At 33.4% G+C, this 57,671-nt stretch carries 48 protein-coding genes and 2 tRNA genes (2 of these 50 running past the window's edge); 34 read left to right on the top strand and 16 right to left on the bottom strand.

Translation table 11 applies throughout. The features are described 5' to 3' along the window. On the top strand, positions 1-505 hold the 3' portion of the coding sequence (locus AAGD45_RS03715) for an FAD/NAD(P)-binding protein (RefSeq protein WP_341762057.1). It extends 89 nt beyond the left edge of the window; 505 of the gene's 594 nt are visible here — the last part of the coding sequence; its start codon lies beyond the left edge, outside the window; the stop codon is at positions 503-505. Between the two features lie 18 nt (positions 506-523). After that, entirely contained in the window at positions 524-1,204 is a 681-nt protein-coding gene (locus AAGD45_RS03720) for a hypothetical protein (RefSeq protein ID WP_341762058.1), read from the top strand. Between the two features lie 53 nt (positions 1,205-1,257). Here AAGD45_RS03720 and AAGD45_RS03725 read toward each other — a convergent pair whose 3' ends face one another. Further along, positions 1,258-1,791: a DUF1543 domain-containing protein gene (locus tag AAGD45_RS03725; protein WP_341762059.1), complete on the bottom strand. Its 534-nt coding sequence runs from the start codon at positions 1,789-1,791 to the stop codon at positions 1,258-1,260. 162 nt (positions 1,792-1,953) lie between these two features. On the opposite strand from AAGD45_RS03725, the gene dapF reads away from it, so the two are divergent. From dapF to AAGD45_RS03770, 7 genes are all read left to right on the top strand, one after another. After that, positions 1,954-2,910, top strand: a complete 957-nt coding sequence (dapF, locus tag AAGD45_RS08710) for a diaminopimelate epimerase (RefSeq protein ID WP_410521074.1) — start codon at positions 1,954-1,956, stop codon at positions 2,908-2,910. After that, positions 2,903-4,150, top strand: a complete 1,248-nt coding sequence (gene mtaB / locus AAGD45_RS03745; RefSeq protein WP_410521075.1) for a tRNA (N(6)-L-threonylcarbamoyladenosine(37)-C(2))-methylthiotransferase MtaB — start codon at positions 2,903-2,905, stop codon at positions 4,148-4,150. The genes dapF and mtaB overlap by 8 nt, the downstream gene beginning before the upstream one ends. Then, positions 4,147-5,103 (top strand): NAD(P)H-dependent glycerol-3-phosphate dehydrogenase, encoded by a 957-nt coding sequence (locus AAGD45_RS03750; protein WP_341762061.1) that lies wholly within the window; start codon positions 4,147-4,149, stop codon positions 5,101-5,103. Before mtaB ends, AAGD45_RS03750 begins: the two co-directional genes overlap by 4 nt. Further along, the gene (locus AAGD45_RS03755; RefSeq protein WP_341762062.1) at positions 5,100-5,606 is read left to right on the top strand and encodes a hypothetical protein; all 507 of its coding nucleotides are present in this window, start codon (positions 5,100-5,102) and stop codon (positions 5,604-5,606) included. Before AAGD45_RS03750 ends, AAGD45_RS03755 begins: the two co-directional genes overlap by 4 nt. Then, a complete protein-coding gene (gene mrdA / locus AAGD45_RS03760) occupies positions 5,596-7,392 on the top strand; it encodes a penicillin-binding protein 2 (protein WP_341762063.1) in 1,797 nt (598 codons plus the stop codon). The genes AAGD45_RS03755 and mrdA overlap by 11 nt, the downstream gene beginning before the upstream one ends. A gap of 367 nt (positions 7,393-7,759) precedes the next feature. Beyond that, entirely contained in the window at positions 7,760-9,217 is a 1,458-nt protein-coding gene (nuoN, locus tag AAGD45_RS03765) for an NADH-quinone oxidoreductase subunit NuoN (protein WP_341762064.1), read from the top strand. A 132-nt stretch (positions 9,218-9,349) separates the two neighbouring features. Then, on the top strand, positions 9,350-10,090 hold the full coding sequence (locus AAGD45_RS03770) for a biotin--[acetyl-CoA-carboxylase] ligase (RefSeq protein ID WP_341762065.1): 741 nt from the start codon (positions 9,350-9,352) through the stop codon (positions 10,088-10,090). A gap of 246 nt (positions 10,091-10,336) precedes the next feature. Here the strand turns inward: AAGD45_RS03770 and AAGD45_RS03775 are convergent, their stop codons facing one another. Continuing rightward, the gene (locus AAGD45_RS03775; RefSeq protein ID WP_341762066.1) at positions 10,337-11,065 is read right to left on the bottom strand and encodes a 3-deoxy-manno-octulosonate cytidylyltransferase; all 729 of its coding nucleotides are present in this window, start codon (positions 11,063-11,065) and stop codon (positions 10,337-10,339) included. 160 nt (positions 11,066-11,225) lie between these two features. Here AAGD45_RS03775 and AAGD45_RS03780 point away from each other — a divergent pair. The 8 genes from AAGD45_RS03780 to AAGD45_RS03820 all read left to right on the top strand — a co-directional run bounded on the left by AAGD45_RS03780 (position 11,226) and on the right by AAGD45_RS03820 (position 18,315). Then, positions 11,226-11,301: transfer RNA gene (locus AAGD45_RS03780), tRNA-Lys, on the top strand. Positions 11,302-11,426: 125 nt separating this feature from the next. Next, positions 11,427-11,503 (top strand) — tRNA-Ile (locus AAGD45_RS03785). Positions 11,504-11,519: 16 nt separating this feature from the next. Then, a complete protein-coding gene (locus AAGD45_RS03790; protein ID WP_341762067.1) occupies positions 11,520-12,884 on the top strand; it encodes a hypothetical protein in 1,365 nt (454 codons plus the stop codon). Positions 12,885-12,907: 23 nt separating this feature from the next. Next, on the top strand, positions 12,908-13,480 hold the full coding sequence (gene folE, locus AAGD45_RS03795; protein WP_341762203.1) for a GTP cyclohydrolase I FolE: 573 nt from the start codon (positions 12,908-12,910) through the stop codon (positions 13,478-13,480). A 15-nt stretch (positions 13,481-13,495) separates the two neighbouring features. Then, complete coding sequence (gene proS, locus AAGD45_RS03800) at positions 13,496-14,812, top strand: proline--tRNA ligase (protein WP_341762068.1); 1,317 nt, start codon at positions 13,496-13,498, stop codon at positions 14,810-14,812. 410 nt (positions 14,813-15,222) lie between these two features. Next, positions 15,223-16,089 carry a CPBP family intramembrane glutamic endopeptidase gene (locus tag AAGD45_RS03810; RefSeq protein WP_341762069.1) on the top strand — a complete coding sequence of 289 codons (867 nt, stop codon included), beginning with the start codon at positions 15,223-15,225 and terminating at the stop codon, positions 16,087-16,089. A gap of 103 nt (positions 16,090-16,192) precedes the next feature. Then, positions 16,193-17,206: a COX15/CtaA family protein gene (locus AAGD45_RS03815; RefSeq protein WP_341762070.1), complete on the top strand. Its 1,014-nt coding sequence runs from the start codon at positions 16,193-16,195 to the stop codon at positions 17,204-17,206. Then, positions 17,206-18,315 carry an RluA family pseudouridine synthase gene (locus AAGD45_RS03820; RefSeq protein ID WP_341762071.1) on the top strand — a complete coding sequence of 370 codons (1,110 nt, stop codon included), beginning with the start codon at positions 17,206-17,208 and terminating at the stop codon, positions 18,313-18,315. Before AAGD45_RS03815 ends, AAGD45_RS03820 begins: the two co-directional genes overlap by 1 nt. Here AAGD45_RS03820 and ppdK read toward each other — a convergent pair. Further along, positions 18,288-20,933 (bottom strand): pyruvate, phosphate dikinase, encoded by a 2,646-nt coding sequence (gene ppdK / locus AAGD45_RS03825; protein WP_341762072.1) that lies wholly within the window; start codon positions 20,931-20,933, stop codon positions 18,288-18,290. The genes AAGD45_RS03820 and ppdK overlap by 28 nt on opposite strands. Positions 20,934-21,675: 742 nt before the next feature. On the opposite strand from ppdK, the gene truB reads away from it, so the two are divergent. The 4 genes from truB to AAGD45_RS03845 all read left to right on the top strand — a co-directional run bounded on the left by truB (position 21,676) and on the right by AAGD45_RS03845 (position 26,404). Continuing rightward, positions 21,676-22,596 carry a tRNA pseudouridine(55) synthase TruB gene (gene truB, locus AAGD45_RS03830; protein ID WP_341762073.1) on the top strand — a complete coding sequence of 307 codons (921 nt, stop codon included), beginning with the start codon at positions 21,676-21,678 and terminating at the stop codon, positions 22,594-22,596. Between the two features lie 256 nt (positions 22,597-22,852). Then, positions 22,853-23,122, top strand: coding sequence for a 30S ribosomal protein S15 (gene rpsO / locus AAGD45_RS03835; protein ID WP_341758004.1), 270 nt, complete (start codon positions 22,853-22,855; stop codon positions 23,120-23,122). A 66-nt stretch (positions 23,123-23,188) separates the two neighbouring features. Further along, positions 23,189-25,435, top strand: a complete 2,247-nt coding sequence (gene pnp, locus AAGD45_RS03840) for a polyribonucleotide nucleotidyltransferase (RefSeq protein ID WP_341762074.1) — start codon at positions 23,189-23,191, stop codon at positions 25,433-25,435. A gap of 171 nt (positions 25,436-25,606) precedes the next feature. Then, the gene (locus AAGD45_RS03845; protein WP_341762075.1) at positions 25,607-26,404 is read left to right on the top strand and encodes an N-acetylmuramoyl-L-alanine amidase; all 798 of its coding nucleotides are present in this window, start codon (positions 25,607-25,609) and stop codon (positions 26,402-26,404) included. Positions 26,405-26,700: 296 nt separating this feature from the next. On the opposite strand, the gene AAGD45_RS03850 is transcribed toward AAGD45_RS03845, so the two are convergent. Then, the gene (locus tag AAGD45_RS03850; protein ID WP_341760848.1) at positions 26,701-27,657 is read right to left on the bottom strand and encodes a transposase; all 957 of its coding nucleotides are present in this window, start codon (positions 27,655-27,657) and stop codon (positions 26,701-26,703) included. Positions 27,658-28,499: 842 nt separating this feature from the next. On the opposite strand from AAGD45_RS03850, the gene AAGD45_RS03855 reads away from it, so the two are divergent. Beyond that, positions 28,500-30,170 (top strand): IS1634 family transposase, encoded by a 1,671-nt coding sequence (locus AAGD45_RS03855; RefSeq protein WP_341760830.1) that lies wholly within the window; start codon positions 28,500-28,502, stop codon positions 30,168-30,170. Between the two features lie 140 nt (positions 30,171-30,310). Here the strand turns inward: AAGD45_RS03855 and AAGD45_RS03860 are convergent, their stop codons facing one another. Further along, positions 30,311-31,054 carry a lysophospholipid acyltransferase family protein gene (locus tag AAGD45_RS03860; RefSeq protein ID WP_341762076.1) on the bottom strand — a complete coding sequence of 248 codons (744 nt, stop codon included), beginning with the start codon at positions 31,052-31,054 and terminating at the stop codon, positions 30,311-30,313. Between the two features lie 95 nt (positions 31,055-31,149). Here AAGD45_RS03860 and trpS point away from each other — a divergent pair, with 95 nt between their 5' ends. Next, the gene (gene trpS / locus AAGD45_RS03865) at positions 31,150-32,142 is read left to right on the top strand and encodes a tryptophan--tRNA ligase (RefSeq protein ID WP_341762077.1); all 993 of its coding nucleotides are present in this window, start codon (positions 31,150-31,152) and stop codon (positions 32,140-32,142) included. Positions 32,143-32,416: 274 nt separating this feature from the next. Here trpS and AAGD45_RS03870 read toward each other — a convergent pair whose 3' ends face one another. The 6 genes from AAGD45_RS03870 to AAGD45_RS03895 all read right to left on the bottom strand — a co-directional run bounded on the left by AAGD45_RS03870 (position 32,417) and on the right by AAGD45_RS03895 (position 36,470). Continuing rightward, a complete protein-coding gene (locus AAGD45_RS03870) occupies positions 32,417-32,578 on the bottom strand; it encodes a hypothetical protein (protein WP_341762078.1) in 162 nt (53 codons plus the stop codon). A 152-nt stretch (positions 32,579-32,730) separates the two neighbouring features. Continuing rightward, the gene (gene lpdA / locus AAGD45_RS03875) at positions 32,731-34,128 is read right to left on the bottom strand and encodes a dihydrolipoyl dehydrogenase (RefSeq protein WP_341762079.1); all 1,398 of its coding nucleotides are present in this window, start codon (positions 34,126-34,128) and stop codon (positions 32,731-32,733) included. Between the two features lie 94 nt (positions 34,129-34,222). Next, positions 34,223-34,621 carry a type II toxin-antitoxin system VapC family toxin gene (locus tag AAGD45_RS03880; protein ID WP_341762080.1) on the bottom strand — a complete coding sequence of 133 codons (399 nt, stop codon included), beginning with the start codon at positions 34,619-34,621 and terminating at the stop codon, positions 34,223-34,225. After that, the gene (locus AAGD45_RS03885; protein WP_341762081.1) at positions 34,608-34,850 is read right to left on the bottom strand and encodes an AbrB/MazE/SpoVT family DNA-binding domain-containing protein; all 243 of its coding nucleotides are present in this window, start codon (positions 34,848-34,850) and stop codon (positions 34,608-34,610) included. The genes AAGD45_RS03880 and AAGD45_RS03885 overlap by 14 nt, the downstream gene beginning before the upstream one ends. An 88-nt stretch (positions 34,851-34,938) precedes the next feature. Further along, positions 34,939-35,625, bottom strand: coding sequence for a methyltransferase domain-containing protein (locus AAGD45_RS03890; protein ID WP_341762204.1), 687 nt, complete (start codon positions 35,623-35,625; stop codon positions 34,939-34,941). 119 nt (positions 35,626-35,744) lie between these two features. Beyond that, entirely contained in the window at positions 35,745-36,470 is a 726-nt protein-coding gene (locus AAGD45_RS03895) for a lytic transglycosylase domain-containing protein (RefSeq protein WP_341762082.1), read from the bottom strand. 483 nt (positions 36,471-36,953) lie between these two features. Here AAGD45_RS03895 and AAGD45_RS03900 point away from each other — a divergent pair, with 483 nt between their 5' ends. The 4 genes from AAGD45_RS03900 (at position 36,954) to ligA (ending at position 43,858) form a co-directional block, all read left to right on the top strand. Then, complete coding sequence (locus tag AAGD45_RS03900; protein WP_341762205.1) at positions 36,954-38,456, top strand: Npt1/Npt2 family nucleotide transporter; 1,503 nt, start codon at positions 36,954-36,956, stop codon at positions 38,454-38,456. 1 nt (position 38,457) lies between these two features. Continuing rightward, entirely contained in the window at positions 38,458-40,125 is a 1,668-nt protein-coding gene (locus AAGD45_RS03905; protein ID WP_341762083.1) for a hypothetical protein, read from the top strand. A 274-nt stretch (positions 40,126-40,399) separates the two neighbouring features. Further along, entirely contained in the window at positions 40,400-41,383 is a 984-nt protein-coding gene (locus tag AAGD45_RS03910; protein ID WP_341762084.1) for a polyprenyl synthetase family protein, read from the top strand. A gap of 375 nt (positions 41,384-41,758) precedes the next feature. Next, the gene (gene ligA / locus AAGD45_RS03915) at positions 41,759-43,858 is read left to right on the top strand and encodes an NAD-dependent DNA ligase LigA (RefSeq protein ID WP_341762085.1); all 2,100 of its coding nucleotides are present in this window, start codon (positions 41,759-41,761) and stop codon (positions 43,856-43,858) included. Here ligA and fmt read toward each other — a convergent pair. Beyond that, a complete protein-coding gene (gene fmt, locus AAGD45_RS03920; RefSeq protein WP_341762086.1) occupies positions 43,847-44,767 on the bottom strand; it encodes a methionyl-tRNA formyltransferase in 921 nt (306 codons plus the stop codon). The two genes, ligA and fmt, sit on opposite strands and share 12 nt — an antisense overlap. Then, positions 44,764-45,291: a peptide deformylase gene (gene def / locus AAGD45_RS03925; protein WP_341762087.1), complete on the bottom strand. Its 528-nt coding sequence runs from the start codon at positions 45,289-45,291 to the stop codon at positions 44,764-44,766. The genes fmt and def overlap by 4 nt, the downstream gene beginning before the upstream one ends. A gap of 934 nt (positions 45,292-46,225) precedes the next feature. Here def and AAGD45_RS03930 point away from each other — a divergent pair. The 3 genes from AAGD45_RS03930 (at position 46,226) to hpf (ending at position 48,942) form a co-directional block, all read left to right on the top strand. Next, complete coding sequence (locus tag AAGD45_RS03930; protein WP_341760848.1) at positions 46,226-47,182, top strand: transposase; 957 nt, start codon at positions 46,226-46,228, stop codon at positions 47,180-47,182. 329 nt (positions 47,183-47,511) lie between these two features. Beyond that, the gene (locus tag AAGD45_RS03935; protein WP_341762088.1) at positions 47,512-47,871 is read left to right on the top strand and encodes a hypothetical protein; all 360 of its coding nucleotides are present in this window, start codon (positions 47,512-47,514) and stop codon (positions 47,869-47,871) included. Positions 47,872-48,357: 486 nt separating this feature from the next. Further along, positions 48,358-48,942, top strand: a complete 585-nt coding sequence (gene hpf / locus AAGD45_RS03940) for a ribosome hibernation-promoting factor, HPF/YfiA family (RefSeq protein ID WP_341762089.1) — start codon at positions 48,358-48,360, stop codon at positions 48,940-48,942. 413 nt (positions 48,943-49,355) lie between these two features. Here the strand turns inward: hpf and AAGD45_RS03945 are convergent, their stop codons facing one another. Then, positions 49,356-49,919, bottom strand: coding sequence for a phage tail protein (locus AAGD45_RS03945; protein WP_341762090.1), 564 nt, complete (start codon positions 49,917-49,919; stop codon positions 49,356-49,358). A 187-nt stretch (positions 49,920-50,106) separates the two neighbouring features. Here AAGD45_RS03945 and AAGD45_RS03950 point away from each other — a divergent pair, with 187 nt between their 5' ends. Further along, a complete protein-coding gene (locus AAGD45_RS03950; protein ID WP_341762091.1) occupies positions 50,107-51,777 on the top strand; it encodes an IS1634 family transposase in 1,671 nt (556 codons plus the stop codon). On the opposite strand, the gene AAGD45_RS03955 is transcribed toward AAGD45_RS03950, so the two are convergent. Both AAGD45_RS03955 and AAGD45_RS03960 read right to left on the bottom strand, forming a co-directional pair. Beyond that, positions 51,769-54,237 (bottom strand): glycoside hydrolase TIM-barrel-like domain-containing protein, encoded by a 2,469-nt coding sequence (locus tag AAGD45_RS03955; RefSeq protein ID WP_341762092.1) that lies wholly within the window; start codon positions 54,235-54,237, stop codon positions 51,769-51,771. The genes AAGD45_RS03950 and AAGD45_RS03955 overlap by 9 nt on opposite strands. Positions 54,238-54,369: 132 nt before the next feature. After that, positions 54,370-54,591, bottom strand: a complete 222-nt coding sequence (locus AAGD45_RS03960) for a hypothetical protein (RefSeq protein ID WP_341762093.1) — start codon at positions 54,589-54,591, stop codon at positions 54,370-54,372. A 343-nt stretch (positions 54,592-54,934) separates the two neighbouring features. Between AAGD45_RS03960 and AAGD45_RS03965 the strand changes: the two genes are divergently transcribed. The 3 genes from AAGD45_RS03965 to murB form a co-directional block, all read left to right on the top strand. After that, complete coding sequence (locus AAGD45_RS03965; protein ID WP_341762094.1) at positions 54,935-55,612, top strand: hypothetical protein; 678 nt, start codon at positions 54,935-54,937, stop codon at positions 55,610-55,612. A gap of 128 nt (positions 55,613-55,740) precedes the next feature. Beyond that, a complete protein-coding gene (murC, locus tag AAGD45_RS03970) occupies positions 55,741-57,225 on the top strand; it encodes a UDP-N-acetylmuramate--L-alanine ligase (protein ID WP_341762095.1) in 1,485 nt (494 codons plus the stop codon). Positions 57,226-57,594: 369 nt separating this feature from the next. After that, positions 57,595-57,671, top strand: partial view of a UDP-N-acetylmuramate dehydrogenase gene (gene murB, locus AAGD45_RS03975; protein WP_410521076.1) — the start only. Its footprint extends 811 nt past the window's final position; only the first 77 of its 888 coding nucleotides appear in the window; it begins with the start codon at positions 57,595-57,597; the stop codon falls past the right edge of the window.

Genomic DNA, 57,671 nt, shown 5'->3' on the forward strand with positions numbered 1-57,671 from the left:
TTCCGGTCAATCTATAACTGGAATGATTGCGGCTGCAATCCTTGCACATTCGGGATATAGAGTGGATGTGTATGACATTAGAGAACGATATACAAGGAATATTCAATGGTCCGCTAGACAATCTTTGATTGATGAATTAGCATCAATAGACCCAGAGTTATCTAACAGGTTTCTTAGGCACGTAGGAACTCCACTATATAGAGGCTCTATTCACTTAAAACCAAACGGAATACGTAAATACTCCAAGCACAACGGTCCAAAACTAGGAAATCCAGTAAAAATTCCACTGAATAGTACTGAAATGGTAAATAACCCATCCGTTGTAAACATGGAAGCCAAAGTATTTGAAAAGATGCTAAAAGAATATTTAAAAACTTTACCAAGGGTACAGCATCATATTGGTAGTATCAACCTCAAAAGGTGTCATAATAAAAATTATTATTGTATTGTACAAAACAACAAGCAAGATATAATTCCAAATATAATAATAATTGCAGAAGGTTGAAATAGCAAAACGCGTAGTATGTTGGGAATAAAGTCTATGCCAAGTTCTCCTGCAAGATTACAAATAGCTGGTAGCATTTATATAGACGGAGGGGGTGTTATGGTAAAGCATTGGAGAAATGAATATGGTGAGACTTTACTTACTGGTCTTATGGGAAGAAAAGGTGCTGGAAAAACATGGATGGTTGCTGACGTACAAATTACTCCAAACTCTAAATACGGATTAGATATATACTCTAGAATTTACAATGAAGAAAAGCAACGTCTTATTCATAGAGAATTTCGAAGATTAATATCTGAGTCAATGGAATTACCAATTAAAATAGTACAAAATATTAAGATTGAAGGTGCAATTGAGGGTGTTTCAATATCTCCTTTTACTTTACAACAACGGATTTCCACAAGAGCGTATGCTGGTAATAATGTTATCCTACTAGGAGATGCGGTTGGCAATAGTCATTGGAGTGTTGGAGGAGGTATGCAAATTGGGGCGGTTAGTCATGCTGAAAGACTAAAAACCTTGCTTCTTGATATTGATTTGGGTATACCTAGAGAAAAAGCTTTGCAAGGATATTCCAATGCTGTATTAAATGATACTAAAGTATGGGCAGAAATTGGTTTAGCTGATTTTTATCCAAGTTTAGACAAGGAGTTTATAAAACACGCTTATAACAACAGTATAGCAATGGAGAAGCGGTAGAATAACAAAACTACACTTTATATAATTAAGTGTTAGTAAACAACAATAACTATTTATTTGAGCTGCTGATAACCATTGATTATACTTAACTTCTTTTTTATGCCAGTATATTCAAGTGCAATATGGTAATTATCAACTTCAGTAATTCTAATGCATTCATCTATATCATAGATATTGTCAGTATGTAACATTTTTGTATCCTTAGACACTTTTCTTCTTGCTTGTTCAATGGCTTGACTTCTCGATTGTGCAACAACAAAAGTGATAAAATGATTTTCTCCAAATAAGTTTTTCTTATAAGAACCAAGGTTAACAAAATATAAATGATTGGTACTAGATTGAGGTTTTATTTCCGTAATTTTAACATCAAAACCGTTAAGACTAGCTAGTATGAACCAAGAATCAACATGTAGAGATGTTTTTATACCACACCATTTGCTTTTAATTTTTTGAGAAATTTCAATATCAGATTTCCCAACTGCAAATACAACATCATGCATTTCTATATTACAACCTTCAACTTTTCCTCCTAAATAGAAAACACATAACATAGGTGAGTCAAATACAAATTTTTGCAAATAAGGCATATAAAGCTCTTTTAATTTTTGGCTAATTCAATGATATATTTTTAATAGTTATTAGTTAGTTGTTAATATCATTATAGACATGACACTAACAAGGGGTCTATTATTTTTTACATAAATTTCATATATTTGGTATAATAACCTCAAACAACTAAAGATATTTCTGTGTCCCAAAAAATCAATTTCGCTAAAATGCATGGATTAGGTAACGATTTTGTGATTATCAACCAGCGTGATTTACCTAAAAATTGTGATTTGCAACAATTATCTCTAAAGATTGCCAATCGCCATATTGGTATTGGTTGTGATCAGTTTATTATTTATGATAAAAAACCAAATTACTATGAGATGATTATATATAACCAAGATGGATCAAGTGCCAAATTATGTGGTAATGCTTCAAGATGTCTTGCCAAGCTGGTATATCTTGATTTAGGGATAAAGGAAATCACTTTGAGGATAGACCCCTTACATCATTCTACTTCTGCTGGTAATTTGTGTGTCGATCCGGTACTCGAATCCTCACGTACACTAGAGTACGCTCCGATTCTCCGTTCCGTGTCTCCTACAAATTCCTCAGCAGAAGCGAATCCTGCAAGAGGTCTAATATATGGAAAAGAATTATCTTGTAAGATACTGAATGAGCACGAGATTGAAGTAGATAGTGGGATAGTTAGTTTCGAGGAAGATTGGATGCCTTCATCCGAAAAAATTTGGCCGGTTGTAGAGCGTTATATGATCGACATCAAGGAAGTTATCTGTGCCGATATTGGTAATCCACATTTTGTTATTTTTAGTGATCTCGCTATTGAAGATAAAGAAATAATAGGAGAGAAATTACAGGAAAAAGAATTATTTGCTGATGGTGTTAACGTTAATTTTGCTTCAATCAAGGATAATAAAATTTATTTATCGGTTTGGGAAAGAGGTACAGGCTTAACTCTTGCTTGTGGTAGTGGAGCATGTGCTAGTTTTGCTTCTGCGGTCAAGCTAGGATTTATTAGCTCTCCTTGTCAAGTAGTATTTCAATTGGGTAGTCTACAAATGTCAAAGCAAGGTGAGAATATAATAATGACTGGTCCTGCTACTTTAGTTTCACGTGGGGAGTTTTTTTATGACTAAATCACAAGAAGTTGTAACTTTTGGCTGCAGATTAAATATTTATGAAAGTGAAGTGATCAAAAATAATCTAGCTCTTTCTGGTCTTGAGAATGTCATAGTATTTAATACTTGTGCGGTTACTAAGGAAGCTGAAAAACAATCACGTCAAGCAATTCGTAAGGCTAAAAGAAATAATCCTGATGTAAGAATTATTGTTACTGGTTGTGCTGCTCAGAATAACCCAGCTATTTTTGCTAATATGGTTGAGGTTGATAAAGTACTTGGTAATGAAGAAAAATTGATAGCTGCCCATTATCAATTTACCGAAGAAAAAGTGGTGGTAAATGATATAATGTCGGTTACTGAAACTGCTAATCATATGGTGAGTAGTTTTGATGGTAGGTCTCGTGCCTTCATTCAGGTGCAAAATGGTTGTAATCATCGTTGTACATTTTGTATGATACCTTATGGTAGAGGTAATAGTAGGTCAGTACCGATGGGTGTTATAGTACGACAGTTAAGGGCATTAGTAGAAAATGGTTACAATGAAATAGTATTTACAGGTGTTGATGTGACGGCTTATGGACCAGATTTGCCAGGAGCTCCAACTTTTGCTCAGATGATTAGACGAATTATTGGCTTGGTTCCAGAACTAAAGAGGCTTAGATTATCTTCAATTGATGTAGCTGAGATCGATGACGATTTGTTCGATCTTATGGCTTATATACCAAAGATTATGCCGCATTTTCATATTAGTTTACAAGCTGGTGATGATATGATACTTAAGCGTATGAAACGTCGCCATAATCGTCAAAATATTATTGATTTTTGTCATAAGTTGCGTAATTTAAGACCAAATGTATCATTTGGTGCAGACATTATAGCTGGTTTTCCGACGGAAACTGATGCAATGTTTGATAATACAAAAAGACTGATTTTTGAGGCAGATTTACAATATTTACACGTTTTCCCATATTCTGAACGTGATGAAACTCCGGCTGCAAGAATGCCGCAAATAGCAAAATCGATTAGAAAAGCAAGAGCAGAAATTCTAAGAACTGCCGGGGAACAACAATTACAAAAATTTTTCCAAAGGAATATAGGGCAGGAAGTAGAGCTACTTGTAGAACAAAATAACATAGCTCATACAGAAAATTTTATTCCGGTAAAGCTTGAAGGTAATTTTGATGTAGGACAAATTGTTAAGGCTCGGCTAGTTGCTATAGAAGATAATCATATGATTTCAGAAATTTTGGTATGAAAAAATTTAAAAATATTGCTGTTTATGGTGGCGGTAGTTGGGGAACTGCACTAGCCTGTCAGGTGGCAAGGTGCTATGATGCTGCTCCCATATTTTTACGTGATAATAATATTGTTGAAGAAATAAAAAATAGTAAAACCAATAGCAAATATTTGGGTAGTGATGTTACATTACCAAGTAATATAGTGCCTTGTAGTGAGTTGGCAGCTATTTTAGATCAAGAAGTAATAATTATTGCTGTACCATCTTTTGCTTTTCATGATACTCTGAATATATTAAAAGATACTGGGATATCTAAGGATGTGGCGTTATTAGTTGCAACTAAGGGCTTTTCTAGAGATCCTACAGAACTACTATCCGATAAAGTAAAAAAGATATTACCAAATAATCCATTGGCGTTTATCGCTGGACCTAACCTAGCTAAAGAAGTTGCCCAAAATTTATTAAGTTCGGTAACTATTGCTTCTGTAGACATTGACCTTGCAAGAAGATTGGCAATTAGTTTAATATCACAACAATTTAAGGTTACTATAACTGACTATGTGGTAGCAATGCAAGTGGCATCTGCTGTTAAAAATATTGTAGCGATAAAAAGTGGGTGGTATGAGGCAAAAGGTTATGGACAGAATGCTAAAGCAGGTCTGATAACGGGGGGGCTTCAAGAAATAAAAATTTTATCTGAGGCTATTGACGGAGAATTAGAGGATAGCTCTATTTTATATGCTCCAGGCGTATTAGGGGATTTGGTGCTAACTTGTTACTCTAAAGAATCACGAAATAGTAGATTTGGTTATGAATTAGGGAAGCATTCAGATGTTAATAAATTTTTAAATGAAAATTTATACTTAGTGGAGGGTCGAGAATCTGCTAAACTGGTATTGGATCTCATAAGAAAATATGATCTAACATTACCGATTATTTCATCAGTAATTAAAGAACTAAAATTAGTATGAAGTTTTTTGGCAATTTATTACAAATATTTGGTAAAATAATATTATTAGAATTATGTTTGTTATTATTAATTTTTCCGTTAGAAAATTTTAGAATTAATGGAGAATCTATTATTTTCCCAGCTTTTGAAGTTAGTTTACTCTACTATTTTTCCACATTTTATCATATTGGTTTTTGGCTAATATTTTTAGCAGGAATAATTTTTGACCAGTTATATTCCATGCCAATTGGTACAAATTCTTTGGTTCTGATAATTGCTCACATAATTTTAGAATTCACAGGAAAATTTTTTGTACTTAGAAGTTATTTAACAAATTTTATCGTCTTTTGTTTCTATTATTTCTTTATATTACATTTTAGATATTTGCTCATTTTAAGCAAAGGCTTATCTTCGGAGGGGTATTTTATGATGTTAATGCAGTATCTAACTACTATATTCTCATATAATTTGCTACGAATTCCACTTGATAAAGCATTAGAATATTTTAGAAAACATGCTAAATAGTAAAATATTATATAGCCAGTTAATATCAAGAAGGGCTTTTCTCATAGGTTCAGGAAAACTGACATTGCTTTCGTTATTGGCTGGAAGAATGTTTTTTATGGAGTTGCTTGAAAATGATAAATATCGTACTTTATCTGATAAAAATCGTATAAGTTTTATTCTAATTCCACCTTTTAGAGGGCAAATTTATGATATCAACGGTAACATTATGGCTACAAACCAAACTTGTTTTAGGTTGTTACTTGACATACATAATGGCGATGATTACAAAAACGAATTAGCTCTAGTTGCCAATATCCTAGAATTATCCGAAGAAGAACAAAATTACATTAAGCAAAAAATAAAAAAAGCCAATAAACATATTCCTTTGGTTATACTAGATAATCTTAGCTGGCAACAAATGTCACTTATTGAAGAACAAAAGTTAAATTTAAGTTCTATTTTTGTAGATGCTAGTTATGCAAGATTTTACCATTTTTCAGAAGCGACTTGTCATGTGATAGGGTACACTGGACAGATTAATGAGCAAGAAAAACAAGATTTACAAATTAACAATTTAGGGGATTTTAATATTGGAAAATTTGGTGTAGAAAAATATTATGAAGACAAGTTACGTGGGAAATTTGGTTATAAGCAGATAGAAGTAAATGCTTTGGGCAAACAAGTAAGAGAAATCACCAATATTCAAAGCCAGCAAGGTGAGGACTTACATCTAAATATTGACGTGGAACTACAACAAAGAGTGCAGCCATACTTAAATAAACAAGGTTGCTCTGCAATAGTTATCGATACCACTAATGGTAATGTGCTAGTGCTGGCTATGTCACCAGTATTTGAGGCTAATAATTTTATAAAATTATCCCAAGATTACTGGCAAAGTTTAGTCAATGATCCCTATAAGCCGTTGATTAATAAGACCATACAAAGTACTTACCCACCTGGATCTATTTTTAAAATTATTACAATTTTAGCTGGATTAGAGAATGGCATTAAACCGACTAAAACTGTTAATTGTACTGGGGCTTCAGTATTAGGTAATAATAGCGCTAGGTGCTGGAATCGTCATGGCCATGGTATCGTTGATATGTATAATGCTATCAAATATTCTTGTAATTCTTATATGTATGAAATAGCTCGCTTAATAGGTCATAAAAGAATATTAGATATGGCAAGAAATTTTGGTTTTGGTACAAAAACTGGCATTGATTTAACCGGAGAAGCATCAGGTTTTGTTCCTTCAGAAGAGTGGAAAATGAAAAAATTTAACTCTAAATGGACGATTGGTGATACTCTTAATTTATCGATAGGGCAGGGGTTCTTATCAGCTACTCCAATCCAGTTAGCTAGATTTGTAACGGCAATTGCCAATAATGGGAAATTGTATAATCCTAAAATTGCTAAAGATATATCAGTAAAAGATGGGTCAGTATTTGATCAGGTTAATATAAATCAACAATATCTAGATATTTTAAAAGAAGGCATGTATAGAGCAGTTAATACGCAAGGTGGGACTGCCTATTATAGTAGAATTTTGACAGAAGGGCATCAATTAGCTGGTAAAACAGGTACGGCACAAGTGCAATCAAAGGCTAATATCAATGATGATTTAAATAGAGAGTCAATTGCTTGGGAAAGGCGTAACCACGCTATATTCGCTGGGTTTGCTCCTTACCTACAACCTCGTTACTCTATTTTAGTTTTTGTAGATCATGGTGGAGGCGGGGGTAGGGCAGCAGCCCCTATAGCTAGTAAGATTATGGCTATGGTACTTGATAAATATAGCTAACCCGTTAAGGTTCTAGATAGCCCCTCCGTCATTGCACATAGGCGTCAACTTAAGAGCGTAATGGTTGAACATGTATAAACAAATTAAACACAGCCGTCATAGCAAGGCTCGTTAGATGCCGTGGCGATCTAGATAAACAGCGAAGCTGTTTTTTAGAGTAACGCTTCGCGTATCTTAGATTGCCGCGTCGCCGCTTGCAGCGGCTTCTCGCAATGACGGTTTTTTGGCTAAAACCTTTCCAGTTTAGCTATAATATCAAGAACTTACTCGGGAGCTATATAATTGAATATTTTTTACTATTCGTACTTAGTGCTAGCGATTTTATAGTATATATTAGCATTTATATAAAAACTTAGAAACTTGCAATATGACAGACCCAATTTTTAAACAATTTGTAATTATTTTACCTGAGATAATGCTGACCTTACTAGCTTTGTTTACTCAAACATATGCAGTGTTATTTAGTACAAAAACTAAAACCATTAGCAATACTCAGATATTACTATCGGCAATATTACTTATTGTTGCTTTTCAACAGTTGCAGTACCTTGCTTTACAAGGTTCAGATAATGATGTAATAGCTTTTCATAATTCTTTTGTTGTTAATCATTTTACTGTTGCTTTTAAATTCTTTGTTTTATTATTTTCAATAATGACTATGATGATTTATCAGGCATATTGTAAAATCACTAAGGAGGAGTTTAAAACAGAATTTATAACCTTAGTGCTGCTTTCTACTGTTGCTATTTGTATTACTATATCAGCCCGTAATTTTTTACTTTTATTTGTTGCTATGGAGTTACAGGCACTGGTAGCCTATGTATTAGCTGGCTTTAATCTGAATAATATTAAAGCATCAGAAGGAGCGTTAAAATATTTTATCCTTGGGTCTTTGATTAGCTGCCTAACGTTATTTGGCATTTCCTTTATTTATGGATTTGGTGGTAGTTTAGATTATAGTAATATTTTTGAGAAATTGAATCATTCACCACAGCCAAATATTGGTTTAATAGTGGGCTTAGTGCTTTTTTTAAGTGGTATCTTATTTAAATTATCAGCTGCTCCTTTGCATAGTTGGACGCTAGATGTATATGAAGGGTCTCCCATTCCTTCAATTACCTATTTCTCTGCTGCCACAAAAATTGGTAATGTGGTGGTATTATTAAATATAATGACTATGGTAATTGGAGATTATAAGCAAATTTCAGTTGATCTAATAAAAATCACTGCGATTTTGTCTATGCTTATTGGGGCAGCTGGTGCTATTAGACAAACCTCCCTCAAAAGGCTAATGGGTTACAGCACTATTCTAAATATTGGCTATGTGTTAATGGCTATTTCTTTTCATACTCCTTACGGTGATAGAGTAGCATTACTATATATGGTTATTTATGCTGCTTCTGTCACTGGCTTTTTTGCTTGCCTAATTAATCTGCTAGGTAAAAAATCAGATTCGGCAACTTTTGATGATATTAAAGGTCTTGCTTCTACCCGTAAGGCGTTAGCTGCTGGGATTGCGATTATCATGTTCTCTATGATAGGCATTCCACCACTGGCAGGATTTCTTGCGAAATACAGCGTTTTCTATCAGGCTATTATAGAGAAACAATTTACTCTAGCATTTATAGCTATTGGCACAAGTGTTGTAGCGGCTTATTATTACCTGAAAATAGTTAAGTTTATGTATTTTTTTGAGGCGGATAAAAGTTTGAAACGAGTTTTAGTACCAACACCTAAGAGCTTAAAATTTATATGCTATTTGATTATTGGAGTTTTATTGCTACTGTGTGTTTTTATCCAGCCATTTGCTGATATACTCAAATGATTTGAAGAATTGGATTTGAAAATGAATGGTGAGCAAGCGGAGCGTACATTAGTACGTTAGCATGCGAATCCATGATATTTTCAAAAAACAATTCTTCAAATCATTTGAGTATACTATGGATGGTTTATAGCTATGTCGTGGCAGGAAAAATATAATCTACTAATTTTTGATGAGATAGATAGTACCAGTTCTGAAGCTATTAGGATGGCTAAGGATTGTCCTGATAAAAATTATGTAATATTGGCAAAAAATCAGACAAAATCGCGTGGAAGAAATAGTAGAATTTGGCATTCTAGTCTAGGGAATTTGCATGTTAGTATATTATTAAATCATAAGATTAATCTTAGCTATATTCCGCAATTATCTTTTGTTATGGCTATTGTTGTTTATAAAACTATCAATTCTTTGACCACTAGATCAGAAAATTCTATTAAATTAAAATGGCCCAATGATGTTTTGATAAATGACAAGAAAGTATCGGGTGTATTGCTTGAGTCTATTAGTATAAATGATAATAATTATCTCATTATAGGTGTTGGCATAAACGTTAAGAGAAGTCCTTTAAATATTGATCAATTGGCAACCAATTTATCCGATGAGAGTATAGAAGTAAAAGATCTAGAATATTTATTAGAGCTTCTCATGATTAACTTTGAAAAATATTTTAATAGATGGAAACAAGAAGGGTTCAGTAAAATAAGACAATATTGGCTTAAAAGAGCTTATAAGTTAGGTAAGATGGTTACTGTAAATGATGGAAACACAAAAATTTCAGGAATTTTTAAAGACATAGATGAGAATGGGAGCATAAGGATTCAGCTTGCCTCAGGGCAGGTTTGTTGCATTAATTATGCTACGGAAATAATTTATTAACTGAACCTCAGTTCGATATAAGAATTAATAATTCTTATATCGATACTTGCTTTGTTATAAGGAAAAATGCACTCTTGAAGCGGTTGCATTTTAACTTTTTTCATCATTCAATATGTGATTTTAATTATTAAAATCACATATTGAATGGAGTATTATATTTTAACAATCAGGTGTAGAACCGCTTCAAACCTGATTGTTTCTATATATAATACTGAATTCGATGTAACTTGTTACATCGAATTCAGGTTAACTGATATTTTTTTGATAAAACTCTATAGCCTTGTTTAAATCCTCTATTGTATCAACAGAGATAGGAATATTGTTAACATAACATACCCCTATGGACATGTTATTTTGTAATGCTCTTAGTTGTTCAAGTTTTTCGCTTAATTCTAAAGTTGAAACAGGTAAGTTTATGAATTTAGTTAATGCTTCTTTGCGAAACCCATACATTCCTACATGATATAGAAATTCTTCTGCACCGTGTGGAATGAGATTACGAGAAAAATACAAAGCCTTATCATTATGGTCAGTAATAACTTTGACATTACTATGACCATTTACGGCATCTATACCAACTTTTACTACTGGGGTCATAATATCATGGCTACTGGACTTTAGGCTTTCAATAACTTTGATAATTGATTCCGGTTCAACAAAAGGCATATCACCCTGTACATTCAGGATATAATTAATATGGTGATTGTTAGGGATTAGCTGAAATGCTTCGTATACACGTTCGGTACCAGTTTGACATTCTTGGTTTGTCATAATAAATTGTCCACCGCAATCAGTAACTTTTTTAGCTATAGTTTCTGAATCAGTTGCCACATAAATATTTTTTAGTTTGGTTAAATATACTTGCCTAAGAACACGCTCAATTATTGAGGTTCCCCCTACAAGTTGTAGAGGTTTTTTGGGAAGTCTTACTGAATCAAGTCTTGAAGGGATAATAATTGCAACATCAGAATGCATAAGTTACCATATGACTATATTTACTAAAATTTAAGTGTTGACAACACAAAATAATTGTTGACAACATAACCTTTTTAAACGATAAAGTAAAGCTTATTATATATGGCTCTTAAGCATGGACTCCCGCTTTTTGCGAGGAATAACATTGAGAGCGTATTTAGGGCTCGTAGCTCAGTTGGTAGAGCACTTGACTTTTAATCAGGTTGTCCCGGGTTCGAATCCCGGCGAGCCCACCACTTTAGGGTACTTAAAACCATAAACATATTCGCGTATGTTGGGTTTATAATCCCAAGTGAAGCCAGCTAAAAAAGTATATCTGATGCATGACACTGCTAACACTTGAAATGCTAAGGGTATTAATGGGTTTGTAGCTCAGCTGGTTAGAGCACACGCCTGATAAGCGTGAGGTCGGAAGTTCAAGTCTTCTCAAACCCACCATTCGTAAGTATTCTTTATGAATCTTGAGAATATAATTCCACAATTAAGCCGTAATAAGTTAGCTATTTACTGGCTTGGAAATGGTATATTTTCGCTTGCTCTTGCTGGGGTGTATTCAATAATATTGGTAATGCTCCGCACTCCAATGTTAATTAACTTGTTTTCAAATACAGAAATTTTTCGTTCAGCTTTGGTTAGTCATGTTAATTTATCAATCCTAGTTTGGTTGATGTCAGTTACAGCATGTGTTTGGAGCTATAATTTAGAGTCGACTACTTTCAGCATAACATGTGTAATAATAGCATTTATTTCTACTGCACTAATAGCTTTATCACCATTTTGTGGTCAAAATTTTCCTGTAATGAACAATTACATACCAATGTTGGAGAATATAATATTTATTCTCGGAATTAGTTTGTTTGGTGTATCTGTATTGTTATTTGCCTTATATCCATTATGGAACTGTTGCAAAATATCTTACTTTAACTCCCTCATTAATTTTACTATCCTTTCTACCGTAATAATGTGGGTGTTAGTATGGGTATGTTTTATTTGGTCTTATTGCCAATTACAAGAAATTATTAAACTTGTACCAGTCGATATAGAATTTTACTATGAATTGCTTTTTTGGAGCGGCGGGCATTTATTACAATTTATTTACACGCAAATTTTGATATTAGTAATGACAGTGTTATTCCATGCTTGGATAGGTAAAGAATTAAGATTTAAAAAGCTGTACCTTGCACTATTATATTTAAATTTTATTATAAGTATTGCAGCTATTAGTGGACACTTATTATATGATATTATAGATGCTGAATTCAAAGAATATTACACTAAACAAATGAAATATGGAGGAGGAATAGCACCGGTTTTATCTTTGATAGTAATGTTTTATGAGCTAAAATGGTTTCATTCCCACGAAAGCGGAAATTACATAAAGGGAAGCAAAGACATCAGGGAAGTGCAAATGAGTTTGGTGAAGACAATCATAATTTGCTCCAGTATATTATTTCTGTCCGGGGGATTTATTGGTATATTAATTACAGGTATGAATGTTACTATTCCTGCACACTATCACGGTTCAATTGTTGGGATTAGTGTAGCTTTTATGGGTTTCTGCTTTCTTCTATGTGACGATAAACAGCAGAAGAACTCATATTTCACAACAGCAATTATAACGATAACTATAGGGCAGATGTTACATATTATAGCTCTGCTCTTTGCTGGTGGGTATGGAGTACTACGAAAAACACCTTGGGTAGAAATGCCGGTTACCAATAAGTTACTGATGGGCATCATGGGTGGTGGAGGTGGGATTGCTATTGTTGGTGGCTTGATGTTTGTTATTATTTGTGGTAGAAGGATGTTATTTAAATAATTAGTATAATAAAAATAATGGACTTGCAAAAACCTACTGTAGAAGAAGCCAAAGAGGCAGTTAAAACTTTATTACGATTTATTGGTGAAGATCCAAATAGGGAAGGACTACTAAAAACTCCTGATAGAGTAATAAAAACTTACCAAGAAGTGTTTTCTGGGTATGATAGAGATGTGGAAGAAATATTAACGACTAAATTTTACGATACTTGTAACTTTCAGGATTTCATAGTGCTAAAAGACATACATTTTAATTCATTTTGTGAACATCATATGTTACCGATAACTGGTACGGTAAATATAGCTTATATACCTGATAATTGTATAATAGGTATCAGCAAGCTCGCTAGGATAGTTGATGTTTTTGCTAGGAGACTACAGATTCAAGAAAAGATGACTGTACAAATTGCTGAAACATTACAGAAATATATTAAGCCCCTAGGTGTTGCGGTTAAGATTTCTGCATTACATAGCTGTATGACCCTTAGAGGAGTTATGCAAAATGATAGTATTATGAATACTATGCATTATACAGGTATATATATAGAGCAGCAGAAATATCGCCACGAATTCCTAAATATTATTTCCAAAAAATAATCCAAGGTAAACTTTATGTTACTATCAAAATATTTTTTACCTGTGCTGAAGGAAGAGCCAGTGGAGGCACAAGTGGTTTCTCATCGGTTGATGCTTAGAAGCGGTATGATAAGACAGCAATCTGCTGGGATTTATAGCTGGTTGCCGATAGGCTTAAAAGTCCTTAAAAATGTTGAAAATATCGTTCGACTTAATATGAACAAGGTAGGGGCTATTGAAATATTAATGCCTTGTGTTCAACCAGCATCTTTATGGGTGGAATCTGGAAGATTGGAGAATTATGGCAAAGAAATGCTAAAATTCCAAGATCGCCATGATAATACGTTATTGTTTGGGCCTACTAATGAAGACATGGTTACTGATATTTTTAGAAATAATATTCAGTCCTATAAGGATTTGCCAAAAAACTTATATCATATTCAATGGAAATTTAGGGATGAAATTAGACCTCGCTTTGGGGTTATGCGTGGTAGAGAATTCTTAATGAAAGATGCATATACTTTTGATATAGATCAAATAAGTGCTGTAAAAAACTATAATCAAATGTATCTAGCCTATATGCAAACATTTCGTGATATGGGTTTAACTGTAATCCCAGTACTTGCTGATAATGGTCCAATTGGTGGCAATTTAAGCCACGAGTTCCATATTCTTGCTGATAATGGTGAGAGTACAATTTTTTATGATAAAAAATTCCTATCTTTAACAGATCAGGAAAGTTTAGATATTGAAAAATTACAAACCTTATATGCGGCAGCAGAAGAAAAACATGATCCTGATAAATGCTTGTTATCAGAATATGATCTTGCTAGTAGTAAGAGTATTGAAGTTGGGCATATTTTTTATATTGGCACAAAATATGCCAAAGCCATGAATGCTTTAGTAAATAGTAATAATGGTAATCTTGTGCCAGTGGAAATGAGTTCTTACGGTATTGGTATTTCAAGGCTTTTAGCTGGCATAATCGAATCAAGTCACGATGATAAAGGGATTATATGGCCTACAAATATTGCTCCTTTTCTAGTATCACTAATAAATTTGAACATACTTGATAGCAAATGCAATGAACTATCACAAAATCTATATGATAAACTAACAGCAAATAATATAGAAGTGTTATACGACGATACTAGTGAACGAGCTGGTAGCAAATTTGCCACTCATGATCTTATAGGATCACCATACCAAATAATCATTGGTCCTAAAAAAGCTGGCAACAATGTGGTCGAACTAAAAGATCGTAGGACTGGAGAAATAGAAGAATTAGCTGTGACTAATGTTGTTGATAGAATAGATATCTTTCGAAACTCGCTTATGCTAGGAAATTTGTAGGAGACACTTCACCTCGAACCGCAGTGTACTTAAATGTACGTGAGGAGCAGAGTACCGGTATCACGCACAAATTACCAGCAGAAGTAGAGTTTCGAAAGATATCTAATATTGGGTAGTTTAAAAGTCGTATATAGTCAACGTCATTGCGAGGAGCAACTTTCAGGGTAATTTAAAAGTCGGGCTGCAAGCCTAATAGATAAAGGAAAAAGTGCTTAATATGCACTCGATGTCATTCCCGCGTAGGCGGGAATCTAAAAAAATAAGCCTGAAAGACTATTAAGTAATATAGATCCCTGCCTTCGCAGGGATGACATCGGTAGTGGTTAAACTTGCATCTGTAGCAACTAGTGATTGTGACTTTTAAATTACCCTGGCAACTTTAGTGGCGACAAAGCAATTAGAGATAAAATATGTGGCTAAAATATCTTACATATATAATATTATTAATTAGTGTTTTATCATTATGGCTTCCTGTTAAAGGAAAATTTAAACTATGGCAGTTATTTCTATCTATTTCTCTAATACTATCCTTTGTCAGTAATATAGCTAACCTGATTGCTATTTTAACAATTTTGTTGTTTTTTTATTTAGTAGTTTTATATCATAAATCTTCTACTAAATGGAAATATGCATTATGGAGCTTAGTGTTCGTACTCGGGTTAATTTTAGAGCTTCATCTAATTCCAGGATTTGATAATTTATTAGTTTTAGATAAAATACAATTCACTCCGGATGCTTTGCCGTTCACACTATATTTAAACTTAGATAAAACAATTGTAGGATTAATTATTATAGGTTTAACTTTAGATTTAGATTTAGCATCTACTCGTGGCGAATGGAAAATATTACTCTTACAAGTTTTTTATAGATTACCAATTGTTATATTAGCAATAGTAGTGTTATCTATTGCATTTGGGTACATCAAATTTGCACCCAAAATACCACAGAATTTATGGATATGGATAATCAATAATTTATTTTTCACATGTGTTGCTGAGGAAGGGTTATTTAGAGGATTTTTCCAGGAATCATTAAATCAGTTAAAATATAAATATTCTGAAAATATAGCAATACTAATACCTGCAGTTTTCTTTGGGGTAATGCACTATCCAGGAGGATTAAAATATGTAATTCTAGCCACAATAGCTGGAGCTTTATATGGTTGGATATATAAAGTAACGAAAAGAATTGAAGCAAGCGTACTTGCTCATTTTATGCTTAATTTAACCCATATTTTATTTTTTACTTATCCAGCTGTTAATAAGCTTTGCAACTGACACAGACAGAATACTGGATAACAAATTATCCAAAATAATGAAAACAGCTATTAGTGGATCAAAAAAATCTGTTATATTATAGATATTAAAGGTATAGGGTTTAATGTCACACATATTAGTAAAGCGTTGGTTGGTGGTATGCTGTTGCATGGTAATATTTATGATTTTTTTAGGAGGTCTCACTAGGCTTACTGATGCTGGTTTATCAATTGTTGAATGGAAACCGGTTTCAGGTGTTGTTCCCCCGCTGGGTAATGCTGACTGGCAGGATGAATTTGCTAAATATCAACAATCTGTCGAATATAAGCAAAAAAATACTACTATGACTCTCTCAGAGTTTAAATTTATTTTTTGGCTTGAATTTATTCACCGTTTTGCTGGCAGAGTAGCAGGGTTGTTGTATCTAGTACCATTACTGTATTTTTTTGTACGTGGACGGATTGATACAAGGTTACTGCCTGTATATTTGGCTATATTGTTATTATTTGCAGTCCAAGGATTTATGGGCTGGTATATGGTGAAAAGTGGTTTAATTTTGCAGCCATATGTCAGTCATTTCCGTTTAGCTTGTCATTTGGTTATTGCAGTTATTATCTATAATTTACTGTTCTATCAGCTGATGAAAAATAGCTTTGATATTTTACTAGTTGAACGGACAATAAGTTTAAATTTAGCAAAATTCTTTTGTATATTAACTATTATTATAGTTTATATACAGATTTTTTTAGGTGGTCTAGTTGCAGGTCTTGATGCAGGGCTTGTATATAATAGCTTTCCGTTAATGGGGAATAGTTTTATACCTCAAGAAGTAGCTTTAAAACTACTGAGTAGAGATAGTTTAAGTGATGCTGTTTTTGTTCAGTTTATCCATAGAATTGGGGCATATATTGTTTGTACTAGTGTTGGTTTGTTGGGGTTGAGTCTAATAAAAACCAAGCATCCTAAATTAAACAAAGTTGCTTATTATATTGTTGGTGTACTGATATTGCAAATGTTAGCTGGCATAATTACCATTTTATATTCAGTGCCTATATTAATGGCCTTAGTGCATCAGATTTTTGCTATTATACTATTATCATGTATATTATGGGGGTATTTTTTGTTAAAGAGTAGTTAGTGGCAATATTAAATGTAGATATAGAACTGCCTTGTAGGTTGGATCGTTACTTGAAGAAATTATATCCTAGCCTGACCCAAGGGATGGTTGAGCGTGCCTTAAGGTTTAAACAGATAATGGTTAATTCTTGTAAGGTAGCAGCAAATTTGCGAATAAATGCCGGTGATCAAATTTTTATAGAGGATAGTTTAAATTTAGAACCTCAAAAAGCTTCTGATAGGGTTTTTTCGAGTTCGGTAGTTATACTAGCCGGTAAGTTAATGAAGGATTACCTAGCTTATCAGGATGAGTGGCTTATAGCAATTAATAAGCCAGCAGGTCTTGCAACCCAAGGCGGTAGTAAAATAAGCCTATCTATAGATGATGCGCTACAATATTTAAATAGCCAAGGGGCAGATTTAAAACTAGTACATAGGTTAGATAAAGATACTTCAGGTATATTACTAATCGCGAAAAATTATGCGAGTAGTATAAAATTAGTAAAAGCCTTTAAGGAAAAGAATATTCAGAAAACCTATATTGCCGTAGTTTTAGGTAACCTTCCGCAACATGAAGGAGAAATTAGTGGTATGATAGGGAAGAATAGGGGAGGGGTGTATGAGACTGTGCAAAATGATGAGGAACATGGCAAATTAGCCGTAACTCGCTATAAGTTGCTTAAGAATTTAAATATAGCTAACCCGACTAATATTACTCCCAATTCACAGACGTCATTGCGAGAAGCTACTTTAGTAGCGACGAAGCAATCTAGGAAAGTGATTAGAAATGGATTGCTTTGTCGACTTACGTCTCCTCGCAATGACGCCAGTTTATTATGGCTAAATGCTAATCGGGTTAGCTGTAATGGTTTGACCAATAAGGATTTAACACTGGTTGAGTTCACTCCTCTTACTGGTAGGATGCATCAACTTCGATTTCATGCGAAAATGCTGGGTTGTCCCATAATAGGTGATACAAAATATGGCACTCAAGAAGCAATAGCTTTATCCAAGGAAATGCTACTACATGCCAAAAGAATAATCTTACCGGAAAAAATATTTGGTAAAGAAATAATAATTAATATAGATTTACCTAGATATTTTTACCCACATCTCTTTATTTCCGCTTGAGCTGCAGCAATCCTTGCGATAGGAATACGGTATGGTGAACAGGATATATAATGCAAACCAATTTTATGAAAAAACTCTATAGAATCAGGATTACCCGCATGTTCTCCACATACGCCAAGTTTTAATGTAGGGTTGTTTTCTAGCCCACGTTTTATAGCAATTTCTATTAACTCACCAACCCCTTCCTCATCCAATTTACTAAAAGGATCAAATGCAAAGATTTTTTTTTCCAAATAATCTGGAAAAAATGATGCTACATCATCTCTAGAAATGCCGTAAGTTGTTTGTGTTAAATCGTTGGTACCAAAGCTAAAGTAATCTACCTGCTTGGCAATTTCTCCAGCTTTTAAAGCAGCTCTTGGTAACTCGATCATAGTACCAAGAGTAAAATCAAACTTACATTGGTTAGTATTCTCCATGTCAATGATCACATCTTGTATATGTATCTTTAAAGCTTTTAGCTCATTAACATCACTGATTAAAGGAATCATTAACTCTAGAACAATATTTATATTTTCTTCAATTTGCAATTCTCTGATAGCAGTAAAAATTGCCATTATTTGCATTTGATAAATCTCAGGATAAGAAATACCTAGGCGACATCCTCTATGTCCAAGCATGGGGTTCACTTCATATAATGCGTGCAAACGTTGTTCCACAACAGATAAAGGTAGATTCATAACATCTGCTAAGTTTCTTTTATCAATCTCTGTTGTTGGCAAAAATTCATGTAAAGGAGGGTCAAGCAGTCTTATATTTACGGCTTTACCATGCATAATTCGAAATAATGCCTTAAAATCTCGAATTTGCAAGGGCAATAATTTATTTATCGCATGTTTTCTCCGTTCTATATCAGGAGCAATTATCATTTCTCGTACTAATGGAATTTTATCAGGATCAAAAAACATATGTTCTGTTCTGCATAGTCCAATTCCACATGCTCCAAATTTCATGGAAACACTAGCGTCTAAAATAGTTTCAGCATTGGTTCTAACTTTTAAAGTAGCAAATTCATCTGCCCAATCTAGAATTGTTTGAAATTCCTTAGTAAAACTAGGCTGAACAAGTGGTACTTCCCCTAAAAAAATTTTGCCTGTTCCGCCATCTATAGTTATTAAATCACCATAATTAATGATAGTTTCCCCTATTTTAAAGAGCTGTTTTTTTTCATCTATTACTACATCACTTGCCCCGCAAACACATGGTTTTCCTAATCCTCTAGCGACTACAGCCGCATGTGATGTCATTCCGCCTCTAGCTGTAAGAATACCGGCTGAAACATACATACCATTTATATCTTCAGGACTAGTATCATGGCGTACCAAAATTACTTTATGGTGATGCGACATTTTCTCTGCATCATATGGAGAAAAAACTACTATACCAGTAGCAGCCCCAGGAGATGCTGGTAGTCCCTTAGCAATGGGGCTTAGAGTATTGCTATAATCAATAGCCGTGTGCAAAAGCTGAGTTAGCGATTCCGGATCTACACGCATTATTGCTTGTTGTTTAGTAATCAGTCCTTCTTGTACCATATCCGTGGCAATTTTAATACTGGCTAAAGCTGTTCTTTTAGCAGTACGTGTTTGCAAGATATAGAATTTACCATTTTCCACGGTGAATTCTATATCTTGTATATCTAAGTAATGTAGTTCTAACTTCTTACAAATTTCCTGTAATTGATCAAATATTTGTGGCATAACTGTTTGCATTGAGCAGTCAAGATTATGATCGTTTGACATAATAGGGCTTGGGGTTCTTGTCCCTGACACTACATCTTCACCTTGGGCGTTTACTAGATATTCGCCAAAAAGCTTATTTTCACCAGTTGCAGGGCAACGTGAAAATACTACTCCTGTTGCAGAATTATTGTTTTGATTACCAAAAACCATTGACTGTACATTAATCGCTGTACCCCAATCATTGGGTATATTATGTAGCTTTCTATAAGTTATTGCTCTATCACTTGTCCAAGATTTTAATACGGCTTTTATTGATTCTTCTAGTTGTGTATATGGATCAAAGAACGATTCACCACAATGATTAAAGATTATCTTTTTAAACTCTTCAACTATTATTCTTAGGAAATTCCCAGTAATTTCGTTCTCTTGATAAATATTACATTTGCTCTTATGCATTTCAAATGCATTCTTAAATAATCCGTTTGAAACGGATAATACTGTTGATCCGTACATTTCTAAGAATCTTCGGTAGCTGTCAAGAGCAAAAATTTCATTTCCAGTACTGGATAGCACATCGCAAACTTGATCATTATACCCAAGATTAAGTATAGTATCCATCATGCCGGGCATAGAAGCTCTTGAGCCTGAACGGACGGATAGTAGTAGTGGATTTTTATGATCTCCAAAAATTTTACCAGTAGTATTTTCTAAATTTTTAACAGCTACCGCTAAATCCTTATTAAAATTTTCAGGCAAATTGTAATTATTTTTATAAAAATAATTACAAAGTTCTGTAGTAATAGTAAAACCATCGGGAATAGGTAAATTTAAGTTAGACATCTCAGCAAGACCAGCTCCTTTACTACCAAGTATGTCTTTCATTTGGGCATTGCCTTCCCCGCCGTTAGTCCCAAAATAATAGATCCATTTGTTCATAAATACCGAAACAATTTCTAAGATAGCTATTATATAATATGACTAGATAAGCTGCAATGTTTAAATGCCCTGTTAGAAGCAGGGTAATTTAAAAGTCACAATCATTAGTTGCTATAGATACAAATCTAACCACTATCGATGTCATCCCTGCGAAGGCAGGGATCTATATTACTTAATAGTCTTTCAGGCTTATTTTTTTAGATTCCCGCCTACGCGGGAATGACGTCGAGTGCATATTAAGCACTTTTTCCTTTATCTATTAGGCTTGCAGCCCGACTTTTAAATTACCCTGACTATGATGCAAAAGAAAAATAGTGTTTTTTTCATAGGATAGGATTATGCTATAGCTAACCCTAGAAAGTTTTAGCCATATGTTAATGCTACCTTAGCAATAAGAGATGTTATTCTCAGCAACGGCGCATAGGCGTCAACTTAAGAGCGTAAAGATTGAACATGTATAAACAAATTAAACATAGCCGTCATCGCGAGGCATCGTTAGATGCCGTGGCGATCTAGATAAACAGCGAAGCTGTTTTTTAGAGTAACGCTTCGCGTATCTTAGATTGCCGCGTCGCCGCTTGCAGCGGCTTCTCGCAATGACGTTTAGGTTTGATTTACTTATACATACTCAATCATTACACTCTTAAGTTGACACCTATGCGCTTACGCGGGAATGACATCTTTTGCGTTGAAACATTGCTTAAAAATATAATCCTAACCTTATTTCAAAATAACCGAACAAATGACGTTTCACCTTAATAATTGCTGGCTTAATATTTATAAACCTAAAGGCATAAGCTCAGCAAAGCTTGTTTTTATCATTAAAAAAAACCTTTTAGGGGCTAAAGTTGGTCATTGTGGGACTTTGGATGTTGAAGCTGAAGGTGTATTACCTTTGGCAATTGGTGAAGCAACAAAATTAGTGCGAGTTCTAGTAGATGCAAAGAAAACTTACATGTTTACGGTGCAGTTTGGTAGGCAAACTGATACAGCAGATGCTTCAGGAAAAATAATAAGGGTTACTGATAATATTCCTACTTCAATTGATTGCCATAATATATGTAAAAAATTCATAGGTACAATAAAACAACGTCCTCCTGCCTTTTCTGCTATAAAAGTTAACGGTATTAGATCTTATAAATTAGCACGAGAAGATTTGGCAGTAGAGTTAACTCCTCGAAATATTGAAATATATAATTTAGAATGTCTTAATTTCAATCACCAAAATAATCAAGCTAGCTATAAGGTTGAATGTTCTAAAGGGACTTATGTAAGGACTCTAGCAGAAGATATTGCTTTATCCTTGCAAAGTTTAGGATTTGTGGTAGAATTACAGCGTACTAAAGTTGGAATATTTGCAGCATGCAATGCTATTAAATTAACAGAACTTGATATACAAAAGCAAGAAATGCAACAGTTTCTTGCAGAAAAAGCTATAAAGATTGAAGCAGTACTGGACGACATCCTGGTGCTTGATGCTACTATTGACCAAGCTAAGAAAATCATTCATGGTCAGAAATGCTATTTTGATTATCCTGAAAATATTGAATTAATTTGGGTTCGATATCATGGCTCTCTCTTAGCAATTGGTAGCTTAAGTGAAAATTGCTTTAATTCTTTTCGAGTATTTAACCTAACATCAGTTCGATATAAGAATTATTAATTCTTATATCGAACTGGCTTTGTTATAAGGAAAAATGCACTCTTGAAGCGGCTGACGCAAGTGCATTTTAACTTTTTTCATCATTCAATATGTGATTTTAATAATTAAAATCACATATTGAATGGAGTGTTATATTTTAACAATCAGGTGGGCAGCCGCTTCAAACCTGATTGTTTCTATATATAATACTGAATTCGATGTAACTTGTTACATCGAATTCAGGTTAACCTAATAAAAATAAACATGGAGATTAATGATGTCGATTACAGCACAGCGTAAGCAGCAATTAATTACAGAATATGCTACTAAAGAAAACGATACTGGTTCTAGTGAAGTGCAATGTGCAATTCTAACCGAAAGAATCAATAACTTAACAGGGCATTTTAAAACTAATCACAAAGATTTTTCTTCGAGAAGAGGATTATTGATGTTAGTTGGTCGTAGGCGTCGATTGTTGGATTATATCAAGAAGCAAAGTCTAAGCAGATATTTGTCGTTGATTAATAAACTAGGAATAAGAAAGTAAAATAAAGCCCGGTTAAAAAATCAAAAATTTTAGCCGGGTTTTTTGTTCATTAAATAAGGAATAAGAATGTTTGAAGAAATAACTAAAACGATAGAATTAGGTGGGAAACTACTAGAATTAACTACTGGTAAAATTGCTCGTCAAGCTGATGGAGCAGTTATGGTAAAAATGGGAGGAAGTGTCTTATTATGTACTGCCGTGAGTAGCAAAGAAGCAAAAGAAGGGATAGGATTCTTTCCTCTTACTGTACACTACAAAGAAATGGCATTTGCTGCTGGTAAAATACCTGGAGGATTTTTTAAAAGAGAAGGTAAAGGGTCAGAAAAAGAAGTATTAGTCTCACGCTTGATCGACAGACCGATTAGGCCATTATTCCACCCAGCCTTTCTTAACGAAACGCAAGTAATTTGTACTGTTCTTTCATACGATCCTGAATGTAATACGGATATATTAGCAATTATCGGAGCATCGGCTGCATTGGCTTTGTCTAGCGTCCCCTATCAAGATATAGTAGCAGCTAGCAGAGTTGGCTTGATAAATGATCAATTCATATTAAACCCTTCATTTAGCCAATTAAAGGATAGTAAATTAGACTTAGTAGTGGCAGGCACTAAGACGTCAGTTATGATGGTTGAATCTGAAGCCGATCTATTGTCCGAAGAAAAAATGTTGGAAGCTATTGAGTTTGGTCACAAGGCATTACAGCCTGTAATTGAATTGATTAATGATTTAGTAAAAAGTGCTGGGAAACCTAAATTACAGCTTACCGATTTATTCCCTACTAGCTTAAAGGAACAAATTAGAAGCATCGCATCAGAAGATATTCAGCATGCTTTTTCTATCAAATCAAAACAAGAAAGGGTCTTAGCGGTAAAACATGTTTCTGATATAATTAAGCGACATTTTGCCGAAGATATTGCTAATAATAATCTTACTAATTCTCAGATTGAGTTCGCTCTTAAAGAAGTAGAATCAGAAATATTACGGCAAAACGTATTAAAGAGCAATATTCGTATCGATGGTAGAAAACCGGAAGATATAAGAAACATAGCTTGTGAAGTGGCTTTGTTGCCAAAAACACATGGTTCAAGCTTGTTTACTAGAGGGGAAACACAAAGTTTAGTAGTTGCAACACTAGGTACTGGTCAAGATGAACAAATTGTTGATAGTTTAGACGAGGAATATAAAGAGCGTTTTATGCTTAACTATATTTTCCCTCCTTATTCAGTAGGCGAAGCAACCCCAGTAAGAGCTCCTGGACGTAGAGAAATAGGGCATGGTAAACTAGCATGGAGAGCCATTAACCGCATGCTGCCAACTAAAGAACAATTCCCTTATTCTATTAGAGTAGTGTCAGAAATTACCTCCTGTAATGGTTCGTCATCTATGGCTACTATTTGTGGTAGTTCAATGGCTCTAATGGATGCTGGAGTACCCATCACAACTCCTATAGCAGGTATTGCTATGGGTTTGATAAAAGAAGGTGATAAGTTTGTAGTATTATCCGATATTATGGGGGATGAAGATCATCTTGGAGATATGGATTTTAAAGTAGCTGGTGGCAAACACGGCATAACCGCATTACAAATGGATATAAAAATATCTGGAGTAACGTTTGAAATAATGAAGCATGTTTTAGCTCAAGCAAAGCTTGGTCTTGTTCATATTTTACAAGAAATGGATAAGACTATTAATAAAACCAATAACCATATTAGCCAGTATGCACCTTGTATTCAAAGTTTTAAAATTGATAAAGATAAAATTAGAGACGTCATAGGACCGGGTGGCAAAGTAATACGCGAAATTTGTGATATGACATCGGCTAAAATTGACATAAGTGACGATGGCAATGTAACTGTTTCGACTATAGGCAAAGAGAAGCTAGATATGGCTGTCGAAAAAATTAAGTCAATTGCTTTTGACCCTGAAATTGGTGGCATATTCAATGGAACTGTTGTTAAAATATTAGACTCTGGAGCGTTTATCAATTATTTAGGTAATCGTGATGGATTCATACATATTAGTGAGATTTCAAAAGAACGTATTGAATCTGTATCTAGTGTTTTAAAACATGGAGATATAGTAAAAGTTAAACTTATTGGTTTTGACAATAAAGGCAAAGCAAAATTAACCATAAAAAATATCGATGTTAAAGTTACTCAGGACGTTATAACTAATCAAAAATCTGAGTCTTATAAAGATAACAGCGATAATAATGGTAATAAACGCGAATCTGCAAAGAAATGGCAAAATAACAAAACAGCCTCCTCTAATGAAGATGAAGTTGTAACTGAGCGTAAGTATTTTAACTGATTAAGGTATTGACTCAATAAAAATACAATGCTAAAAATATTAAGTACTAGGTTGTTATATCTAGATATAACAACCTAGTGAGTATACACTAAACAATTTGGCTATATATTATTGTTCAGCGTAAATATAGCGTAAATATAATTAGGTTAAAATTATTTAATGGAGGTCGTAATGAGTAAAAATAAGGGTGTTAGCACTACTAATGATAGTAAATTTTTTGCACCTAGAGAACCGGGGGTAGAGCCAAGTTGTGTAGTACTAACCTATTCCGTTGGTAATACATTAAATTCTGCAATAGATACTATGCAATATAATGGAACAAGCGTACATTACATAATAGATAAAGAACCAAATGACAAAAAAGAGCAGCAATACCAATACCATAATGATTCAGAAGAAAAAGCCTTTTATGCTGGAAAGAGTAGTTGGAAAGGGCAAGAAAAGGTTAATGACTTTGGTATAGGCATCATGTTTATTAATGATGCAAAAAGTGCTTTTACAGATTCTCAAATAACTAAAGTAATAAAATTACTTGAAGATATTAAAGTTAGATACCCAAATTGGGATAATAAGGACAATCTTGTAGGGCTGGGTGAAGTTGCTGAAAGGCATGTAGCACCCGGAAAATTCTTCCCTTGGAAACAACTTGCAGATGCTGGTTTTGGTAAATTTATACCTACTACGAAAGAACAAGCAGAACACATATTAATACGAAAAGATGATGAAGGTCAAAAAGTCTCTCATGTTCAAACACAGTTAAAAGAGCATGGTTATGGTATTGAAGTTGATGGAAAATGTGGTGACAAAACCGCAACTTGGTTTGAAAAATTTAATACACGTTATGTTCCAGAGCAATCCCCTCCAAATGAATGGAGTGAGGCGAGTCAACTTGTTTTAGATGGACTTTACCCTAATCATGTAACTTTAGCAGGTGATGTTGAGTTAGTAAGTGGCCTTGAACATGCTTAATCAGAATTGCTGTAATAAAAAAAGGTGTTCTTAGGGGGGATATCACCGCCATTATGTCATCCCAGCGAAAGCTGGGATCTCAAAAACCTTTAAGTCTAAGGTGTTTTTGTGTTTTTAGATTCCCGCCTATGCGTCATTGCGAGCGAACGTACGTGAGCCACAACTGTTGAAAGTTTACAAATACCTATACCACAGCGTCATTGCGAGCGTAAGCGAAGCAATCTAGGAAACAATCTATAGATAAATGATGTTACTGGATCAACTATGTTCGCAATAAAAATTTAAATAAATTTGGTTTAAATTTTTATTGCTTGTGCAGAGCTAGTTAAATCACGTAACTTAGCGTTTGCAATCACAATGATTTTACGCATTAATGCTACCATCGCCACCATTTTCTTTTTTCCTCTATTGATCAATTTTTCATAAAATACCTTCAGTTCAGAGTTAGAATTTCTAGCAGCCATAGCAGCTACAAACAACATAGGTCTAACAAAATTTCGACCATGACCTGTATGTCTATATCCGCTATATCTACCGCTATCATTAGATATTGGTGCAACACCTACTAATGATGCTATTTGTTTGCGGTTCAATGTACCAAGTTCAGGTAACAAAGCTATAAGCTCATTAGATACTACTGCACCTATACCACTAATAGTTTGCAGAGTCTCTTTCTTAGCTTGCAAGAGCTTATCTTTTGCTATTAAGTCATCTATTTCTTTAGTAATAGATGCAATTTGTTCTTCTAGTACTTCGATCATTTTAACACAACTAGACTTGATTAAATCAGCTCTCGGGGACTGAAACCTATTTTTTTCTGCAATCAACATTTGTTTAAGATCGTTCCTACGTCCTACTAATTCATACAAGTTTAAAGCTTGCTTAGATTGTACTTTAAATAGCTCTAATCTTTCTGATCGTTCAAAACCATAAAGTGCTAGAGCTTTAGCGTCAAGACTGTCAGTTTTAGCTGCATTACCAAAAGACCTAATAAAGTTTTTAACTTTACGAGTATTGGCTCTATGTACAGCAAAACCCTGATTGCAAAGCGTTAGTAATAGTTCCATTTCATATCCACCAGTAGTTTCTAAAACACACAATGCAGAACTAATCTCTTTTTTGTAATCCTTGATAAAATCAGCTATTCCATTAGAGTTGTTATTATATTCTTTAGTTTCTTTTTTTCCATGAATAGCAACAACAAAATTGAATTTTCCTATATCAAGACCGATAAAATTATTATATAATAGCATAATACCTCGAAGACTTTTAATGTTGTTTACGATTGTAAGCGGGCGTGCAAAGGCATCCCAATCAACTATTCAAACGTCTCGGGGATTTGGGCTAGAGTACCAATATCCATTCGGTCTTAAAACCAATTGCTTCACGGTCGCTCACGCCTGCACAGCGATAGTCATTTATATTATTAATGACTATCGCTGTAATACCCCCTTATAAGTCAGTATAAATCATTATTTACATTGACTTCAATATCTATTATATCATACTTTTAACTTACAATTGCTTCGTCAACCTTACGGTTTCCTCGCTAATAGACGTATAGAGAAGCTGTATTTACTAACTTTCAACAGTTGTGACCGTAGGTCGACGAAGCAATTGTAAGTTAAAAGTATCTATATGACAAGCTTCATTGATTGCCACGCTCACGTACGTTCGCTCGCAATGACGGTTTAAGCCTTACAATAGTGCTTCGCTAATAGACGGTTTTTAACTTTCAACAGTTATGGGTATCATCCCTGTTCCTTCGGAAGTATATTCTTCTGCTTGCTCGCCCCTCATTTTCAAATCTAATTCTTTAAATCATTTGAGTATACCAGCTTGTTCAAATAATATTTGCTTTTCGGTATTGATTACCTGTTCTATCTTGCTTGTCAATTCTCGAACATCAGATTGTTCTATTTCCTCCTGACTTCCGCAGATTTTTTGATATTAGTTGTTATAAGTGGCATTAGTAAGGAGGTGAAGTGGTACTCTCGTTCTGTTGTGCCTAGTAGATATTTTATTATTGACTTTAACTGCGATGTTGTTTATTATTTAATTAATTGAATATAGCCTCATATTTTATAGCCCTAATATGTACATACGTCGTAAAAAAACTCCTAATAGTCCAAGGCAATCTATTCAAATAGTGGAAGGTTATCGTGATAGTAAAGGTAACGTCAAACAGCGTATAGTACGTCATTTAGGAGTCTTCATAGATGAAGTAGAAGAAGCTAAATTAGTTGCCCTAGCACAAGATTTGATTGCCAAGATTAAAGCTGAGAGAGAAGCTGCAATTGGGCAGAGGAATTTGTTTACTGATGATACTAACGAGGTTAAAAGAGGTCGTCCAACTAACAAGTTGTTAAAAGATATTCTACCTGTTAACGAAGTAAAACTAAATGAGGTTGTAGAAGTCAAGCGAGTTGTTGAAGGAGTGCATCAAATAGGGGGGCATGTTTATGATCAAATGCATTTTAACCAGTTACTAGCAAGGAAACGTGACGCTGGGATGCTGAAGGATTTAGTGTTAGCCCGTATGGTAAGACCAAATAGTAAAAAAGGGATAGTTGAGTATTTAAGCGATCAATTTGACAGGCATCATGATCTAGATGCTACTTATCGGATGATGGACAAATTACATGAGCAAATACCTAAAATTAAAGAATTATGCTTTAAAAACACCCTAACCCTGATTCCTAATAAAGAGATTAGCCTAGTATTTTTTGATGTCACTACACTATACTTTGAATCAGTAGAAATAGATGAGCTAAGAGCCTTTGGCTATAGTAAAGATCATCGCTTTAATACTACCCAACTAGTTCTTGCCCTAGCAACTAATGAGGATGGATTACCACTTGGCTATGAGCTGTTTAGTGGTAATACCGCAGAAGTTAGCACCTTAATTAAATCAATTAACAGCTGGCAAGCGTATCTTAAAGTTAAAGATGTCTGTTTTATTGCTGATCGTGCAATGTTTAGTAAAGCTAACTTGCAAGCTCTCGATGAAGGTGGTTATCGTTATATTGTGGCAGCAAAGCTTAAAACACTCAAGAAAGAAAAGAAAGAAGAAATATTATCAGAGGAAAACTATAAGCCTACTGTTATAGGCAATGATCTTACTTGGATTGCCGATCTAGAGCATGATGGTAAACGTCTAATTACCAGTTATAAATCTAAAAGGGCTATTAATGATGCACAGGAGCGACAAAAAATTTTAGATAAAATTAATAAGACTATTGGTGAGTCTGGTAGTACTAAAAAACTTATATCTAATAGTGGAGTAAAAAAATATACTTCTAGTGAAAATGGCAAGAGCTATATTGACGCAGAGAAGATAGAGCAGGATGCGTTGTGGGATGGCATACATGGGGTAATCACCAATGACCAAACTATAACTCCACATGAAGCAATAGCAAAATATGCTAGATTATGGGTAATTGAAGAGCAATTTAGAATCAATAAACATAATTTACAAATGCGTCCAATTTTTCACTGGACTAAACAAAGGATAGAAGCACACATAGCTGTGTGTTATATGAGTTTTGCAGTGCTTAAAACTATAGAATACAAGGTTGCTCTGACCCAAAAGATCAGTGTAACTAACATCGTTGAATTATTAATATCAGTACAGGCTTCAATCTTAAGACATACAAAGACTGGTGATCTTTATAGACTACCAAGTGCAATAAAAAACGAAGCTAGAAAAATCTATAAAACCTTTAACATCAAGCGTTCAGACCATGCTGAAATATATTTAAAATAACAAAATAATGTTGTGCCTAAATTTTAAAAATCCTAGCACTATGAGCCTTCTAAGCTTATGCCTTATTAAAAAATGCGGAAGTCGGGGGAAGTATATTCTTCTGCTTGCTCGCCCCTCATTTTCAAATCTAATTCTTTAAATCATTTGAGTATACCAGCTTGTTCAAATAATATTTGCTTTTCGGTATTGATTACCTGTTCTATCTTGCTTGTCAATTCTCGAACATCAGATTGTTCTATTTCCTCTACAGGAATAACATTAATAATCTTTACTTGGATTACCCCTGGTTTCTTAATCCAAAAACCTTTTGGCCAGTATACCCCTGCGTTGTGAGCCATCATCACGATCGGTACTTTTGCTAGTGATGCTAATTTTACTGCACTAGGTTTAAATTTAGCATTTTGTTCTGGTCTAAATCTAGTAGATTCAGGAAAAATAACCAACCATAAACCATCTTTTATCTTTTCCTGTCCTTCTCTTAAAATTTGACTAACCGAGATATTAACATTACGGTCTACGGCAATTGGCTTAACCATTTGCAGACCCCAACCGAATAAGGGGATATTAAATAACTCTTTTTTTAATACCCAAGAATGTTCAGGTATAATTAATTGTATAAATACTTGTTCCCAACATGATTGGTGATTAGACAATACTAAAGAAGGAACAGAAGGTAATTTATCTAGACCAGAAACTTGGTATTTTAAACCACAAAAGATTCTAGCCAACCAAATAAATACATAGGAAAAAATAACTCCAATCCTATAACGTATATAATAGTTGACATTAAAAAATGTTACGGGTATGTAACATATAAGGAAGAATGTAATGGTAAATATAGCAAGTAATGCATAAAATGTTAATACTCTTAAACGCCAAAACATGGTTGGTTAATCTTAGTTGTTGATAATTAACGGGTACAATAGCATAAAATTACGTCTACATATAGATATAATTAGTAATTATTTGGGGAAATTAAATGAAAAAAACAGCTCTATCTGGAGTTCAAGTGACAGGGGCTTTGCATTTAGGAAACTATCTTGGTTCAATATCTAATTGGCTTAAGATTCAAGATGAGTACAATTGCTTATTCTTTTTAGCTGATTTGCATTCTATTACTATAGATCGCTTACCTCTTGAGCTAAACTCATCCATATTGCAAACTGTTGCTATGTATATAGCAACAGGACTTTTGCCGGAGAAAACCACTATATTTGCACAAAGTATGGTGAAGGAACATACTGAACTTGCTTGGATATTAAATTGCGTTACCCCACTTGGTTGGCTTAAACGCATGACTCAGTTTAAAGACAAAGCTGGAAAAGACCAAGAAAGTGCTGGTTTAGGATTATTGTCTTATCCAGTATTAATGGCGGCTGATATATTATTATATAATGCTGATTGCGTCCCTGTTGGCGATGATCAAAAACAGCATTTAGAACTTACCAGAGATATTGCGGCTATTATCAATAGAAAATTTAATCAAGAAGTTCTAAAATTACCTGAGCCATTAATTCAAAGCTCAGGAGCAAGAATAATGAGTTTAAAAGATGGTCGTAAAAAAATGAGTAAATCTGATTCATCTGATTTATCTCGTGTTAATTTAAATGATAGCCGGGATCAAATTTACCAAAAAATTAAAAAAGCTAAAACAGATCATTTAGCTGAAATCAGTTATGATCGTCAAAATAGACCAGAAATCAGCAATTTAATTGACATTTATTGCAGTTTATCTGGTATTAATGTTGAGACAATAGTTGAACAATACCAAAATACTGGTTTTGCTAAATTTAAGGATGATCTAGCTGATATTATCATCACAACTCTGACTCCCATTAATATTCAATATATAGAGCTAATGAAAAACCAAGATTATCTAGTAACTACACTACATGAAGGAGCGGATAAAGCTAGAATTATTGCTGCTAAAACTCTTACTGAAATCAAAAAATTATTTGGTTTTGTTGTGTGAAAAACCAGTTTACCCCACAATTGTTGAAAGTTAAAAAATCGTCTATTAGCGAGAAGACCGTAGGTCGACTAAGCAATTGTATGACAAGCTTCATGGATTGCCACACTCACGTACGTTCGCTCGCTACTCATCTTCGAGATAAATATGAGCAGAAATTATGCTATAGAACGTGAGTATTATGCGACGAGTGGAGTGTAGAATTAAATTCTCGTTACTGACTACATTTTTTCACCTGTGGAATTTTATAATAAAGAAATACTGATAAAAGTGTACTTTAATGACAAGAGTTTTTATTTGAAACAAAACAATGGTAATACACATAAGAAGCATTATGTTGACTAATTTTTAGTATGTCAAGTAGAAAAGTGATGTTTACATGACTACAAACTTCATGCCAAAACCACTGCAAACCTGATTCTTTAGACGTTTCAAGCACTTTTTCGTCTCGAAGATGAGTCGCTAATAGACGCTTTAAGCCTTACAACAGTACTTCGCTAATAGACGATTTTTTAACTTTCAACAGTTATGGGGTAACATTGAAGGCGTAAGGGCAACATCTTTTTTACCATGTAAGCTAAAGTAAAAATCCTAAAAATTAATAGCCCTCTTATCTACAGCTAGAGCCGCCTCTTTTATAGCTTCGCTTAGGGTAGGATGGGCATGGCAAGTTCTCGCTATATCTTCTGAAGAAGCACCAAATTCCATAAATGCTACAAGTTCTGCAATCATAGTTCCAGCACAAGGTCCTATTATATGTGCTCCAAGTACTTTATCAGTTATGCTATCAGCTAATATCTTCACCATCCCATCAGTAGAACCTGTGCTTCTCGCCCGACTATTTGCCAAAAATGGAAATTTACCAACTTTGTAATCAATCTTGGCTTCTTTTAGTTGTTCTTCAGTTAAACCAACACTTGCTACTTCCGGCCAAGTATAAATTACACTTGGAATAAGATTATAATTAACATGACCAGCTAGACCCGCCATAATTTCGACGGCAGCGACAGCTTCTTCTTCTGCTTTATGAGCAAGCATAGGTCCTGCAATTACATCACCAACGGCATAAATATTGGGGATTATTGTTTGGAATTGGCTATTCACCGTAATTCTGTTTTGTTTGTCCGTTTGAATTGCTAATTTATCTAGACCTAAATTTGTTGTATGGGCTTTTCTGCCGACAGCTAATAAAACTATATCAACAGTAATTTGCTCTACTAAGGAAGCAGATGTTTGTTGTATATTTAAAGTAACTTTTCCTACTTTTTTTTCAGCAGATAGTACTTTACTATTCAGTCGCAATTCAATGGATTGTTTTTGTAGGATTTTAGTAAATTGATTAATAATTTCTTTATCTAAAGCTGGGACAATGCTATCAGCATATTCAATAACCGTTACTTTAGAACCAAGTCTATTCCATACCGAACCAAGCTCTAAACCTATATAACCACCGCCAATTACTACCATAGTTTCTGGAACTTTAGGAAGGTTCAAAGCTCCCGTTGATGAAACTATATATTCCTCATCTACAACAATATTGGGTATTTCAATAATATCAGAGCCAGTAGCAATTAAAATATTCTTAGCCGAAATCGACTCAACTGTTTTACCGTTAGTAATTTCCACAAGATTGGCTGAAATAAACTTGGCACTTCCACTAAATTTAGTGATTTTATTTTTTACAAACAAACTTTCTATACCCTTGCATAAGTCTGACACTACTTGACTTTTTTTAGTCATCATTTTTTGTAAATCAAGTTTGGCTGAGGTCATAATACCAATATCAGCACAATGGTTTGATACTTCATGATATTTCTCAGAGAAATTTAGTAATACTTTGGAAGGAATACAGCCAACATTTAGGCAAGTACCACCAAGCGTTGACCTTTTTTCTATGCATGCAACTTTCATACCTAGCTGTGCTGCTCTTATTGCCCCTGTATAACCAGCTGGACCACTACCAATTACTATTAAATCAAATTCTTGCATATATTTTCCCTTACTTATAATAATTAATGGTATTATAAACCATAAATATACGAACACTAATAGCTAATTTGAATTTAATTTAATTATTTTTTGATTATTTTATTGTAGTAAATATTGGCAGAGTTGATGCTTTATGGTCAAAAGTGAAACTAGTACTACAACCACTTAGTTCATTTAGTTTACCTATTAAAATATCAGCAAAATCTGTATTACAGTTCTCATATTCTCTAACAGTTAGCGATAAAGTTTTGTGATCCTCAAAGCGGAATTCTATAGTAGCAAATATTTCTTTTAGTACATTTATTATTTGGTTTTTTGAATATTTATAACCTCGCCCTAAAACCCAAATTATTTCACAAACTACTATGTTATTAATAAATATAGAACCACTAACACCTGAATATTGCTCAATTAATTTTGTAGCTTTGCTACTCTGTACTTCGTCATCTTGGATCAAATAACGAATTAAAACATTAGTATCAATTCCGATCATATCCACTCTTAATGGCTTCATTCATATCTTCGATACTTAATGGTGTTTTTGGTTTGGGTAGTATTCCTTTTAAATTTTTAACTGGCTTATTAATTGGCACTACTATAAAAGAGTCATCTTGCATAATGAACTCTAATTTACTACCAGAAGATAAGTGTAGCTTGTTTCTAATATATGATGGGATAGTAACTTGTCCCTTACTTGTAACTGTTGAACAGTGTGCTTTCATAAGATACCATAATTATGTATATTAGTTGTGATTATTATAATAATGTAAGGAGAAAGTAAGAGCAAGCTATAAATACTTATTTTTCCTACTATTTTAAATTACGAGTTATTTTTATACTATTCTTACTCGGAGAGGCAATGAAGCTGATTATATTAATTTGTTCGGTAAAAGTGTTAGTATCATTGCTTAGAATAGAAAGCATTTGCTTCGATATTATGTTATGAGAGTTTTTTAATAATGCTCCAGATTCTCCAATATTCTTTAGTTCTCTAATGAAATCTAAAGGGCTTTTATAGCTCAGCTGAATATTTTCATAATCAACGATAATTTCTGTGAATCCTGCCTGTCCTAGTAAAGGTGTTACGTGATCAAAATGGATGAAAGGGGAAACATGTTGGAAGTGAGGGCGACTTAATGCTATTTCAGCTTCAATGAATTTCATTCGTAGTGCTTTTAGGCTGTTACCACCGATAAAATTACCAATAAATAGGCCATTTGGCTTTAAAATACGTTTTATCTGTAACAGAAAATTTTGTACATCATTGATCCAGTGTAGACCTAAGGAAAAAGTTATTAGGTCAAAACTAGCTGCCTTAAATGGTAAGTTTTCTTCATCAATTAGTAATTTGGGAGTATGGTCAAACGATTGTAACATAGCATTTGATGCACTAGCCGCTACAATTATAGCATAGTTATAGTTCTGCACTAATAGTTTAGTTAGTATACCAGTACGACATTCTAAATCTAAAATATCAGGAAATTCTTTATCAATAATATTTAGACGCTCAATAATATCGAATGCTGCATATTTAAAAAACGCACACTCAGCGATATTATCCACCACTTTGTCACGATTAGATTTTAACTTCTCACGATCAAATATAATTGTTACCTCTAGCTAGCTCTTGGTAATACTACCATAATATTACTCTTATATTTCCTAATATTACTTTCAAATGAAGCTCTCTGTTTATTCCTCAAAAGCATGTTTGTTGGCAGAGTAGGTGTATTATTATAATAATTGTACCCACTATACATGTTAATAGAGTTTTTATACAAATCCATATTGTTAGCAATTTTGATAACATCTTGTTTATATCTATAGCCAAACTCATGGGTGGCTGAATGGTAATGAGCAATTGCTTTGTGCCAACTACCTAACTGATCATATTTAGCTTTTAGGAATTTAGCAGCATAGGCGACATTTTTCTTAGGATTGAAAGCTTGATTTAAAGAGTTAAATGCATTTAAATGATGTTTTAAGTTGATTTGCATACATCCTACATCAATATTTTCTTTGCCTTGAATAATTTGTTTTTTTACAAATGATATTGCCTCTTTTTTAGTATTAAAATAATAGCCTTTACCTTCAATATTGACAGTCCAAGGCCAAACTACTTTAATTTTATATTCAGTATGTTTTTTGCCCGATTCTTTTAAAGCTATCGAGTGTAACGTATTAGGAGGAATTTTATGTATCTTTTCAAAGTAAGGAAACATCCTTGAGCATTTATGTGATTCAGCAATTTCTACGTCTATATTAGCATATGCCACATTAACATATAAATATAACGGAAAAAGAAACAATAAATATATGGCTAATATTGACCTAATGGACATAATTATTATCATTTTACTTTATCTTTTACGCGAATTCGGGATAACAAGTTATCCCAAATTCGGCTGTATATATAGAAACAATCAGGTTTGAAGCGGTTCTACACCTGATTGTTAAAATATAATTTGCATTCAATAGATGATTTTAATAATTAAAATCATCTATTGAACGGTAAAAAAGTTAAAATGTACTCGCAGAACCGCTTCAAGAGTACATTTTTCTTTATATCACAGCTAATTCGGGATAAGAATTATAATTCTTATCCCGAATTAGGGTCTTTTGTAGCATATTAAAAATTTTCCTACAAGGCAAGTTATGTCTCGTTGTCCTATAATTTTGTCACATAAATATTTTGTTAATAGAAAAATATGTTTATTTTCATTGACTTTATTTGCATAGAGCTTTAAAAGGTTTATTTCGACTTCCATTACGTATCTATGTTAAATAGATAGTGTTAGTCTTTAGGTAATTTTTTGTATAAAATAATGTTACCATTCAAAAGTATTTTTACTAAAATTCAGGAAATCATTTGGCCTATAGAAAGAGAGGAATTGAAACTTTTTTTGCCTATGGCATTAATGATGCTGTGTATTCTTTTTAATTTTGGAACACTTAGATCCGTTAAAGACGGATTGGTCATACCATCAATAGGAGCAGAAGTCATTAGTTTTTTAAAACTTTGGTTTGTTCTTCCTTCCTCTATATTATTTACTATAATATATGTAAAACTTAGTAATCACGTACGTTTTGAATATATTTTTTATATAGTAATTTCGAGTTTTTTGCTTTTTTTCCTGATATTTGCTTATATCATTTACCCTAATCAGGAGTTTTATCATCCAAATGCTGAGCAGGTAGAACATTTAGTATCATTGTATCCTAATTTTCGATGGTTTATCAAGATAATGGGTAAGTGGAGTTATGCTCTCATGTATATCTGTTCAGAATTATGGAGTGCAGTAATTATTAATCTAATGTTTTGGCAATTTGCTAATAATATTTTTGATACCAGTAAAGCGAAACGTTTCTATCCAATTTTAGGAATGGTAGGTAATGTTGGTCTGATTTTAGCTGGCAATGTATTAGTAGCTTTCTCAAATGTACGAGGGGTAGTCGATGCTCAAGTTATAATAAATGAAGATTTGCAATATAAATCAGAACTAATGCTACAACCTGTTATTTCTATAATAGTGTTTGCCGGTATAATTTCCATGGTATTATTTAGGTTAATTAATTATTTTATTTTGAATGACAAGGTGCTAAAGGCTGATTTCCAAATAGTTCAAATACAGGCAAAAACTTCCTTATCACTTATGGATAGTATAAGGTTGGTTATTAACTCAAAATATATTGGACGCATTGCTTTATTGATAATTTGTTATGCACTACTAATTAATATAGTAGAAGGTCCGTGGAAAGCTAAGGTAAGGGAGCTTAATCCCAATACGTTAGATTATATACATTTTATGGGTAGGTTTAATATTTGGATGGGAATTTCTAGCGTTACTTTTATGATAGTTGGTAGTAATGTGATTAGGAAATTTACTTGGTTAATTTCAGCATTATTAACACCCTTAATGCTTTTGATAACTGGCTTAATGTTTTTTATCTTTGTTATTTTCTCAGAATATATAAGTTTTGGTATAAAGGACTTTAATCCAATTTATGCGGCTGTAATTATCGGAGGAGTACAAAATATTCTAAGTAAATCAACTAAATATTCGTTATTTGATTCAACAAAGGAAATGGCATATATTCCTTTATCATTAGAACTTCGAACAAAAGGTAAAGCTGCTGTTGAGGTTATTGGTATTAAATTTGGTAAGTCCTTAGGAGCTTTTATCCAGTCTTTTATATTTATTATAGTGCCTACTGCCACATGTGATTCAATAGTAGTTTATTTACTAACAATTTTTATTATTATAGTTATTTTGTGGTTTTGGAATATAGTACAACTAAATCGTGAATATGTGAAGTTATGTAATTAGCATGCGAAAAACGTTAATATATATATCAGTTATAATTGCTGTAATCCTATTGATTTATACCATCTCATGGTTGGTAATTGTTACTTCTGTAGCTAATAAGATTAATGGGCAATATAGTAACCGTTATATCGCTGTTAATTCAATAGATAGTGAACAAAGATATTTCATTAAGTTTAATAAAGTTGTTCTCTATGGTTTTCCGTTTAAAATTGCCTTGCAAGTAATTGGTTGGCATGAAGAGGGAGAAAATAGTATAATTGAATTTAATTCCCCGATTTATATAGGTTATGATTTACTGAAACAGGCTTGCTTTGTTAGTTATTTTGGTAACGCAACAGGTCGCTATAAACCTATTGATTTGGGATTTGGTACAAGATTCGAAAGTGGTAATTATTCTTTTATAGCAAAAATTCCTTTAAGCTTTAAGTTACTTAAGGTTTTTATACAAAAAAAAGATCCGTTTGAAATTATAAATTTTATAAAAGAATTGGAATTAACATCTGACAAGACAAAAATTTTTGATTTAGTTGACGGGCAAAAACTATATGATGAAGATCATACAATTATTTCATTTTCACTAGAAAAGAATAAATACTATACTGATATAGAAGATTTTAAAAATAATGTGCCACAAAAATTAAATATCGCTTATTCAACAAAAATATTAGAAAGTAATATTATAAACAGAAGAATACCAGCTGGTCTTTTATTATATAGATTTGCTTGGCCGATGCCTTTTAGTTTTGAAGGTAAGTTTTATATAAAAACTAATAAATCTTTATATAGTGAGTTTGCTAAAGATTTAGAAATAAAAATTATATCAAGCAAGTTCTCAAGTAGTATTCAAGAATCCTTGACTACTTTATTGTATCAAAGTAAAGTAGAAGAAGGTAGCAATGATAGTCATCTTAAGGTTGAATCAAAAATTGATTTGAAGCTAGGATTTTCCGATAATATATTGAATTCTATACAGTACTTATTGTCATATATATCGCTACTCCCTAATAGTTCATCTTTAATAGAAGAATTACAATATATTAACAGTAATAAAGATAAATTCAACTTGACTGAATTAGAGAACCATCAATATATTTTTGATTTAGATATAGATTTTCTTGCTAGAAAACAAGATATAATGAGAGCTCAAATAAATAATCTTAGTTTGTTTTCTAATAATACCGGATTTCGATTATCAAGCGAATGCAGGCTAGATGCATTTAGAAAATTTGATATTAAGGGACTTGTTGTCTTTAATAATTATTTAAAGGCAACGGATATTATAACCAATTATTTCTTTAACTTGGGTAGGTTTAAAACATTCTCAGAAGATAGTCGTATTGTATACAAAGAAGGTACGAAGTATTTTTTAAAAACCATATCAGATCATCCTGATTCTAACTCAGGTGACATAAGTTTTGAGTATAAATTAGATTCAAGTAATATAGAAAAAGGCAAAATAGGTTCCGTAGACTTTAATAAATTTTTGCCATTATATTATCTAGCATTATACAAAAAAGCCTCGGAAAAAATACATATTGGTGATAATGTAACAGAAAGGATACAAGAACTAGTACCTGATTTTAATGAGGATCATTCATTGTTAAAACAATTAATGATCCAGCCTTTTTTGGAGGTTGATAGTGATGTTTGGCAGGAAATCATAAAATAACCTGAATTCGATGTAACAAGTTACATCGAATTCAGTATTATATATAGAAACAATCAGGTTTGAAGCGGTTCTACACCTGATTGTTAAAATATAATACTCCATTCAATATGTGATTTTAATAATTAAAATCACATATTGAATGATGAAAAAAGTTAAAATGCACCCGCGTCAGCCGCTTCAAGAGTGCATTTTTCCTTATAACAAAGCAAGTATCGATATAAGAATTATTAATTCTTATATCGAACTGAGGTTAAAATAGCATTAGAGATGTAAATTGGATACTATAAAAATAATACATAAAGATTTAGCAGTAGAACTGTCTAGCTTAAATAAACTTATTCTGACCCACTTAGCTGCCAAAGAACCACTAGTTGGCGTAGTAGGTAAATATTTATTGGAATTTGGTGGAAAGAGAATACGACCATTACTAACAATTTTAACTAGTAAAATGTTTGGTTATGTCGGTGAAGATAATATAAAACTTGCTGGGGCTGTAGAATTTATTCATGCAGCAACTTTACTTCATGACGATGTAGTAGATGAAAGTACAATGAGAAGATCCAAACCTACTGCTAACGTTGTTTGGGGGAGTAAGGCTAGTATTCTAGTTGGAGATTTTTTATTTAGTCAATCATTTCAGCTAATGGTAGATACCAAATCTGTTAAAGCTATGAAATCTTTATCAAGAGCTTCAGCAATTATATCAGAAGGTGAAGTTTCTCAGCTTGTGAAATTGAATCAGCGGAGAATTATTGACGAAACAGAATATAATGAAATAATTATGGCTAAAACGGCAGAGTTATTTGGAGTATCTTGTGAAGTAGGAGCAATTATTTCTAGTCAATCTAACGAGATCTGTGAAAGTTTACAAAAATTTGGTAGATATTTAGGAAATATTTTCCAAATTATTGATGATTTATTTGATTATTTAGGAAATAGTCATGATATGGGCAAGAATATAGCTGATGATTTTTTAGAAGGAAAAATAACTCTACCCCTAATCTTTTTATATAAGAAGCTTGATGATACCGGGCAATTAACAGTTCAGAAAATGATTAAGGCGGATAATAGATCTGAGAGTGAATTTGAGATAATACGAAGTTTGATGATACAACATGGTATTAAGCAACAAATTATCGACCATCTAGCAAACATTAAGAATGAGGCTAGTAATTTATTAGAGCAAATCCCTATACAGAATATTTATAAAGATCATTTAGCTTCTTTACTTGAGTTTACGTTAAATAGATCTTATTAACCTCAGTTTTGGATTAAAATTAAAAATTTTAATCCAAAACTGGTTATAATATCAGAAAAATGCATTCTTGAAGCGGTTCTACGAATGCATTTTAATCTATTATCGCTAATAATCTTATTTTTATTGGTATAAAAATAAGATTATTAGCAAATGAAATATTTAACAATCAGGCGTCAAACCGCTTTAAGCCTGATTGTTTACATTCTCATTCCAATTTCGGATTAATGAAATTAATCCGAAATTGAGGTTATTAGGTTATGTTGCCAAGATTTATGCGATAATAATAATTTAACCTGAGTTCGATACAACATTACCGTACCTCATACGTCATACCTAGTTACAATTAAATCTGATCTTCAAACTTTTACGATTAATATGCAAAATATTCCAACCAATATTGAACATCTTTCTGAATTAGAGGTAGAAAACTTACTAAAACAACTGGCAAGTGAGATAGAAAAATATAATAAAGCATATCACCAAGAAGATACTCCTCTGATTTCTGATGCTGAATATGATCAATTATTTAATTTAAATCTTGAACTTGAAAAAAAATTTCCTCATCTTGTGCGGGCAAATAGTCCAACTAAACAAATCGGTAGCCTAGCTGCAGAGAAATTTTCTAAAGTAAAACATATAAATCCAATGTTTTCTCTTAGTAATGCATTTGATAATGAGGATGTATCAGAATTTATAAATAGAATAAAGAATTTCTTACGTCTTGATAGTTTTCAACCTATCTTTTGCGAACCTAAAATAGACGGTCTATCTTTTTCTGCTACCTATAAGAATGGCATACTCACCACTGCTGCGACAAGAGGGGATGGTTTTATTGGAGAAGATATAACTGAAAATATTAAGACTATCAAGAATTTCCCTCATTCAATAGTATCAAGCCCCGAAATTTTGGAAGTACGAGGTGAGGTCTATATTAATAAAAATGATTTCCTATTATTAAACCAAGTACAGGAATTATATGGGAAAGATAAGTTTGCAAATCCACGTAATGCTGCTGCCGGATCATTAAGGCAGATAGATCCAAACATTACAGCAAGTAGACCACTACAATATTTTGTTTATGCTGTGGGAAATAGTAGTAGCAAAATAGCTGATTCTCAAGATGCTTTATTACATAAACTGAAAGAGCTAGGATTTATTGTTAATAATATAGGAAAATTAGCGTATTCTGAAGATGATTTAAAATCTTTCTATGAATATTTGAATTCATCTAGAGATCAATTGCCTTATGAAATTGATGGTGTTGTGTATAAGTTAAATGATTTTGCTCTGCAACAAAGAATGGGGTTTATTGCAAGAAGTCCAAGATTTGCTATTGCTCATAAATTCCCTGCAATAGTTGGTCAAACTAAACTAATTAATATTACTCTACAAGTAGGTAGGACAGGTGTATTAACGCCTGTTGCTGAGTTAGAGCCGCTTTCTATTGGGGGAGTTAGGGTATCAAGAGCTACATTACATAATTATCAGGAAATCATAAGGAAAGATATAAGGATCAATGATTATGTATTTTTGCAGAGGGCAGGTGATGTCATACCGCAAATTACTGCCGTAGATTTTACTCGACGTTCTAGTGAATCACAAAAAATCGATATGCCAAAACTTTGCCCATCTTGTGGTTCTCATTTACATTATAATCAAGAGACAATAATAATTCGTTGTGATAATGGGTTAAATTGCCCTGCTCAGAATTACGAACGAATTTGTCATTTTAGCTCTAAAAATGCTTTAGATATAGACGGTTTAGGAAAAAAGCAAATAGAATTTCTACTGAAAGAGTCTTTAATAAAAAATCCAGTGGATATTTTTTATTTACAAAATAATAATGAAAAAAGCTTAGTCAAGCTTGAAAATATGATAGGATGGGGGCGAAGATCTGTAGAAAACTTATTCGCAAACATCGACAAAGCTAAAAATGTTTCCTTAAACAGATTCATTTATTCCTTAGGAATTAGGCATATTGGCGAACAAAATGCCAAATTACTTGCTCGAGAATTTCAGAATTATGGTAATTTTATAGAAGCTATGGAATCTTTATTAAAAGGTGATCAGCCTATGTACCAAAGGTTAAATGATCTAGAAGGAATAGGAGATAAAATTTTGGTGGATATTATCGACTTCTTTGATATTAAAGAAAATCTACAAATTATTCATCAGCTAAGTAAAATTTTAGAAATTCAAGACTATAGTGGTCAAACCACCAAAACCGCATTAACTGGCAAAGTTGTGGTATTTACCGGTTCTCTACTCACTCTTTCAAGAGCAGAAGCAAAATCTCAGGCAGAGAAGTTAGGAGCTAAAGTAAGTAGTAGTGTTTCGTCTGCTACTGCTTTAGTGGTAGCGGGTAGCGATGCCGGTAGTAAACTCAGAAAAGCTAAGGAGCTTGGAATTAAAATTATTGATGAAGACGAGTGGTTGGAGTTAGTATATACTAATTCTCCCACATCAATCCAATAAAGTACCTAGGGGGATTTGTACCCCACGTATAAATTCTTCAACGTTTAAAGCTTTTCTTCCTTCTTGCTGTAATTTTTTGATAATCAAAGTACCCTTACCACAAGCTATCTCTAAGACACTATTATTAACCACAGTACCAGGTGGCAATTTAACATCCAAATCATTATAATACGCTTCTAGGATCTTTATAACTTTACCTCTATATTCAAAATATATTCCAGGCCATGGATTCATACCGCGAATTCTACAATCTATTTTGTAAGCAGTCTCATACCAATCGATCTTTCCTTCTTCTTTCTTGAGTTTATGAGCATAAGTTACTCCATCTTTATCTTGGACAATCCTTGGTAAGTTATCAATATTATCTAAAGTTTTAACCAATAAATCAGCCCCTATTTCTGCACATTGGTCATGCAAAATTGGTAAAGTTATTCTAGGAGAGAGTGAAAACGAATGTTGCAATATAATATCACCAGTATCCCACCCCTCATCCATCTGCATTATGCATACAGAAGTTTTAGGGTCTCCCTCTATAATAGTACGCTGCAATGGGGTCGCTCCCCTATGACGTGGTAAACTTGAGGGATGGATATTAAGACATCCATATTTTTTGGCTTGTAGGATAGCTTGTGGTATCAAAAACCCATAAGCAACTACTACTATTATATCTGCATCAATTGAATTAATTAAATTGGTTATTTCTTTGGTTCTCAAGGTTTTAGGGGTATAAGTTGGAATATCATATTTTGATGCCAAACTATGGATAGGTGATGCTACCTCATTTAGCCCCCTTCCTTTAGATTTTGCAGCTTGAGTGAATACAGCAACCACTTGGTGATCTTTGCTGTTAATTAAACTTTTAAGAGTAGGTACAGCAAATTCTGGCGTACCCATAAAAATTACTTTCACAAAATATTATTTTTTAGCTTTTTTAATTTACGTAATGCTACGTCCTTTTTCATATCACTTAAATAATCAATTAGTAGCCTACCATCTAAATGATCCATTTCATGCTGAATAACCCTAGCAAGCCAACCATCAGCTTTTAATTCTTGCTGGATATTATTATAATCTAAGAATCTTATAGTTATAGACTCAGACCTTGCTACCTCGACCTGTTGCTCCGGTAAAGATAAACACCCTTCTACTGCCACAACTAATTCTTTAGATTTGTCTATTATCTTCGGGTCAGCGATAAATAATGGATAAAAACCAACAGGTCTTTCTGTATCATCATTATTCTGCAAATCAACTACCAATATACGTTTAGCTATTCCAATCTGAATGGCAGCTAACCCCACACCACGATCATGATACATAGTTTCAACCATGTCATCCATCAACTTTCTTATAGTATCATCGATTATACTTACTGGTAAAGATTTTTGTTTTAATCTTGAATCTGGAGCAGTAACAATAGGTAACACAGACATAGTACTTTAAAACCATAAATTATTTATAATTTTCTGCTTTGAAGAATTGTTTTTTGAAAATATCAGGAACTCGCGTGATAAATGTATACCTAGTTCCATAGTACCCTACATTTTTTATATAACCACTATTAAAATGGCTGCTGATCGTCTATTAGCGAGGAGTCGCTGAAAGCGGCGACGCGGCAATCCAGGATACGCGAAGCGTACTAGAAAAAACAGCTTCGCTGTTTACCTAGATCGCCACGGCATCTAAAGATGCCTCGCGATGACGATTATAGAAAAATGTAGGGTACTATGACCTAGTTCGCTTGTCCCTCATTTTCAAATCCAATTCGTAGGATCATTCGAATATACCAAAACATTTATATTGTACCACAAAATAACCAATGAGTCTAGTGTGAGCTATTTGCTAGCGAACGAAAAAAAGATGTGGGTAATAGTAATACCATTTCCCAAAACTAAATTGCTACTCGGAGTACGAGTGTCGGCTACCTTCGCGTACATACTAGTATGTGAGGAGCGGAGATCATGAAGTACGACGACGTGATGATTAGTTTTCGGAAATGGTATAAGCTATGCAGGGCTGATATCCACAACTGTTGAAAGTTAGTAAATACAGCTTCCTATACGTCATGAGCTACGGAGGCTGTAAGGTCGACGAAGCAATTGTAAGTTAAAAGTATGATATAATAGATATTGAAGTCAATGTAAATAATGATTTATACTGACTTATAAGGGGGTATTACAGCGATAGTCATTAATAATATAAATGACTATCGCTGTGCAGGCGTGAGCGACCGTGAAGCAATTGGTTTTAAGACCGAATGGATATTGGTACTCTAGCCCAAATCCCCGAGACGTTTGAATAGTTGATTGGGATGCCTTTGCACGCCCGCTTACAATCGTAAACAACATTAAAAGTCTTCGAGGTATTATGCTATTATATAATAATTTTATCGGTCTTGATATAGGAAAATTCAATTTTGTTGTTGCTATTCATGGAAAAAAAGAAACTAAAGAATATAATAACAACTCTAATGGAATAGCTGATTTTATCAAGGATTACAAAAAAGAGATTAGTTCTGCATTGTGTGTTTTAGAAACTACTGGTGGATATGAAATGGAACTATTACTAACGCTTTGCAATCAGGGTTTTGCTGTACATAGAGCCAATACTCGTAAAGTTAAAAACTTTATTAGGTCTTTTGGTAATGCAGCTAAAACTGACAGTCTTGACGCTAAAGCTCTAGCACTTTATGGTTTTGAACGATCAGAAAGATTAGAGCTATTTAAAGTACAATCTAAGCAAGCTTTAAACTTGTATGAATTAGTAGGACGTAGGAACGATCTTAAACAAATGTTGATTGCAGAAAAAAATAGGTTTCAGTCCCCGAGAGCTGATTTAATCAAGTCTAGTTGTGTTAAAATGATCGAAGTACTAGAAGAACAAATTGCATCTATTACTAAAGAAATAGATGACTTAATAGCAAAAGATAAGCTCTTGCAAGCTAAGAAAGAGACTCTGCAAACTATTAGTGGTATAGGCGCAGTAGTATCTAATGAGCTTATAGCTTTGTTACCTGAACTTGGTACATTGAACCGCAAACAAATAGCATCATTAGTAGGTGTTGCACCAATATCTAATGATAGCGGTAGATATAGCGGATATAGACATACAGGTCATGGTCGAAATTTTGTTAGACCTATGTTGTTTGTAGCTGCTATGGCTGCTAGAAATTCTAACTCTGAACTGAAGGTATTTTATGAGAAATTGATCAATAGAGGAAAAAAGAAAATGGTGGCGATGGTAGCATTAATGCGTAAAATCATTGTGATTGCAAACGCTAAGTTACGTGATTTAACTAGCTCTGCACAAGCAATAAAAATTTAAACCAAATTTATTTAAATTTTTATTGCGAACATAGTTGATCCAGTAACATCATTTATCTATAGATTGTTTCCTAGATTGCTTCGCTTACGCTCGCAATGACGCTGTGTATTTGTAAACTTTCAACAGTTGTGGGCTGATATCCTCCTAATGGGGATGATTACTTGAGCCTAGTATTAACTTGTTGCATCGAATTCAGGTTAAATTATTAAGAAAGTTTAAAATATTTACACTTTTTTACCCTGAAACTATTAGTACACGCATAAAAATCATTATACTTCTTAGGTTCTGCACGCAGAACTTAATTAAAATCAATATATGGTAATAAATTTATGGTTAACAAAGTAAATATATATAATGTTATTAAATTCCAATCCCCATTTGAACGTCTTAAATCATACACTAATTCACCTGATGTTATCTTACGTAAAGCTATTATTACTCAGGCAATTATTGATGCAACCAATATATCAAAATTCCGCACAGCAAAAAAGCTAGAACAAGAAGCAAAATTATGGATTTTTGGTGGTAGTGAATCTTTTAAAGAAACTTGTCTAGAAGGTGGGATTGAGCCATCTTTTGTAGTAAGAGTAACCAAAGCAATTATAAAGCTACATAAGAATAAATCTAGGCTTAGAAAGTCATCACGACAAAACTCAGTAGATAGTAAAAACAAAAAAAACATTATTTAGAACAAAATTATAACCTTATTTAAGTTAGCTATAAAATGTTACAATTTAGGTAAAATTACGGTCAAAGAATCGCTTTTTAACTGAAAAATACTTTAAAAGAACAATTTGAAGTAAGCGTTATAAGCTTATATTTTATCTAAAGCAATTATCAAGTCATTATAAAAATTTCAAAATAATGGCTTGAAATTCACATGATTATACATTAGTTGTATAGATAGGTAGTTATGCGAATTAGGGATAAGAATTTGTTAATTCTTATATACTCTTCTGCTCCTACGAATTGTTTTTTGAAAATATCATGGATTCGCATGCGTAACTATACTATATGTACGCTATGCCTGCTCACTATTCATTTTCAAATCCAATTCGTAGGATCATTTGAGTATCCCAAATTCGGTGAAATTATCGAAACAATCAGATTTGAGACGACTCTGCATCTGATTATTACATATAATATTTGACTTAACTAAATATAAAGGGGATTTTATGCAAATATCAGTATCAGGTCAACATATTTCTATTGGGAATTCTTTGCAAGACTACGTAAAAAACCGTACTATGCAGGTGTCAGAAAAGTATTTTTGCGATGTAATAATTAGTGCAAATGTGCATTTCTCTAAACAAGGATTCCAACTGGTTTGTGATATTGTAGTGAATGATGGTACAGGCAGACATATGATATTGAAAGGTAACGCTGCTTCAGATGACATATATTCAGCGTTTGATATTGCTCTTGCTAGACTTGAAAAGCAGCTTAGAAAGTATAAATCTAAGCTCAAGGATCGTCATGATAGAGTTAAAATATCCGAAGTAACATCTAAAGCAGTTAAATATACTATAACACCCCATCAATATGAACATGAAGACGAAGATAATGTGGCAGCATATGATAATCCTGTAATTATAGCAGAAAAATCTGTAGAAATATTAACTCTATCAGTAAGTGGAGCAGTGATGAAAATGGATATGGAGAACCTTCCTGCTTTAATGTTTCAAAATAGTCATACTAATCGCATGAATGTAGTTTATTATCGTCGGGATGGGAATATATCTTGGATAGATTCCAAATAAATTTTTGTTGCTTATATACTCGATGAAAATCAAGAATTGCGTTGTCGTTTTGGCATAACTGTTGAAAGTTAAAAAACCGTCTATTAGCGAGCGAACGTACGTGAGTGCGCATAGGCGTCAACTTAAGAGCGTAATGATTGAGCATGTATAAACAAATTAAACACAGCCGTCATAGCAAGGCTCGTTAGATGCCGTGGCGATCCAGATAAACAGCGAAGCTGTTTTTTAGAGTAACGCTTCGCGTATCTTAGATTGTCGCGTCGCCGCTTGCAGCGGCTTCTCGCAATGACGTTTAGGTTTGATTTGCTTGTACATGCTCAATCATTACGCTCTTAAGTTGACACCTATGTGCAATGACGATCAGCAGCCATTTTAATAGTGGTTATATAAAAAAGGGTACTATAAGCAGCTATTCACTTGAATATATAACTCTCAACTTCATCAATAATTCCGTGAATTTCAGCTGTTAGGCGAAATAATCTCATGGAGATAATTCTAATCTGATATTGATAATTCCGATAATATAATATGATAAAATCCCCCGGTTGATATTTAATAAAATTTGCTGGCATGATAAATCTTAAAATTTTAGTTTCAGTAGCGGCATTTTTTAGGATTAACTGACCTAATCTTTCAGCTTCAAGATAAGATAGTATAATAGGTAGTTTTAAGTTAGGAATAGGTCTATGTGAAAAATTCTCACTATTTATTTGGCAAAAGCTATTATTATAATCATCATACCGGTCAATAAAGTTTAGTGCTAGTTTACTAATAATGCTAGTTTTAGAAATTTCTATTTGTTCTAAATAACTATTGCTTGATAGTTTAACCAATATTTTGGGACTAATATGACTAGGGGTAGAATATCCACGTTTGGTGAACTTAATTTGTTCCTGATAAGCTATGATATCAAAGAAATATATAATCCGCAAAAGGTTAATAACATCAATACAAGACAAAGCTTTATTTAATACCAACCCTTCTACAGCTTCATCCTGACTTCCGCAGATTTTTTGATATTAGTTGTTATAAGTGGCATTAGTAAGAAGGTGAAGTGGTATTCTCGTTCTGTTGTGCCTAGTAGATATTTTATTATTGACTTTAACTGCGATGTTGTTTATTATTTAATTAATTGAATATAGCCCCATATTTTATAGCCCTAATATGTACATACGTCGTAAAAAAAGTCCTAATAGTCCAAGGCAATCTATCCAAATAGTAGAAGGTTATCGTGATAGTAAAGGTAACGTCAAACAGCGTATAGTACGTCATTTAGGAGTCTTCGTAGATGAAGTAGAAGAAGCTAAATTAGTTGCCCTAGCACAAGATTTGATTGCCAAGATTAAAGCTGAGAGAGAAGCTGCAACTGGGCAGGGGAATTTGTTTACTGATGATACTAACAAGGTTAAAAGAGGTCGTCCAACTAACAAGCAGTTAAAAGATATTCTACCTGTTAACGAAGTAAAACTAAATGAGGTTGTAGAAGTCAAGCGAGTTGTTGAAGGAGTGCATCAAATAGGGGGGCATGTTTATGATCAAATGCATTTTAACCAGTTACTAGCAAGGAAACGTGACGCTGGGATGCTGAAGGATTTAGTGTTAGCCCGTATGGTAAGACCAAATAGTAAAAAAGGGATAGTTGAGTATTTAAGCGATCAATTTGACAGGCATCATGATCTAGATGCTACTTATCGGATGATGGACAAATTACATGAGCAAATACCTAAAATTAAAGAATTATGCTTTAAAAACACCCTAACCCTGATTCCTAATAAAGAGATTAGCCTAGTATTTTTTGATGTCACTACACTATACTTTGAATCAGTAGAAATAGATGAGCTAAGAGCCTTTGGCTATAGTAAAGATCATCGCTTTAATACTACCCAACTAGTTCTTGCCCTAGCAACTAATGAGGATGGATTACCACTTGGCTATGAGCTATTTAGTGGTAATACCGCAGAAGTTAGCACCTTAATTAAATCAATTAACAGCTGGCAAGCGTATCTTAAAGTTAAAGATGTCTGTTTTATTGCTGATCGTGCAATGTTTAGTAAAGCTAACTTGCAAGTTCTCGATGAAGGTGGTTATCGTTATATTGTGGCAGCAAAGCTTAAAACACTCAAGAAAGAAAAGAAAGAAGAAATATTATCAGAGGAAAACTATAAGCCTACTGTTATAGGCAATGATCTTACTTGGATTGCCGATCTAGAGCATGATGGTAAACGTCTAATTACCAGTTATAAATCTAAAAGGGCTATTAATGATGCACAGGAGCGACAAAAAATTTTAGATAAAATTAATAAGACTATTGGTGAGTCTGGTAGTACTAAAAAACTTATATCTAATAGTGGAGTAAAAAAATATACTTCTAGTGAAAATGGCAAGAGCTATATTGACGCAGAGAAGATAGAGCAGGATGCGTTGTGGGATGGCATACATGGGGTAATCACCAATGACCAAACTATAACTCCACATGAAGCAATAGCAAAATATGCTAGATTATGGGTAATTGAAGAGCAATTTAGAATCAATAAACATAATTTACAAATGCGTCCAATTTTTCACTGGACTAAGCAAAGGATAGAAGCACACATAGCTATGTGTTATATGAGTTTTGCAGTGCTTAAAACTATAGAATACAAGGTTGCTCTGACCCAAAAGATCAGTGTAACTAACATCGTTGAATTATTAATATCAGTACAGGCTTCAATCTTAAGACATACAAAGACTGGTGATCTTTATAGACTACCAAGTGCAATAAAAAACGAAGCTAGAAAAATCTATAAAACCTTTAACATCAAACGTTCAGACCATGCTGCAATATATTTAAAATAACAAAATAATGTTGTGCCTAAATTTTAAAAATCCCAGCACTATGAGCCTTCTAAGCTTATGCCTTATTAAAAAATGCGGAAGTCGGGGGGTAGAATATCCACGTTTGGTGAACTTAATTTGTTCCTGATAAGCTATGATATCAAAGAAATATATAATCCGCAAAAGGTTAATAACATCAATACAAGACAAAGCTTTATTTAATACCAACCCTTCTACAGCTTCATCGAGAGTTGATATATCGATGTTCTTTAATGGAATACCGCATTTATAAGACAATTCGAGAATTATTGCCGCTAAACTACAAGCCCCAAACTTATTATTAACCCAATGCCCTTTTGCCCATAAGTTACCATCTCGCCAAATATTACTGTGTGGCCAAGCTGGGTAAGGTCTAGCATCCCAAGTCCATAAAAACATTTGTTCGATATATTCTTGTGTTTGCCAATATTCAATAAAACTTCGGATAGCTTTACGCTGAATAGAAAAATCAACTTCGCCAGTAGAATATCTCGGTACTCCACCATCACTACATAAAGGATCAAAGAATATATTAGGCTGATTAGTTGCTTTATCAATGGAAGGAAAACCAAATTCCGTAAACCAAATTTTTTTCATTCTTGGTTGCCATTCTGTTGTAACACCATCAGGATTGCGATGATAATTTTCCCACCAATATCTTAAATTCTTCCAAGCATAATCGGCGGCTAACTGATGCTTGCCACCATTTTCATCTATAAAGTGATCATATCCTTCACCTGATTGCCAGCCTTTCATGATTTCTTCTGGTAGAATTCCTGAATTTATGCTTCTCGTTACAGGAAAGTAAGCATCAATACCTACAAAATCTATATATTCTGAGGCAAATAATTTGTCCAAATTATACCATCCATCTTGTGTGTGATGATACTCTGACCAATCTGCTGCATAAGTAACAAGTACATTATTACCCACGATTTCTTTGACTAATTTTGCTAATTTTATCAATTGGGTAACAGCGGGGAAATTATTATGTTGATCCTTGACACTAGTTAAACCTATTAGTTCAGAACCGATTACGAAAGCATCAATATGATCTTTAACCAATTTAGCATAATGTAGGATAAAATTATTATAACCCTCATCTTTATTAAAAAAATCTACTATTGAATTTACGCAGCCTGTTAAATGACCACGCCATGGCTTTTGCCAGACATCCAAAAAAAACATTGGATAAAACATAACTTTAAAGTTTCTACGTTTTAATTCCTGTAAGTAACGGATTAAGCTAGCATCATTGACGCTGCCGCCATATTTAGGGAAATCATCTGCATCTCGTGATACTAGCCTTGCCGTATCACGTAAATATTTCCCAACTTGCCATTGTTCTGAATATTGTGTATTTGGATCATTAAATTCCACAGCAGGTTTAATAGTACAACTTGCAATATCCAAACTATCACCAAACCAACATACAACTGGTGCAACCCATTTGATGTTAGGGCATATAATTTTCATTTGATTTAGACTATAAAGACTATTAGCAATATTACGGTAATTATTTGAATTTATTGGTTTTTTACTAATGATACCGCCTAAAGAGTTTTGTATAGTTTTGTATTGTACTATAGTGTCGTAAACAAATTCTCCGGATCCTGGGATTATGTCAACAGCCTCAACTAAATCTTCTACACTCCGAAACTGTATCTGAGAAGTAATTTTGTTGTTAAAATCAAGCTCAAAATCCTCACATACGCTAAAGTATGCTCCGGTTTTTTGCTTGATCTTTCCTAAAAATTCCTCTCTCATATACAGTTTCGCAATAGAGCTATTATCGTCTTCAACGTCACCGGGAATATTAGCCTTCCTAGTTACTTCAAAGGAGAAATTAGGTATCGAATTATTAAAATCAGCTAAGGGTAGGTCTTCAAATACAGCGTAACTTAATCCACGAAATGCTGGTGCTTGACCTTGAGCTTCAGTTGCAGCAATTAAAGGATCGGGTAATTGCTCTTCTGACCCTAAATAAAGCCTGAATTTATATTGTTCAAGATTGAGTAACTGATCATTAACCCATACTCTACCAATCTCAGCTATTTCGCCTTCACATAAGCTAACTGCAAAGGATAAATAATATTCACATTCCGTTACATTATGGATAGAAGCAGTTTCGGCAGTAGCTGATAAACCTCGTTGTGTAACACTGGTAACTTGTACTTCCTTAATTTGACTTGCCCAAATTATTTTACCATTGACCCTTGCCGTACCAAAAACTAAGGTTATTGGATGTCCATATACAGTTTTTGATAAGGAAAAACTTTCTCTAATATTTTTAAAATGGTAATACTCCTCAGGTTCATAATTTAAATGTTCTAAGTAATCACCGAGTGTCCTACCGGCAAATCGCCCAATAGTGGATAATATACCGCCACCAAAAACACCACCAATGCTACTTCCTATGTTACCTAAAATCTGACCAAACATATTAATACCTTATATTTATAGTTAATATAAGATATTATATCATGTAATATAGTTGCACTAAGTGTGGGTGGATATTTTTTTTAGCAATAGTCATATTTGTTTTCATAATGGGTTTCTATAATTTTATATTCCCTAATTGTGGTCGTTATTGTGGTCGTTCGTGTGTCCCTGTAAATCGACAAGGGAAGTGTAAAACGTTGAGTTAGCAACACTATAAGGCAAGGAGAAGGGCGGGGGAGAAACTGAATCATTAGAAACTGCATCAAGATTAACAGCAGGATTAACAGCAAGATTATCATCATCTACTTTTGGTGATTTACTAAAGTAGCTATTAGATGGAAGACTATCAGTCATAAATTTATGCTCATTATTATTAATTAAAGATATAATCTAATAAATGTTAATTAATACAAACTAAATATTACAAAATTATTAAATTATAGTAATTAACTCTTACTAGACGAACATATATACGCATACTTGACCTTTTTGTAAAGCACCGGGTAATTAAATCATCATGTAGAGTTGTCAACTTCTTATTACTCTTATCACGGAAGTTCAATGTAACTTGTTACATCGAATTCAGGTTAATTAGAAAGATTATTACTTTATTAATTGTAAAAATTTATCTAAGGTACTTAGTGTTTAATTATTTTATGTTATTATAATAAAATAATATAAATAGGGAGGTATAACTATGAGTAAATATGTAATGTTTTGTGGTATGAGTTTTGCTGGAAAAAACGAATATAGTCAAATGTCTGTAGATTATCTTATGCAAAAAAGAAACGTTAAAGAAGAACTTATCTCGATTGTAGATGATCCAAAAAGTACTGAGTTTGGAGAGAAAATTGTTCAATTTGATAGAGTAGAAGATAAAATTAACAATACAGTAAGTGGAGCATTATATATAACTGCAAGCTGTAATATCTATGATAATCTAATTAGTAGTGCTTTAGAAAATCATCAGTACATATTTTGTAAAGGAGGGTTTCTAGAAGTAATTGGATACCAAGGTGCTGTTTGTGGAGATCAAGGATTTAGTTGGGAGATGCTAAAAAGACATTATACAGATCAGGTACAAACTACTCATAAGACCGTACAATTTCCTGATATAATATTTATTTGTGTTAATTCTTTTACTAGATCACAAATAATGGCTAAATGTAGTAATAGTAAAAGTTGGGAGGCAAAAATGACTGTAGATGAGTACGATCATTATTCTAATAAAATGAGAGCGACTTATGAAATTATGGCAGCAGATCACGAATTTACAGCAAAAACAAAAGTATTGCTTATTGATCCTACGGATTGCACACTTGCTAAAACTTGGGAATCACAAATAAAACCTGAAATAGATCAGCTAATGGATTAGGTCACAGAGGTCTGTGATTATTGTTAGTGAGTATACTCAAATCAATCGAAATTTTTTCTTAAAAGCTTGACCTTTGGTTAAAAACTGGTTATGCAAGAGATAAACAACTATAACTATTATTATATAAAATGTTTTTATTAGAATTAAAAAAAATAAACGGAACTCTTGATACGATGCATTTTATAGGTATCGGAGGAATCGGTATGAGTGGCATTGCCGAAATACTCCATAACCTTGGATATAAAGTACAAGGTTCTGATATAGTAGAAAATTATAATACCAAAAGACTAGAAACTAATGGTATTAAGGTTTTCCTTGGTCATCAAGGACAAAATGTCACTAATGTTTCATATGTAGTGGTATCATCAGCTATAAATAAAGATAACCCTGAAATTCAGGAAGCCTTACATAGAAAGATACCAATAATTAGGCGGGCTGAAATGCTGGCTGAATTAATGAGGCTAAAATGCTCTGTAGCAATTTCTGGCTCACATGGCAAGACTACTACAACATCACTCGTTGCTTGTTTATTTGAAGCTGCTGGGCTTTGTCCGACTTTAATTAATGGTGGTATTGTTAATAGTAAATCTACTAATGCCTATCTTGGGTCTGGGAATTATCTGATAGCCGAAGCCGATGAATCTGATGCAACTTTTATTCGTGTGCCATCAACGATTGCGGCAATAACTAATATTGATCCTGAGCATCTAGATTTTTACCATGATTTTGATAGTTTAATTCAAGCTTTTAGGAGCTTTATAACTAATTTACCATTTTATGGCTTTGCAGTTGCTTGTATTGATCATAAAGTTGTTAGAAATTTAGTAAGTAGCATCTTTGAGCGTAAAATTATAACTTATGGCATAGACTCAAATGATGCTCACATACAAGCCTTTAATTTGAATTTCGATATTACATCATCGACTTTTGATGTGCGAATTAACCTACCTAATGTAAATGGTGTAACAATTATAGAGCAAATTACCTTACCTACCCCAGGGAGACACAATATCCTTAATGCTCTTGCTGCTATAGCGATAGCTGTGGAACTTGATTTTGGTATTAAAATCATTAAAAATGGATTTAATAGTTTTAAAGGGATCAAACGCAGATTCACTAAGGTAGCCGAATATAACAGTGCTACCATAATTGATGATTATGCTCACCATCCAGAGGAAGTAAAAGCTACACTTGCTACAGCAAGAAATATTGCTAACAAGCAAAATAGTAAGATTATAGCAATCTTCCAACCACATAGGTACACAAGAGTTAAATATTTGTTTGATGATTTTTTGACTTGTTTTGTTGATGCTGACCAGGTGTATATCACGGATATATATGCTGGTGGTGAACAGCCAATAGATGGTATAACAGGAAAAAGTATAGTGGATGAAATCAACAATACTAAATCTCATCCAATGGCAGCCTTTATCGAGGATCACAAAGATATAGCTAAAATTATTATTAGTGAAGCTATGCCAAATGATATAATAGTAATGATGGGTGCTGGGAGCATTTCTGCTTGGGCCAATGATTTGCATCAGCAATTTACGCGAGAACGTCATTGCGAGGAGCCGCGAAGCTCGAACGAAGCAATACATAAAAGTGATTAAAAATGGATTGCCACGACCACTACGTGATCTCGCAATGACGAAAGTATTCTACCCACACGTCATTGTGCATAGGCGTCAACTTAGGAGCGTAATGATTGAACATGTATAAACAAATTAAACACAGCCGTCATCGCGAGGCATCGTTAGATGCCGTAGCGATCTAGATAAACAGCGAAGCTGTTTTTTAGAGTAACGCTTCGCGTATCTTAGATTGCCGCGTCGCCGCTTGCAGCGGCTTCTCGCAATGACGTTTAGGTTTGATTTACTTATACATGCTCAATCATTACGCTCTTAAGTTGACACCTATGTGCTATGATGATTATAGAAAAATGTAGAGTACTATGGTATTAAGGGAGATATTTTATAATTATGGAATTACCTAAGACTGTTGGTGAATATAGAAATAATTACAATTTAAGTCATCTAACTTGGTTTAAAGTTGGTGG

The organism is Candidatus Tisiphia endosymbiont of Thecophora atra, assembly GCF_964026395.1.
In the GTDB taxonomy this organism is placed as follows: Bacteria; Pseudomonadota; Alphaproteobacteria; order Rickettsiales; family Rickettsiaceae; genus Tisiphia.

Excerpts from the sequence above, each read along its gene's own strand:
- AAGD45_RS03935 (WP_341762088.1), top strand. The coding sequence starts at position 47,512 with ATGGTTAACAAAGTAAATATATATAATGTTATTAAATTCCAATCCCCA.
- murC (WP_341762095.1), top strand. The coding sequence starts at position 55,741 with ATGTTTTTATTAGAATTAAAAAAAATAAACGGAACTCTTGATACGATG.
- AAGD45_RS03905 (WP_341762083.1), top strand. The coding sequence starts at position 38,458 with ATGCGAAAAACGTTAATATATATATCAGTTATAATTGCTGTAATCCTA.
- rpsO (WP_341758004.1), top strand. The coding sequence starts at position 22,853 with ATGTCGATTACAGCACAGCGTAAGCAGCAATTAATTACAGAATATGCT.
- pnp (WP_341762074.1), top strand. The coding sequence starts at position 23,189 with ATGTTTGAAGAAATAACTAAAACGATAGAATTAGGTGGGAAACTACTA.
- AAGD45_RS03815 (WP_341762070.1), top strand. The coding sequence starts at position 16,193 with ATGTCACACATATTAGTAAAGCGTTGGTTGGTGGTATGCTGTTGCATG.
- AAGD45_RS03855 (WP_341760830.1), top strand. The coding sequence starts at position 28,500 with ATGTACATACGTCGTAAAAAAACTCCTAATAGTCCAAGGCAATCTATT.
- trpS (WP_341762077.1), top strand. The coding sequence starts at position 31,150 with ATGAAAAAAACAGCTCTATCTGGAGTTCAAGTGACAGGGGCTTTGCAT.
- AAGD45_RS03895 (WP_341762082.1), bottom strand. The coding sequence starts at position 36,470 with ATGTCCATTAGGTCAATATTAGCCATATATTTATTGTTTCTTTTTCCG.
- AAGD45_RS03790 (WP_341762067.1), top strand. The coding sequence starts at position 11,520 with ATGAATCTTGAGAATATAATTCCACAATTAAGCCGTAATAAGTTAGCT.
- nuoN (WP_341762064.1), top strand. The coding sequence starts at position 7,760 with ATGACAGACCCAATTTTTAAACAATTTGTAATTATTTTACCTGAGATA.
- mrdA (WP_341762063.1), top strand. The coding sequence starts at position 5,596 with ATGCTAAATAGTAAAATATTATATAGCCAGTTAATATCAAGAAGGGCT.
- AAGD45_RS03725 (WP_341762059.1), bottom strand. The coding sequence starts at position 1,791 with ATGCCTTATTTGCAAAAATTTGTATTTGACTCACCTATGTTATGTGTT.
- AAGD45_RS03880 (WP_341762080.1), bottom strand. The coding sequence starts at position 34,621 with ATGATCGGAATTGATACTAATGTTTTAATTCGTTATTTGATCCAAGAT.
- AAGD45_RS03755 (WP_341762062.1), top strand. The coding sequence starts at position 5,100 with ATGAAGTTTTTTGGCAATTTATTACAAATATTTGGTAAAATAATATTA.
- AAGD45_RS03955 (WP_341762092.1), bottom strand. The coding sequence starts at position 54,237 with ATGTTTGGTCAGATTTTAGGTAACATAGGAAGTAGCATTGGTGGTGTT.
- mtaB (WP_410521075.1), top strand. The coding sequence starts at position 2,903 with ATGACTAAATCACAAGAAGTTGTAACTTTTGGCTGCAGATTAAATATT.
- AAGD45_RS03750 (WP_341762061.1), top strand. The coding sequence starts at position 4,147 with ATGAAAAAATTTAAAAATATTGCTGTTTATGGTGGCGGTAGTTGGGGA.
- AAGD45_RS03770 (WP_341762065.1), top strand. The coding sequence starts at position 9,350 with ATGTCGTGGCAGGAAAAATATAATCTACTAATTTTTGATGAGATAGAT.
- AAGD45_RS03885 (WP_341762081.1), bottom strand. The coding sequence starts at position 34,850 with ATGAAAGCACACTGTTCAACAGTTACAAGTAAGGGACAAGTTACTATC.
- AAGD45_RS03810 (WP_341762069.1), top strand. The coding sequence starts at position 15,223 with ATGTGGCTAAAATATCTTACATATATAATATTATTAATTAGTGTTTTA.
- AAGD45_RS03860 (WP_341762076.1), bottom strand. The coding sequence starts at position 31,054 with ATGTTTTGGCGTTTAAGAGTATTAACATTTTATGCATTACTTGCTATA.
- AAGD45_RS03845 (WP_341762075.1), top strand. The coding sequence starts at position 25,607 with ATGAGTAAAAATAAGGGTGTTAGCACTACTAATGATAGTAAATTTTTT.
- ligA (WP_341762085.1), top strand. The coding sequence starts at position 41,759 with ATGCAAAATATTCCAACCAATATTGAACATCTTTCTGAATTAGAGGTA.
- AAGD45_RS03900 (WP_341762205.1), top strand. The coding sequence starts at position 36,954 with ATGTTACCATTCAAAAGTATTTTTACTAAAATTCAGGAAATCATTTGG.
- proS (WP_341762068.1), top strand. The coding sequence starts at position 13,496 with ATGTTACTATCAAAATATTTTTTACCTGTGCTGAAGGAAGAGCCAGTG.
- AAGD45_RS03850 (WP_341760848.1), bottom strand. The coding sequence starts at position 27,657 with ATGCTATTATATAATAATTTTATCGGTCTTGATATAGGAAAATTCAAT.
- hpf (WP_341762089.1), top strand. The coding sequence starts at position 48,358 with ATGCAAATATCAGTATCAGGTCAACATATTTCTATTGGGAATTCTTTG.
- lpdA (WP_341762079.1), bottom strand. The coding sequence starts at position 34,128 with ATGCAAGAATTTGATTTAATAGTAATTGGTAGTGGTCCAGCTGGTTAT.
- AAGD45_RS03965 (WP_341762094.1), top strand. The coding sequence starts at position 54,935 with ATGAGTAAATATGTAATGTTTTGTGGTATGAGTTTTGCTGGAAAAAAC.
- AAGD45_RS03950 (WP_341762091.1), top strand. The coding sequence starts at position 50,107 with ATGTACATACGTCGTAAAAAAAGTCCTAATAGTCCAAGGCAATCTATC.
- def (WP_341762087.1), bottom strand. The coding sequence starts at position 45,291 with ATGTCTGTGTTACCTATTGTTACTGCTCCAGATTCAAGATTAAAACAA.
- AAGD45_RS03930 (WP_341760848.1), top strand. The coding sequence starts at position 46,226 with ATGCTATTATATAATAATTTTATCGGTCTTGATATAGGAAAATTCAAT.
- AAGD45_RS03960 (WP_341762093.1), bottom strand. The coding sequence starts at position 54,591 with ATGACTGATAGTCTTCCATCTAATAGCTACTTTAGTAAATCACCAAAA.
- AAGD45_RS03775 (WP_341762066.1), bottom strand. The coding sequence starts at position 11,065 with ATGCATTCTGATGTTGCAATTATTATCCCTTCAAGACTTGATTCAGTA.
- truB (WP_341762073.1), top strand. The coding sequence starts at position 21,676 with ATGACGTTTCACCTTAATAATTGCTGGCTTAATATTTATAAACCTAAA.
- AAGD45_RS03720 (WP_341762058.1), top strand. The coding sequence starts at position 524 with ATGTTGGGAATAAAGTCTATGCCAAGTTCTCCTGCAAGATTACAAATA.
- ppdK (WP_341762072.1), bottom strand. The coding sequence starts at position 20,933 with ATGAACAAATGGATCTATTATTTTGGGACTAACGGCGGGGAAGGCAAT.